The sequence below is a fragment of the Bailinhaonella thermotolerans genome, from assembly GCF_003594875.1.
Lineage (GTDB): Bacteria > Actinomycetota > Actinomycetes > Streptosporangiales > Streptosporangiaceae > Bailinhaonella > Bailinhaonella thermotolerans.
On the sequence record NZ_QZEY01000026.1, the window covers coordinates 1 to 57,096 of the forward strand.

The window sequence follows — 57,096 nt, forward strand, 5'->3', positions numbered from 1 at the left end:
AAGGCGCAGCTGGTTCTCTTCAGGAAAAGTGTTCATGCGCGTTGCTCGACCTCCTAGCTTGTTTTCGTCAAGGGCGCCCCGGGGCAAGAAGTTGCGTCACAGCGACTCCTTGCCCCCGTAAACAAATCGTGCCTAATTGGAGTTAGCCCTGAACGTCCCTGATCGAAGACCTGGCCGCGCGGGTTCGACGTCTACCGGGGGTACCGTCCGAACGAGTCGCTCCAGGGCGGATCGCAGCGATGGACGGTGGTCTCGTACGTCGAGGCCGGCCGCGAGCAGGAGTTCCGCGAGCTGCTCGCGCCCAACGGCTGCGAGGTGCACCGGCTGTACCGGGTGGAGTCGCCCGTCCCTCAGTCCGGGATCGGGAAGCGGTAGTCGAACACGGCCATGTCTGCCCTGATCACGAACCTGGTCACGTCCAGCGGCCCGTCTTCGGTGTGGTAGGTGCGGAAGACCTCGAAGACGGGTGTTCCGGCGGGGATTTCGAGCCGGGCGGACTCTGGGCCCGTGGGCATGCGAGCTGTGATTTCCTCTTGCACGTCGAGGACGGGGGAGACTGCGTTGATCCGGGCGATGTGGCCGCCTGCTCCCTCGGCGGCGACCAACTCGGGCGACCGCTCGCCGGTGGCGATCGTGAAGTAGCTGTCAACGGACTGGTTGATGACGCCGTCGATCGTGGTGATTCGCCGGCGGACGTACACCAGCTCGCCCTCGGCGACGCCCGGCAGTCGCGCGGCGACGAACGCCGGCGCGGGCGTCTGTTCGGTCACGGCCGTTTGCCCGATGGCCTTGCCCTGCCGCCCCCCTTCGGCGACGAGAAGCGGCTGGGGGTTGTCGCCCGCCCAGACGGAGCGACTGTAACGACTGATCCCGTAGCGCCGCACGGCGGGCTTGACGCGCACGAAGTTGCCGAGCCCTTGGCGAGAGACCACAAGGCCCTCCTGCTTGAGCCGGTCAATCGCGTACCTGACGGTGACCTGACTGGTCCCGAAGCTCTCCGCCAGGGCCGGGAGGCCAGGAAGCCTGTCACCGGGCTGAAGCTCGCCCGATTCGATCTGGGCGCGCATGGCGTCGGCGATGCGCTGCTGCCGTGACCTGCCGTCGGTCGTCTCGCTCATGGGGTTAACCGTAGCGCCCACTGTTGGTCTGTTTACAGAGAGGGAGGGGCGTGCTGCAATGAGTCTGTAAACAGACCGACAGACCGATCCACACCATCGGGCCGACCCCTGTCTGATCGGGTCACACATGGACCAGAGCGCCAGCCAGGATGAAGGCCGCTGATGGCCCTATTCGGGAGGCCGCGTCATGGATCACAGCCCCATCAACCCGCGCGAGGTGGACTACGTCGGCGGAGGCGGTAGCGGCGACGAGGAGTGCCCGGCGGTGTACCGGGACAGACTCACCGGCGGCTTCTACCAGGTCGGCAGGCACATCACCGATCCGGAGGTGCTGCAGAGCCTTCGTCAGCACCTGGCGATCGGCGCCGACGAGGCGGTCATCTGGCAGCCGGAAAGCCTCGCGGAGGCTCTCGCCGAGGCCGCCGCAGGCGCCTACGGGCAGGAACGGCAGGGGCCGGGGGAGCCAGCGTTCGCCGATCTTCTGGCCCGCACCCAGCGGTCGGCCGTCCACCTGGAGATGCGCGACGTCTACGAGCCCGCGCATCCCGGCTTCAACGACTGGCTCAACGGCGGGTCCGGCCGCGTCGATCGCACACCGTGGACCTCCCTCGTCGAGCAGGCGACCGCGCGCGGGGTCAGGATGCGCCGCGCCCGCATCGTGTCCGAGCCGGTCACCGACTACATCGCGTGGGAGCACATGATCACCGATGTGAACATCAAGGCCGGCGAAGAGGTTCGCTGGCTGCCGCGCCGCCTGGCGTCCGGGCTGATGCTCCCGCACGCCGACTTCTGGATGTTCGACAACCGCCTCGTGCGCTTCCACTACAACGCCGGCGACGGGACCAGCCTCAAGCGGTACGAGTGGGTGTCCGACCCTCGCTACGTCGCCCCGGTGGTCGCATGCTTCGAGATGGTGTGGGAGCGAGCCATCCCGCATGAGGAGTACACCCCGCCGCGGTGAGCCCATCCGTCCCATTCACGGCAGGGCGTCCAGGGCCTTGGCGATGAGAGCACGGGCGGAATCGCCGTGCACAGCGAGCGACCACAGCCTGTCCCAGGCCTCGCCGTACATCCGCGTCTCGTACGGCTGGGTGAACGTGAGGTCGCCGGACACCAGCTCGACCGTGACGATCGTCCGGTCCGGCAGCTCGGACATGGTGAACGACTCGTCCGGTGAGATCCCGCGCCGGTCCGCGTCGCGGGGGATGATGCCCAGGGACACGGTCGCCGGGTACTTGGTCCGCAGTAGATCGTCGAGTCGCTGGAGCTGCTCGCGGTGCACTTCAGCCGGAGCGGGCCGGTACCAGATCACATCCTCCTCCAGCAGGAACGCCCATGCAGTGCCCGGCCGTTCCAAACAGCGCTGCCGCTCCATGCGAGCCGCGACCGCCTGGGAGACATCGTCGATGTCCAGGTGCTGCTCGACGCGGGCCTGGGTCAGATAGACGGTGGTGAGCGCCTCCGTCTGGAGCAGGCCCGGGATCACCTTCGTCTGATAGACCCAGTGGCGTTTTACCTGCCAGTACTTGTCGCGAAGCTTCCGTTGGCGGCCATGGAGCCCTGCACGGTTGAGCTGGCGGTGGGTGATCCACATCCCGGCGACAGCGGCCTGCTCCGCCAGCAGCTCGGCCTCCTGCTCCGGCGGCACCCCGCACACCCTGCACCACGTGCGTACGTGCTCGGCCGTGATGGTTCGCTGCCCGCGCTCGACCATGGAGACCAGAGCCGACTGCGCCCATCCCGCTCGGCGTGCGAACTCCACGCCGGACAGTCCGGCGTCCGTGCGCACCTGACGAAGCTGCGCGCCGAGACGCTGCCGGGCAGCTTGCGCTGCTGACGATGGTGATGATGGCACGGCGATGATCCTCACGTACACGGCTGATGAGGACGGCGAGTTTCACAGGCATTAACAGCTGATCGCCTCTCCCCTCACGCTCTCACACTATTGCTGTTAAAGACTGTGAAACTGCTGGCCCGCCTGGTGAGCCCAGGTGAATGCTCCTATCAGCACCGCCCCCGAGCGCCGATGTGACGCGGTAATCCGGAGGAGACATGGCCATTTACGAGCAAGTATCCGAGGTCGCGGACGAGTTCCCCCACTGGACGGTCTTCCGCAGTGACGCCGGCCGGTGGTGGGCTTCGCTGAGACGGGAGTTGACCCGGCGCGAGATGGCCGAGTCCTGTGACCGGGTGGTGGACGCGGACGACCTGGGCGGGCTCGCCGTAAAGCTGCGTGAGCAGGAGCGGCGGCAGGCGGTCGCGGCGCGGGACAAGCTCGCCAAGCCCCGCCTCAGGGGTGCGTCGTGAGCCGCTGGTGGGACGACCCGGCGGTCATCATGGCGCCGGAGGACCTGCGCCGGCTGGACGCCATGGCGGCGCTGTACCCGGGCTGGGAGATCACCCGCCGCACCGACAAGACGTGGGCCGCCGACCGGCGGTGCGGTCTCACCCAGCGGCAGGAGGACGGCGGTCTCGTCGCGCGGCTGACCGCCGAGAGCCTGGCGGAGCTGGGCCGGATGCTCGCCGAACAGGAGCGGCGGGCCACCAACGGGCGGCTCTGGCTGATCGCCGGGCCCGGCGTCCACCCCGGGAGGACCGCATGACCCCGACCGTGCTCATGAACGCCCTGCGCGAGCATCTGGCCGCGCACGGGCTGTACGTCCAGGACGACGCGGTCCGCCACGTCGGCGACGCCGTACGGCTGCGGCTCGGTGACCTGGAGGTGACGGCCACCGCGGACTCGTTCGCCTGGGACGGGCACCACCATCCGGCAGAGCAGGCCGGGCAGGTGGCCGAGCTGCTGGCCGAGGCGTACGAGGAATACGCGCTGCGCTGGCTGAAGTCGATGTGCCCCGGCTGGGACTACCGGCGCGACCCCGACGGCTTCCGGGCGCTGTGGCTGTGCGAGCTGCCCCAGCGGCTCATGGACGCCGGATTCCGCGCCGAGGTGGCCGAGAAGACCCTGCGCGCCTTCGTCAACGCCGTCCGGAAGCAGTCCTACCTCGCCCACATCAACGGCTGCTGACCCTCATCCCCGGAAGGTTTCTCATGCGCTTCCTGCGGACCATCGTGCGCATCGCTCCCCCGCTCGGCCTGGTGCTGCCGGCCGCCGGCCTCGCGGCGCTCTTCCTGCGCCATGAGGCCCTGTCCTGGTGCCTGCTGGTCACGGCCGCGATCATGTCCTGCCTCGACCAGGTGCCCGTCCTGCGCCGCTGGGCCACACCCGATCCCAGCGCCTGAAGCCCCGCGACCGGGGCGACGCCACCCCTTGGGGGAGACGCCCCCGGTCGCGGGCCAGCCGGCGGCGGCGACGCGGAGACCGCGGCAAGGTCCCGCGCGCCGCTGCCCTCCACGCCGCCCCGGTTCCCAGGAAGGAGGCAGCGCGCCGCGGCGGCCCGGCGGCGGCCGACCACCAGTGCACGCGTACGGTCCTCACCCACCGCTCGCACCCAGGCCGCCGCCGGGGCCCCTGAAACCGGCGCGGCGAGCCCAAGGTCCCTCCTGGGCTCGCCGCGCCACCCACCACCACGAGAAAGGGACGAGACGAATGACCGAGACGATCAACCTGCGCGAGCCGGACGAGGACGAGACCAGCGACCAGGAGGACAGCGGCCAGGAGGAGGACGTGACGGCCTCCTAGAAGACACCAGATGTTCGACGACCTGACCCGCGACCGGGCCGCGCTGCCCGCTCCGGTGCTCCGCGCGATCGAGGCGCGCACCGGCCCGGTCGTGCGCACGATCCCAGCGCTCGTCGGCGACCAGGCCGACGTCGCCGCCACCCTCGTCACCGCCGAGGGGAAGGTGTTCGTCAAGGCGGCGCCCATCCGGCGAGCCGCCGTACGGGGATTGCGCCGTGAGGCGCTCCTGGCCCCCCGCCTGACCGGGCTCGCACCCCGGCTTCGTTGGACGCTTGAGGGCGAGGGGTGGCTGGTGCTGGGTTGGGAGCACATCGAGGGCCGTCACGCCGACTATGGCCCAGGGTCAGCGGATCTGGAGATCCTCGCGGCGCTCCTCGGCGCGCTGGCGTCCACCCCTTGTCCTTCCGAGCTACGGCGCACGATCCGACCGCCCTGGCTCGCCACCGCCCGCGACCCGTCCCCCGCGCGGCTCCTGCACGCAGATCTGAACAGCACCAACGTGCTGATCACCAAGTCCGGCCGCGCGTATCTGGTGGACTGGGCCAACGCCGCACGCGGGCCGGCCTGGATGGAAACCGCGCTGCTGCCGCCGTGGCTGCTGCGAGCCGGGCACACACCGGCGTCGGCCGAGGGCTGGCTGAGCCAAATCCCGGCCTGGCGGCACGCCGAGCCCGAGATCCTCGACACCTTCGCCGTCACTCTGGCCGCCAGGTGGCAGGCGCGCAGCGTAAACAGCGGTGCTCCCTGGATCGCTGAGCGGGCGGATCTCAGCCTGCGGTGGGCCGACCACCGCCTCACTCGCCGCCCACCCACCCTGGCACCAGGAGTACCGAATGCGCGATGAGCACTCCGGACACGACATCTCCCTGCCGGCCTCTCAATCACGACAGATTGACCGGTGCCCGGCCCCCGGCGACATGTCTGCGCACCCCATCACCCAATCGGGCGGGCGGGGTCTCCTCGATCGCTATGTTGACCAAGTGCTTCCGGAACGTAAGTTGCGCCTGGCTACCCGCACCTCGCCGATGGCGCGCGCCCAGGCGGACCACGTCGCCCGCCTGCTCACCGCCGTGTTGCCGGATCTGACGGTGGACATCGTCGGCATCGAGACCTCAGGCGACCGGTGGCAGGGCGACCTGGCCCAGCTCGGCGGCAAGGGCGCGTTCCTGAAGGAAATAGACCGAGCCCTGGTCACCGGCATGGCCGACGCTGCCGTGCACTGCCTCAAGGACGTGCCCGGCGACATCCCCCTGCCCCCGGGGCTGGTGTTCGCCGCCTACCTGCCCCGCCAGGACGTGCGCGACGTGGCCGTGTTCCGGACCGGCTCGCCGTACCACGACCTGGCCGACCTGCCCCCCGGAACCCGCGTCGGCACTTCGTCGGTACGGCGCAAGGCCCAGCTTCTGCGCTGGCGGCCGGATCTGGCCATCGAGCGCATTCGCGGCAACGTCAACTCCCGCCTCGCCCGGCTGGACAGCGACGGCAAGGTCGAGGCGCTCGTCCTGAACGCCTCAGGCCTGGCCCGCATCGGCGGAGCGGGCGACCGCGCCGTACAGCTCCTGGACACCGACATGATGTGCCCGGCGATCGGCGCCGGGGTGCTGGCCATCCAATGCAGCGACCGCGACACCGGCATCGTCGAGCTGATCCGCACCCTCGACGATCCCGACACCCGGCTGCACGTCACCGCCGAACGGGCCATGCTGCGCGGCCTGCAAGGGCACTGCAACAGCCCCATCGCGGGCTACTGCACCACCACCGCAGACGGACAGCTCTCCCTGATCGGGATGGTGTTCACCCGCGAGGGCGGCCAGTTCGTCTACACCCACGAATGGGACACGCCCGGCCGGGCCCGTGAGCTCGGCGAATACGTCGCCGCCGTGCTCAACCGCAAGGGCGCCCAGGACATCATCGCCGGCAGCCCGCACTGACCCCTCGGAAGCCCTTGGGAGTCGTTCATCGAAGGATGTGTAGAGATCCCGGATGATCTCGTGAACTTGCTCGTCCGGCTGTACGTGAAGGAGCGTTATGGACTTGATCTCGATTCAGCGCCGGGGTGAGTTGATCTCCAGCTCCCGGACGAGCCTGAAGCTGGAGCTGCGAGACAACTACGCGGTCGATGCCGAGGCGCTGGAGGTTTGGCGGCGCCATGGGGCCGCGGAAGCGCGCAAGCTGATACAGCCGTACGCGGACAAGCTCGCCGCGCAGATCGCCGCCGGGGAGAAGAAGTTGCGGCGCGTCAAGGTACTCTCGCGCCGCAGCGACCGCGGCGACGACCCCGACCTCGCCGTGTCGCTGCACCACCTGACCGACCGCCTCCTCGCCCGGTAGACGCCCATGTTCCTGTCCCGCATCCACCTCGACGACCACACCCCGGCCGAATGGCCGTTCACCGTGCCCGCCGTACAGCGGTTGCGCGAGGGCCTCACCTTCGACCGGCCGGTGACGTTCCTGGTCGGCGAGAACGGGTCGGGCAAGTCCACCATCGTCGAGGCCATCGCCGACGCCTGCGAGATCAACTCCGAAGGCGGCAAGGCCGGCACCCGCTACGCCAGCACCGGCGACCCCACCCCCCTCGGCGCCGCGCTCCGGGCCGAGTTCACCGTCGAGGGCCTGCGCATGCTCGGCGGGCCCCGCCGCAAACGCCGCGGGTTCTTCCTGCGCGCCGAGACCCTGTTCAACCTCGGCCAGAACGTCTCCGGCCGGTACGGCTTCTGGGAACAGAACCTCGACGAGCAAAGCCACGGCGAAGGCTTCTTCACCGTGCTGGAGACCATGTTCGCCGACCCCGGCATCTACCTCATGGACGAGCCCGAGGCCGCCCTGTCGTTCATGTCCTGCCTGCGCCTGGTCGGCCTCATGCACGACCTCGCCGGCGCGGGCGGGCAGATCATCTGCGCCACCCACTCCCCCATCCTGACCGCCCTGCCCGGCGCCCAGATCCTCCAACTCAACGACCACGGCATCGCCCCGGCCGCCTGGGACAAGCTCGAACTCGTAGACCACTGGCGCCGCTTCCTCGGCCGCCCCGACGCCTACCTGCGCCACATCCTCGAACCCGGCCAGTAGCAGCGGTCTCCGTGGATTGGCCTAGCTGCGGATGCGAGACGAACAGCCCGTCACCGAGCCTGCGGCCTCCCCTGTCGGTCCGCTCCACAGTGGCCGGCCACCCCCGCTGCGCGAGTTCGACGAGTACGCCGCGCACCCCGTGGGCACCGTGTTGACCATGGTCGGGCGCTCCACCGGGCGGCTGGCGCTGGGCCGCGGACGGGAACGGCTCCCCTCACCGGTGTGAGGGGAGCCGGGGGGATGCCGGGCGCGGGCCGTGCCGGTGCCGTCAGGGAGTGTGGCAGGGGTGCGGCCGCGCGGTCAGGCCGGGCGGGCAGCGGCTCTGGCAGCGCGCAGGGCGTCGGCGGCCGGAACCCCTTGCGTCCACGCCTTGACGGCAACGTCGGCGATCAGGACCCGGTCGGCCTCCTGCGGCACCGGACCGGCCACCTCGGCGGCCACGCCGCCGAACCGGCCCGCGATGTCGCAAATCCGCGCGGCCAGGCCGGGGGGCGCCATCACGGCGTGGGCGCACGAGCCCGCCGGCTCCAGGTCCCCGTGGTCCGCCGCGTGGACCAGGCCGGCGACGCGCGCCAGGTGGTGGCAGGCGCTGTGGAACGCCTCCCACTGGCTGGGCACGGACCACAGGTGCCTGCCGCCCAGGCGCAGGAACAGCAGCACCCGGCCGGACGGCGCCGTCCGCTCAGGAAGCGTGACGTCGCCGGCGTGCGGCCGGCCGGCCAGCACCTGTGACACCCGCCGCAGCTCGGCCTCCTGGTCGAAGGAGACGCTGGCGATCTGTGTCAGGTCTCGTGCGATGGCCTCGTGCCAGGCTTCCAGGGATCGCCGCACACCCGCCGACGTGAGCACCTGGATGCGGCGGCCGAGTTCCCGCAGCCCGGACTGGGCCAGGTCGATCGCGCACGCCACGCATGCATCGGGCAGCCCTCCGTCGCGCAGCCGATCGCGGAGCCGGTCGGCGTGGGAACGCGCCGGGAAGGCGATTCCCGCGATGTCGCACAACTGCGGGATCTGCGCGCGCAGGTCCGGGCCGATGTGGACGACGTCGGCGGGACAGACGCCGCACGCGCGGCACTCGCGCCATGCGGGCAGGTCCGGATCGCCTCTGCCCTCCCGTTCGGCGCCGAGGGGGATGAGGTCCGGCGCCGCCGGGCAACCGGCCCGGTGGTAGCCGTCCCCGTGCCGGCGGCCCTGCCCCATGCCGGGGATCAGGTGCAGGTCCGGATGGTCGATCTGGGCGGCGGCGACCAGCTTCACGATCGGATAGGCCTGGACCGCCTGCTGCTCTCTGTCCATTCCGGTCACGGTCGTCTCCTTTGTTCTGGGTTAGCCGCGACCGACCGTGAGGGCCCGCGCCGCCCGGGCACGCCCGGCCCGGCGCCCTGTCGGCCGGGCAGACGAGCCGACCCCGGCAGACCGCGGGCGGAGGCCGGCCGGGCATCCAGCGTCTCGGCGCACCCGCCCGGCCAGCGCGTCACGGCGGACGTACGTCAGGGATGTGCGGGGCCGCGAGGTCAGAGGGCGGCCGCGCGAGCGGCGGCCAGGGCGCGGTCGGCGGCGACGCCCCCGGCCCAGGCCAGCATGGCCACGCGGGCGATCAGCGCGCTCTGGCCGCCGTCGGGCAGCGGACCGGCGATCTGGGCGCGCCGCCCTGTGCCCGGGTCCCCGAGCCGGCAGATCTCGCGGGCCAGGGCGGCGGGGGCGGCCACCGCGCACACGCACGACCCGCGAGGGGCATCGGACGGCGCCTCCGGTTCGTGGGCCAGGCCCGCGACGCGTCCAAGCTGGTGGCACGCCCCGTGGAACAGCCGGGCGTAGGCGTTCACGCCGGGCGGCCGCTCGCGCGCCGGCCGTACGAACAGCAGGACCGGCTCACCGGCGAGCAGGCTCTCCGTGCGCCGCGCCAGCTCGGCCTCCTCCAGCGGAGGGATCTGCGGGTCCGCGCCGGAGTGCCGGAGGGGGGAGACCGTCCCTTCGGCGTCCCCGCGCGGTACGGCGATCGCGGCGCCGGCGCCGTCGTGCCGCATCCGCAGGGCCGCGTACAGGCGCGCGACACGCCGGTGCTCCTCCCCCGGCGCAAGGCGAAGGTCCAGCACGCCGGCCAGGCGCCGGTCCTGCCGGTGGCGCCATGCGCGCAGCGCGTCGCGCACCGGCGGGAGCGAGATCTGGTGGTTGAGGCGCCGCACCGCGAGCAGGTGCCGGTCGAGCCGTGCCGCCCAGCAGGTCACGCATCGCGCGGGAAGGTCGCCGTCGCCGGGACGTTGCGCCGCCGCGCGCCACTCGTGGGCCAGCTCGACCGCGATCTCGGCGATCTGGACCAGCAGCTCCCGCTGACGGTGGTCGAGTTCCCCGCCGATGTGGACCAGGTCGAACACGCTGACACCGCACGTGGCGCACTCCCGCCAGACCTGGCGGCACACCAGGGCGTAGTCGGCCCGGCCCTCCTGCGGCTCGCCGACCTCCAGGTGCCGCGGCATCCGCGGGCACCCGAGGCGATGGTAGCCCTCACCCAGCCGCCGCCCCTGGGCGATGCCCGGCCTCAGGTGCAGGGCCGGGTGGCGGATCCGGGCGGTGACGACCAGCTGCGCCAGGTACTCGATGTCGCGTGCCCGGTTGATCAGGTCGGCGTCGCTCATGTCCCGTCCCGTCCGCACCTCGCGGCTCCGCCGGCGTCCCCGGCACATCCCATCTGGCTCCCCTTCGGCTCGGCGCTCGCCCGCGGCCACCGTGCGGCCGCCGGTGGCCGGCGCACGGTACGGCTCCCCCGTATCCGCCAGCGCGGTACGGGGGAGCCGGTTCCGGTGGTGGTCAGCCGGAGCGGGGCCGCGGGCCGACGTCCAGGCCGGTGAAGAAGTCCCCGGCCGCGGCGTCGTCCCCGGCGCTCTGGCCGGGGGGCGCCTGCGCGGCGGTCGGCGTCGTCTGGGGCTGCCGCCAGGGCAGGGACGTCGCCGCCGGCTCGGCACCCGCGGCGGGCGGCGGAGGCGAGGTCAGCGGGTCGTGCGCGTCGAAGCCCTGGGGCGCCGGCTGCGCCTGGCGGGCCCGGGCGGCCGCCCGGTTCTGTTCCTCGCGCAGTTCCTCCTCGCGGGCGCGCCGGGCGGCGTCGCGGCGGCGGCGGTCCTCGGGGTTGGTGCTGAACGCCTGCATCGCGGCGGCCGGGGTGGGCCCGAGGGCGACCTCGGAGTGCCGGCCGTACAGGTCGCGGAAGATGCCGCGGGCCCATTTGGCGGGCTTGCCGTCGGCGGCCGGGGCGGGACCGCACGCCCTGAGCTCCTCCAGCCGCTGGTCCGTGGGGCGCAGCCCGCACAGCCTCAGCGCCGCCTCGGCCTCCTTGCGCTCGTTCAGTTTGAGCACCAGCACCCGCGACAGGTATCCCTCCAGGTCGCGGGTGACCACGTCGGCGATCCGCTGGGTGAGGAACATCGGCAAGATGTTCAGCGACCGGCCTTCACGGGAGATCCGCTGCAGCGAGGCCAGGCCCTCCGGCTGGGACAGGTACGTCCACGCCTCGTCCACGATGAGCACGCCCTTCTGGTGGGCGATGAGGACCTCCAGCGCGGCGCGGGTCACGAGCCGGACCGCGGCCAGGGCGATGCGCTCGGTGAGGTTGTACTCCCCGGGCCGCTTGCCCTCCGGGAGGCCGAGCTCGCGGTCGAAGTCGATGAGCGTCAGCCGCTGGCTGACGTCCAGCCGTGGCAGCGGCCGCAGCGCGATGCCCAGGGCGAACAGCGCCGACCCTTCCATCTGCATGCGCACCTGCTCCTTGATCCAGTCCTTGTGCTCACCCGGGACGCGGTCGAGCGCGTCCCAGACGCACAGGGCGCCGCTGAGCGCGCCCCGCTTGAGCCCGGCGGTCAGCTCGCGCGTGGCCGAGGGGCTCTTGCGCTCCAGGCTGTCCTCCAGCGCGGCCAGGATGTGGGTGCTGGCGATCTCGGCGGCGATCTCCGGCGGGGCGTACCGGAACGGGTCGAACGCGCCGGGTTCCTTCTCCAGCGCGGACATCGACACGCGCGCGGAGGGCACTCCCAGTGAGTTGGCGTAGTCGACCATCCCGTACAGCGAGTCGCCGCCCTTGGGGTTGATCAGGAACACCGGCAGGCCGTTCAGCGCCGCCTGGACGGCCAGGCTCTGGGCGAAGAACGTCTTGCCCGAGCCGGGGTCGCCGAACACGGCGAACGACGGCGGCAGGTTCAGGCGGGGGGCGGCCAGGGGGTCGATGAAGAACGGGGTGGCGTCGGGATCGACGATCCCGCCGAACGCGCCCGCCTCGTCCCCGATGTTGGAGAACGCCTGCAGCCCCGCGTTGGCGATCATGGGGACGTTGACGTCCTGGATGAAGGGGTTGGTGCGCACCGACGAGCAGGGCAGCGTCTCCTCCAGCGCGCTGATCTGGCGGTGCTCCAGCGGCTTCATCTGGATCCCGTACGCCTGGGACATGAAGTCCAGGTAGGTCTCCGACGCCTCGGTGATCTCCCGGGCCATGATGATGGAGCAGTTGGCCAGCATCGGCTGGTGGGAGGCGGCCAGGTAGTCCTCCAGGGCCTTGGCCTGGCCGTAGGAGCTGGACAGCTCGACCTTCTCCAGGTCGCCGGTCTTGCGCTCCTCCTCGGCGTTGGAGATGATCCGGCGCTGCGCCTTGCGGGCGCGGCCGCGGGTGAGGTTCGCCGGTTCCAGCTCCGCCCGCACCGACACCACGTGGGGGGCGTCGCCGGGGTGGCTGATCACGTCCATCGCCCAGGTCGCCTGCGGGGCGGGCATGGTGGTCTGCTCGAACCTCATCACCGCCGCCATCTCCAGGTCGCCCAGGCCGGGCAGGGACAGCTTGGTCGGCTGCTCCTCGATGACGGCGTCGGGGCCGCGGCCCAGGTTGTACCACGATTCGAGCTGGTCGAGCTGTTCGCGGGTGGGGACGGCGGCGTTGTGCCGGGTCATGATGGCCCGCACGGTGGCCGCGTCGCTCTCGTAGGCGTCCAGGTCGGGCACGTCCTCGGCGATGGTCTGCTTGACCAGCTCGGCCATCGCCTTGACCTTCTTGGCCTGGGAGGCGCCCGGATCGGACTTGGAGGCCTTGTCGCGCAGCGAGGAACGCAGCTGGACGCCGAACAGCAGCGCCCGCTTGGGGGCCAGGAACCCGAACGCCTCGGACTGGTAGCGCCGCAGCTCGGGCGTGTTCGCCTCCGGCGGGACGACGCGGTCCTGCCAGGTGATGGAGATGATGTGGATCACGCGGTTGTTGGCCAGCGTCGAGATGCCCCCGACGGGCTGGCGGGACGTGGCCCCCAGGTCGGTCAGCAGCCGCGACAGCGGTGAGGCGATGGCGAGCTGCTGCTCGCCGTCCTCCCACTTCATCGGGAACAGCGGGACGGACCGGTAGAGCCACACCTCCCCGTTGTGCCCCACGTAGACGCCGTCGTCGGTCCGCCAGGCGTACGGCGTGGTCCACAACGTGGCGGTCTGCGGGTCGGCCCGGCCGGCGCGGCCCTTGCCGATCAGCCGGCCGGCGTAGGTCTTGAGGTTGGCCATGGTCGATGTTCTCCAAGGGCTGTTTTCACGGTGGTCTTTGCGGGCGTGCGCCCGCGGCCGAGACGGGCCCCGGCGCGCGGGCGACGTTCCTGCCCAGCATCGGAACCGCCGCCCCGCCCACCACCCCAGCGCCCGCGGCCCCGCCCGCCGGGGAGATCGCACGCGCCGGCCGCGCCCCCTGTGCCGCGGCGCGCCGACGTCCACGGTCGCCGGGGCGAGCTGTGCCGAAATGAAAGGACCAGGAGATGACGCGGCTGCTGGGGTTGCTGGTGTTCTGGCTGAACGCCACGCTGGTGATCTTCCTCATGTCGGGCCATGCGCTGGTGGCCGTATCGGCCGGGATCCTGCTCACGGTCGCGGTCTGGCGCCTGTGGCGTCCGCTGCACGTGCGGGGCGACGCCGACCAGCGCTGAACCCGCCGCTGAACCCCATCGCTGAACCCACCGGACATCCGGCTCCGCCACCTCCCGCCCGCCAGGGAGGTGGCGGTTCATGTGCCCGGCGGGCCCGGACCGGCTCGGCGGGGGCGTCACAGGGGTTGCCTGTCACGCCGGCGGCCCTCACCTCTCCCCCTCTATCCGGCTCCTCGCGCGGCTTGCGGGGTGGCGGGGTCCGGCAGCGCGTAGGGGTCGTCCCGGGCGTCGGGCGCGGCCTCGGGGAACGGCTGCCGCGCGGGGACCGGCGGGCGTGGGGGGCCTTCAGCCGAGGGAGCGGGGCGGGGGCCGCCGCCGGGAGCCGCGGCCGGGCAGGCGGGCGAGCGGGGGCAGCGCCGGCACCACTCCCCCGGGCTCAAGGCCGCCGGGCGCGACTCGGTCTTGAGCTGTACGGCGGCGCGGGCGGCGGCCACCACGCGGCGGGCGGCCGCCGCCAGCGAGTCAGGGCTCACCCGCGGGTCGGTCCACTCGCCGTCGGCGAGGGAGAACACGGCGCTGCGCCAGGGCGGCAGCCCGTGCCGCAGGGTGCAGACCAGCGCGTACAGCTGCGCCTCCTGGTGGTGCTCCTCGCGCAGCCGCCCGGACTTCAGGTCCACCAGCAGCATGGTGCGGCGCCCGTCGGGGCGGGGACGGCCCAGGATCAGATCCGGGCGGGCGTGCAGGCGGATGAGGCCGGCGCGTGCCGCCAGGGACTCCTCGAACCGGGGCGACCAGGCGGCGTCCAGCGGCGGCCACGAGTCCAGGAACGCCGTCACCCGCGACACGGCCCCCGCCAGCACATCGGACTGGGCGGCGATGCCGTCGTCCCAGAGCGCGGCGAACTCGGCGTTCTCCCCGGCCGCGCCGAGGGCGGCCGCCCGCACGTACTCCTCCACCGGCCGGCCCGGGTGGGTGTGGGCGAGCTGGATGGCCCGGTGCGTGACGATGCCGGCGGCGACCGGCGGCGGCGTCGCGCCGGCGGGCGGGCCCTCCTGTTCGGCCAGGTATCTGCCCTCGCAGGCCAGCACGGAGGCGATGGAGCCCTTGGTGAGGTACAGCGGGCCGTCGGGCCAGGCCGGGGCCAGGTCCGCCACCCCGTCGGCGATCGTCTGCCGCAGCTCGTCGGCCAGGCCGGGCGGCGCGGTCGGACGCGCGGCGCCGACGGCCAGCAGCTCGTCGAAGACCCGCCGCTGGGTGGCGGTGAGGCGGGGCGCGGAGAACCCGTCGTTCATGAGCTGCACCGTGCCGGCGGCGCCGGTCGGCGCACCCTGCGGATTCCTGACGGCCCGGCACTGTCGGGGTGCCGCCGGCGGCGCGCCGGCCACCCGGCCGGCGTGCCCTCCGGCGGAGGATCAGTTCTCGCAAAGGAGGTGGAACGTGCAGCCGGCATCGGCCGCGCGACGTCCGGACGATGAGCGGCACGACCATCTCATCGCGGACAACATCGATCTGCTGGCCAGGCTCAACGTGCTGCGGGCCGGCATCGTGGAGGCGCTGCGCGTCGCGGTGCCCAACCACGTCAAAGGCCTGGAGCGCAGGCTCGGCATGCCCCTGGGCGATCTGGACGAGCCGGTGCTGGTCGCCTACCTCATCACGTTGTCGGAGGCCGCCCGCGGCCTGAACGCCACGCTCCAGCGGCGTTCACCCGGGCAACGTGGCGGCAAGGGCCTGGAGGCGACCTTCTCCGAGATCAGCAAGGCGACGATGGCCCGGTCCGCGCCCGGCCCGGGCGGCCGTCCGCGCCAGGTCGCCGAAAGAGCCCGTCCCGGCGCCGAGCCGGCGGGCACCGCGCGGCGGGTGCCGCCGCAGCGGCCCGGCACGGCCAAGGACGCGCGGCGCGTCCCCTCGCCGTCACCGGCCTCCCACGACCAGGCCGACCGCCCCGAGCAGGCGGGCCCGAAGGGTCCACCACCGCCGATCCCGGCCTCATCCGGCGGCCGCCACCCGGGCTCGTCCCCGGCCCGGGACGGGGATCAGGCAGGGCCGCGCACGTCCCCGGCCGTCCCCGGCGACGCCGGCCGCGGGCGGCAGGAGACCGCCCGGAGCGACCGGGCCGACGCGCAGGACGGCCCGGACCAGACCCGCGCGCCCGGTCAGAGCGGCCCCGAGCCGGGACCGGACGACGCCCGGGCGCGGACGCGCAAGCCGCGCCGGCGCGGCAAACGGCGCACCAAGCCCGCACCGGCAGGCGAGGGCGGCACCCCGGCGGCGGACAGCACCCCAAGCGGTGGGCCCGCGGCCGCACCCGCCGGACCCGAGCCGGCGCCGCCCCGCGACGCCCTGACCCCCGGCGAACCGGCACCGGCCGCCCAGCCGATCGCGCGGCCGGCCCGGCAGGAGAAGCCGCGCGCGGAGGAGACGCGCGCGGAGGAGACGGAACCCGGCGACGCCGCCCCGCGTACGGCGGAGGCGGACGCCCCCACGCCAGACGGCTCCGGCCATGGCGGAAGTGGGCGCGGCCCGGAACGAGCCGGGGACGGCACCGCGGCACCCGCCGGCCGGCCGGCATCCGAGCCCGCCTCGGCGCTGGTTCCGGCGGCCCTCCCCCACCCGCAAGCGGCGGCCGGCGCCGGAGACACGGACACCAGCCCGCCCGAAGACACCAGCCCGCCCGGAGACACCGGTTCGCCCGAGAACGCCGCACTGACCGGGAACGATGAACGGACCGCGAACACCGAGCCGACCGGGAACACCGGGCCGACCGGGAACGGCGGGCCGGGGCAGGACGGCGATCCTCCCGCCTCCCCCGCCGAGGCGGCACGGCGCGTCCTGGCCGCGCCGCGGCCGGTGTTCGCCACCGACCTGGCCGAGGTGTTCGGCGACGCCGCGCGAGCCCAGCAGTGGGCCAAGGGGGACGGCAGGGCCTGCGTCGCCCAGGTCGTCCCGGCGCATCCGCGCAACAATCCCCTGGGGGATCTGCTCGTGCCCGCCGAGACGCTGCGGGACGGCGCCCTGCGCCGCTCCTGGTGGGGACGCTGCCTGGAGCAGGCCTGGCGCGGGCCGCGCTTCTACGAGTTCGCGCAGCTCCTGCGCAGTGTGGCCGGCGGCGTCACCTGGAGCGACATGGACTCCTTCGCGCCCCACGTCGCGTGCCTGAGCCTGGCCTCCGGCGAGACGATCGTGGCCGTGCTGCGCACCGGCCAGCACGGGCGGCGCTCCGCGGTGGCCGCGGTGAGCAGCCTCCTGCGGGCCGAGCCGCGCCTGATCTACGTCGCGGTCTGCGGCACCGACCTGGTGGACGAGGTCGGCGTGCTCATGGCGCAGGAGATCGCGGCGCGCATGTGGGACCCGGCGTCCATCACGGTGATCGCCGGACATGCCCTGGCCGCCCGCCTGAGCCATGACCGGCCCGGGGCATGAGCCCGCGACCCCTCAGCCCCCTGCCGCGCCGTCCGGCCCGGCGGGGGTTTCCCGCGCCCCCGCCCTCGCGCCCGGACCGGCGCGAACACGCCGCCGGCGGGCCGAGGGCCCGTTCCGACACTGGCAAGTGCGCAGACAAAGACTGAAAGCACCGAGAAGAGCGAGGTCCACTCGACATGGCTACTGCCACCCCTACCGTCATCGTGGCAGGAAGCGCTCCTGTCGCCGACAAACTGCGCGCCACCGGGCGCTTTCCCGAGGTTCACGGCGTCGCGTCGGCCTCCGAGCTGGCGGCCCTGGCCAGGAGCGGCACGGCCAAGCCTCCGCTGAGTTTCCTGTTCATGCCGGCGTTCGAGCTCGACATGCCGGAGTTGCCGACGGTCGCCGACATCGTGCGCACGCTGTCAGGGATGCCGGGATGCCAGGTGGCGGTCTTCGTCGCCGTTCCCGGCGCCGCCGAGCTGGTCGCGCAGAACACCTCCATCACACTCATCACCCCGCCGGTCGAGGAGGACAGGCTCCTGGCCGATCTCGGCGCGCCGCCGGGTGAGCAGCCGCGGCCGAACCTGGACTTCGGTGCGCCCGCGCCGGTCACCACGCCGCCCGGATCACCCGCGCCGCCCGCCACGGCCCCGGTCACGGCCCCGGCCGCGGCTCCGGTCACGGCTCCGGCCGCCGAGCCGGCGCGGCCCGCCTGGCGGCCCGATCCCGCACCGGCGGTATCCCCCGCCACCTTGTGGCCCGGCCCCTCCACCGCCGCCCCGGCCGTACGGCCCGCGAGCCCGTGGAACACGCCCATTCCCGCGGCCGGATCACCGGCCCCGGCGGGCGGGACGCGGCCCGCGCCCGCGCCCGCGCCCGCGGCCACAGGCCGCGGCAAGGTCATCGCCGTGACCGCGCCCAAGGGCGGTGTGGGCAAGTCGTCGCTGTCGGTGAACCTGGCCGCCTACGCCGGCAAGGCGCTGTACGGCAGCGGCCGGCGGGTCGCCCTGGTCGACACCAACTTCCAGCAGGCCGACGTCGGCAAGTATCTGGGGCGGACGAGTCCCAGCATCGTCGACCTCGTCCGCCAGCCGGAGGCCATCACCCCCGGCCGCATCGACGACTACCTGGTGCACCACGACCAGATCGCGCTGTCGGCGCTGCTGGGCCCTCCGGACGCCATGATGGCCAACCCCGGGACGGTCAACGCGGGCGTGTACCAGCAGATCATCGAGATCCTGCGGGACCTGTACGCCTACATCGTCGTCGACACCCCCGTGGCCGAGCTGTACCACGACACGTTCATCGATCTGGTGCTGCCGCAGGCGGACCACATCGTGGTGCCGCTGGAGCCCAACCGCGTCACCCTCGAGGACGCCGCCGGCTGGCTGAGCGCCATCACCGCCCCGGCGCACGCCGGGGGCAACGGGGTGGACCGCGCCAAGATCGCGCTGGTGCTGAACCGGGCCCGGATCGGGGTGAACCTGGACCCCGACGAGGTCAGCGGGGTGATGTCGGGCTGGCGCTTCATCGGGATGATCCCCGAGAGCGACGACTGGCTCCAGGCGGTCAACACCCATCAGCTCCTGGCTCTGCAGGGCAACAGGGAACTGGACGCCATCTTCCGCAGCATGCTCACCGAGCTGACCGGCGACGCGCAGTTCGCCATCGCCGGCCCGGCCTCGGACGCCCCCAGGAAGCGCGGGGGGCTGCTGTCCCGGCTCGGCCGCAAGTGACCGGCACCCCTCAACCACCTCAGGAGCATTGATGTCCACGTGGAACAGCCTGTTCGACCCCTCGGCCCCGGCCGAGGACCCCGCCCCGGACACCGCCTCCCCCAGCTGGGGGGACCTGTTCGGCGCGGACACCCCCGGCACGACCACCACCGGCACGGCCACCACCGGCACGGGCAGCACCGGCGCGGCCACCACCGGCGCGGCCGGTTCCAGCGGGGACGGCACCGGCCCGGCCGGTCCGTCCCCGTCCCCGGCGCGCCCCGCCCCCGCGGCCCGGCCCGCCGCGGCGGACGGCCCGCCCGCACCCGCCGCGGCGGCCCCGGCAGCACCGGCCGCGAGTGCCCCGGCCGCCCCGGCTTTCCCCGCCTCCTTCCCGGTGGCCGGGCAGACGCCCGGCGGACCGGCCACGCCGGCGGACAGCGCCACCGAATGGAAACCGCTGCGCCCCGCCGGGGCCGCGGCGGCCACTCCCGCCGCCCCCGCCACCGGGAACGGCCCCACGCCGCCTCCGGCCGTACCCGCCGCGACGGCCCAGGCCCCCGACCGGCGAGCGGACCCGGCCACGACCGGTCAGCCGGCGGGCGAGGCGACCCCCGATGACCGCGGCACGACCCCCGGCGGCACGACGGCAGGGGACCCGCCCGGCGAAGGCGGCGCCTCGTCCCTGGCCGTGCTGCTCGGTCACCGGGACGCGGAACTGCACCGGGCCGAACCCGACGCCGGATGGGCCGAGGTGGCCAAGGCCGCCCGGCAGGGAACCTGGCCGGACCTGAAGACCCTGGCCGGGGCGGAGGACACCGCCCAGCACGACAAGCACATCGCCGCGCTGGCCAAGACCGCCCCCGCCGGAGTCCCCGCCGACCGCCTCTACGCCCACCTGTCCGGATGGGGCCCGCTGTGGGAGCACTGGCGCGACCCCCGCGTCAGCGCCGTCTACATCGACGGGCGGGCCGTGTCCGTCCTGCGCGACGGCGCCGTGACCCCCGTCCCCGGATTCGCCCGCGGCAAGGACGCCGCCGCGGTGATCGGCCGGCTGCTCGGCGGCGGCGACCCGCCCCCCTCCGGCGGCGGCACCCGCAAGATCCCCGGAGGCGAGCTGTGGCGGCACGGCACGACCACCGTCCTGGAGAAGACCGAGCCCGCGGCACCGGCCCCCGCCGACGCCGGCCTGGAGGAACTCGTCCAGGCCGGGGTGCTGTCCGGCGGGCACGCCGCGCACCTGGCGCGCATCGTGCTCAGCGGCGGCCGCGTCGTGGTCAACGGCCCGCACGCCCACGTGCTCATCCAGGCACTGGCCCAGTTCATCCCGGTGGGCAGCCGCGTCTACACCGGCGGAGTGCCCACCGTCCCGGGCCGCTTCTGCCCCGGGCTCCCCGCGGGGGCGGTTCCCGCCCGCCATGTGCAGCACGCCGACTATGTGGTGGGCACGCACCTGGGCAAGGACGCCGAGCGCGTGACCGCGCTCGGCCAGGCGGGCGCCATCATCGGCAACCCCGCCTCCGCGCTGGAGGCCGAGGCGGTCGTGACCCTGCTGGGCGCGGGCGCCCGCATGCGCGCCGCGAACGTCCGCATCCGCGGCTGACCCCGCCGCACCACGGCCCGCCCTGCCCGGCTCTGCCGGACGGGGGCGGGCCGTGTTGGCGCCGGCGCCGGGGCGGTCACGGTCGGCCACCGCAACCGGCGAAAGGGAGAACACATGCCGTCTTCGTCTATTCGTCACACCCTGGACCAGGCGGCACGGGGCCTGCGCGCGCGGGCCGCCGACACCGGCGGCCCCGCCTGGACCCCCCAGATGGTCGCCGACGTCGCCCGCCTGACCAGCAGGGGATTCGACCCCGTCAACACCGCCGAACGCGCACGGATCCCGGTGGAGACGGTCCATGAGATCATCCGCCGCCTGGGCACCTTCCTGTCCACCGCGGCCAAGGTCAAAGTCCACGTCGTCGACCCCGCCGACCTGGGCGTCCTGCTCCCCCTGCGCGCCGACCCGCGGACGGCGCGCAGCGCCCGGCGCGGCCGCCGCCCCTCACGCGGCCAGCCGGCATTCGCCCCCCGCTCGCCGGACCAGGTCGTCGTGCCCTGGGGCTACCGCTTCCGCCGGGGCGGGCACAGCAGCGACATGCGCCAAGCCGCCGCACTGGTCGCCGCCGCCCACGAGCAGGGCCTGCTCGGCCCCGGGATGATCACACGCTTCCTGGGCCGGGTCCAGCCCCCGCGGCTGCGGGTGGTGACCTTCGCCGACCTGTGCGTGGTCTGGATGCTGGCCGCCCATGGCAGATTCACCGAACTGGCGGCGGCGGAGTTCGTCACGGCCCACTACGCCGCGATCGCGGCCGAGGCCTACCAGGTGCTGGAATCGGGCCGCGCCCAGGCCGGCGCGGCGCTGACCCGGCTGCTGGGCACCGACCGGCCACCCCGCGGACGGCTCACCTCGCTGTGCGCGGCGGCCTCCCCGCTGGCCGAGCCCGCCGTGGCGCGCCTGCGCCGCGACCTGGCCCGCGCCGGCGGCGACGATGAGCTCATCCGTGCCGCCCTGGGCCGGTTCCGGGCCGCGAACCGGCACCTGGACCCGCCCGGCAGCGTCGCCGAGCTGACCCAAGGTCAGGTCCTGCGGATCGCCCAGGCCGCCGGCCTGGCCGGCCGCCAGGTCACCGCCGCCCTGACCCGCGACATCCAGGCCCGGCTCGCCGACCTGGATCTGCTGGAGGACGGCGACCAGCTCGTCCCCCTGGGCGTGAGCGCGACCTTCGCCGGACGCCAGGAGGACTATTGGGCGGCGATGCGCGCGCGGGCCCAAGGCCGTACCGACTGGGCACGGCCGCTCCTGTCCTGACCTGGCCGATGCCCCGCGCAGCCCGGCCGGCGGCCACGGCCAGGTGACGCCCGCTCCGGCCACGACGGCGCGGGCGGCGCGGGCGGCCGAGGCCCGGCAAGGACGCCGAAGCCCGGCAAGGGCACGGAAAGACCCGAAAGGGAGAGGAAGGCGACTTCCTCTCCCTTTCTCGTACGGCCGGCCGCGGGGCATCTCGGATACGGCGCGCGCCGGGGGCGTTTCCCCATGCGGCCTCCAGCCGGAGGGCACCGTGGACGCGCGGCGTGATCACGCCGCCTCTCCCGGGACGCGGTGGCGGCGCCGGGCCACATTGCGGCCCCGGCCACCGGGCGGACGGTCCACGGCGTGTCGACCTCCACAGATTCGCCCAGCAGCCGCGCACTCGCCGCCTCGGTTCCGCTCCGGGAGATGTCCCGGCATCCCGTGCTGGACCCTGCGAGCGAGGACGCCGCGGCCAAGACCTATCAGGACGGCCTGGCGGCCCGGACCGAATTGAACAGCCGCGCCCAGCATCTGAGCGCCGATGAGATCACCGCGCTGCGCCACCGCGTCCGCGAGGGGGAACGCGCCGGCGAGCGGCTGGTCGGCTCGATGTACCGGCTGATGCTGCGCATCTGCCGCGAGCAGGCCGAAAGCCGCTACGGCCGGGCCGGCGCCGCGAAGCTGCTGGACGACCTGATGGCCGAGGCCGTCCTGGTGATGCTGGAAGCGGCGGCCCAGTACGACCCGGCCCGGGGCCCGGCCCTGCACACCTGGGCCGGCATGCGCGTGCGGGACCACATCCGCGGCGTGGTCATGCGCGGCACCGCCGCGGTGCGCTCCACCAGCTCCTGGGACCGGATGCGGCGCCTGGCCAGCGTGGAGTCCGCTGAGCTGCGCGGCGAGCTCGGCCGCCCGCCGACGATGGAGGAGCTGTCGGCCCGGCTGATGGACCGCTGCCTGGCCTGGGCGGAGAACCGGCTGACCCCCGAGCAGCGCGAGCTGCCCGCCGGCGAGCGGCACGAGCTCATGCTCGCCAAGCTGCGCAAGCAGGGCATGCTGTCGGCGCTGGAGAACCTGGAGCGGGTCATCTCCATCGGCCAGGAGCCGGTCCGCCTGGACGAGGTGCTCAGCGACGACGGCGGCCTCACGCTGCACGACATGATCGCCGACGAGGTCGCCCAGGACGACGTGCACACCGGCGCCGACCTGGGCGAGCTGCGCGGCACCCTGGTGGACGTCCTCAAGGAGCTCAGCCCGCGCGAGCGGGACATCCTGCTGTACCGCTACGCGTTCGTCGACGGCACCGAGTGGACCTACGGCAAGATCGCGGACCTGTACGGCGTCAGCTCCGAGCGCATCCGCCAGATCGAGAAGCAGCTGATGAACCGCCTGCTGAACAACCCGGACCTGCGCGCCCGGCTGGCGTCCCACCTGACCGGCGAAGGAGAAGGAGGCCGCTCCCGCCCCGGCACCCGCTTCGCCACCCGCCAGGCCCTGATCTCCATGGTCACCCGCCGATTACGCCACCTGCGCCACCCAAGCCCCCGCGATCCACCCCGACCGCCGGCGAGGGCGCCTGCTCGATCCAGGCGCCCTCGCCGGCCTGAGACCCGGCTCGGCGCCCCGGCCCCACCGGGCGGCGCATCCGGGGGCGCGGGTGTCAGGCGGCCTCGGCGGTGGGGGCCGCGGGGAGGGGGGCGCCGGTGAGGCGGGCGCGGACCGCGGCCTCGACCTGGGCGGCCAGATCGGGGTCGGCGGTCAGCCGCTCCTTGGCCTTCGGCTTGCCCACGCCGATCTTCTCCTCCACCGGCGTCAGCTCCGCGCCCAGATACCTGACGTACCAGGTGTTGCCGGCCTTCTCGATGACCCCGGTGCGGTCGGCCGCGTCCAGCAGCGACCCCGCGCCGTCGATGCCCTGCCCGAAGATGATGTCGTACTCGGTGTACCGGAACGGGGCGCCGACCTTGTTCTTCTTCACGGTGGCCTTGACCTGGGTCCCGACGGCCTGGCCGCCCTGCTCGATCCGCTTGGAGGGGCTGGTGCGGACCTCGATGCGCAGCGTGGCGAAGAACGCGATCGCGCGCCCGCCGGTCGCCTTCTCCGGCGCCCCGTAGGCCTGCAGGTCGCTGCGGACCTGGTTGATCAGGCACACCAGCGTCCCGGTGCGGCCCGCCAGCGGCGCGATGACCCGCATGAACCGGCTGATCAGCCGCGCGTGCAGGCCCATGAACGCCTGCTCGGCGTCCGCCTCGACCATCGCCTTGGGCACCATGGCCGCCACCGAGTCCACGATGACCATGTCGAACGCCGTGGACTCCAGCATCGACCTGACGATCTCGATGGCCTCCTCGCCGGTGTCCGGCTGGGCCACCACGAACCGGGACTCATCGATGCCGATGTTGCGCACCAGGTCGATGTTGAGGGCGTGCTCGGCGTCGACGAACCCGACGATCCCGCCCATGTCCTGGCAGCGCTTGGCCACCTCCAGGGCGAGGGTGGTCTTGCCTCCCGACTCGGGGCCGAACAGCTCCACGATGCGGCCGCGGGGGAAGCCGCCGGCGCCGATGGCGGCGTCCAGCCCGATGACGCCGGTCGGGATCACGTCCACGTCCAGCGCCGCGCTGTCGCTCAGCCGGCGCACCGTGGCGGGCCGCTCCTTGGCCTGGGTCTTCAAGAACATGTCGAACGCCGCGGCCTTGGCCTCGTCCAGCCGCGCCTGTGCCTCACCCACGTCTGCCCTCCGGGGGTCTGTGCCGATCGTCATGGTCCGGACAGTGCCGCCCCGCCCTCGCCCCGCACCCCACCACCGCGCCGGTACGGCCGGGGCGGGCGAGGCATCGTCCCCGGCCCCGCCGTACTCGCCGGCCTCGCCCGCCTCAAGACGGGCCCGGCTGGGACGGCGGCCGGACGCTGCCACGGTGCGCGCCGCGACACCACAACCGAAGAGAAGGGCGAACACCCGTGAGCGACATCGCCTCCGCCTTGCTGGCGGCCACAGATGACCCCGCGCACGCCGACACCCTGCTGTACCGGGCGGGACCGGCCGCGCTCCACCAGGACGTGCCCGCCTCGGCGCGGGCGCTGCGCCGCCTGTATGAGGCGATGCCCGACCAGCGCGCCGCGCTGGTGGAGAGGACCGGGAACAGCGAGTTCCTGGACTGGGTGGCCCAGACCGCCATGACCACCGCCGACCCCGGCGACACCCTGCGCTTCGTGGCGGGCAACACCCGCCTGCGCTACGAGACCGCCTGCGCGCTCATGCGGTGGGCGCAGCCCGGTCACAATCGGTGGCTGGGCCGCCGGCTGCTGATGGGCCGCCCCGCCCACGATCTGGCCCGTTTCCTGCTCGACAACAAGGAGCAGATCCTGGGGCTGGACCTGATGGACGTGGCCGCCATCCAGGTGGCGGACCTCCCCGACCCGGACGGCGTCTTCCACACCGTCGCCCAGACCGACCCCGGGCTGGCCGCCGCGCTGCGGCACACGGTCGGCTCGCGCACGTGCCCGCTCAGCTGGGCCACGGTGGCGACGATCGTCCGCGACCAGCCCTACGACCGCCACCTCGACACCCTCCTGGCCTACAGCCTGGCGGAGAACCAGAGCCTGGACGTGCGGCCCGAACAGCTGGAGCAGGTGCCGTGGGCCTGGTGCGCCAGCACCGCCGCGGCCAAGATGCACGCGGACGGCCTCCCGCCGATCCCCGCGCACCGGCTGATCACCGGGCACGGCTGGGGCGGCGTCATGATGGCGCAGCGCCTGTCCGCGTGCCTGGTCGCCACCGCGCAGGACGCCCGGCTGCTCGACCAGATCCGGTCCGACCAGCTCAAGTTCCTCACCTACACCCCCGAGGGGCTGGCCGCGGCGATCGCGCACCTGCGGTTGGCCATCTCGCCCCTCGCCGTCGGTCACATCACCGCGCGCTGGGCGAAGACGTACGACGTCGAGCAACTCGCCCTGGCCCTTGTGGCCCACCCGCGGATCGCCCGGGCGCTGCCCACCTCGTGCTCCCTGGCGGGGACACCCGGCCTGGTCGACACCCTGGCCCGGCACGGCGCGGGCCCGGACCTGCTCGCGACCCTGATCGTCAAGATGACAGAGCCGGGCGAGGTGAGCGTGAGCGAACCCCGCGTGGTGGACATGCTCCCGGCGCGGCTGCTGCGACGACTTCGGCCGGCCACCACCGCCGTACGCGACCGCATGCTGGACCGGTTCGACCGCGACAACCTGTGGCACAGCCGGGACGAGCAGGTCGCCGAGGCCGGTGCGCAACTGGCCGCCGTCCCCGCCGGGCGGGAACGGCTGCTGGCCCGGCTGGGCGGGCTGCCCGCCCCGCTCATCGGAGCGGTGCTGCGCGGATGGCTGCACAACGAGCCCACCCGCGACGAGGTGGTCCTCCTCACGGCCACGCTCGACTTCACCGACCCCGCCGTGGCCACCCACGCCGCCGAGATCTTCTCGGCCGGCTTCGACCAAAGGCTGTGGACCGAGGAGGTGATCGCCATCCTGGTCAGGAACGCCCCCCTGCAGTGGGCGCGGCTGATCCCCCACTCGCGCCCGGTGGCCGTCGAGGTCGCGCGGCTGCTGCGCGAACGGTTCCCCGGCCGGGGCGCGGCCGTGGAGCTGGCCACCGTCATGCTGGAGACCTGGACCTGGACGCTGCCGGAGCTGACCGGCCTCATCGGCCCCGCCACCTCCTGACCCCCATCCGGCGCGCTGCGCGCCCGATCACCCACGGGCCCCGGGGCACCACCCCCGGGGCCCGTCCCTGCCCAAGGCGCGCAACCGCCCGATGCGGGGATTACCGGCAGCCCCTCCCCGGCTCCGGAGCGCCCCGGTGGCGGTTTGCCGACCGGGCCCGGGCCAGCACGGTCCACCGCTGATCCGCCTCAAACCAGATCAGGAGGTACGCGTGGATCAGCAGCAGATACTCCGGCTCGCCCGGTCGCCGCAGCTCATCACCCACTTGCTGCTGCAACAGCACCGGCCCCGGCTGCCCGAATCCTGGGACGGCTCCTTCACCGCCCCGGAGAAGACCGCCTGGAAGTTCCACAACGGACTGCCCCAGCCCCACCGCAAGCAGTTCGCCCAGAAGGTGACCAACCCGCACCTGCAGCGGATGCTCGCCACCCGGGAACGGCGCATCACCGTCCTGCGGGCCCTGGCCGCCAACCCCGACCTGGATCCCGAGGCGGCGGACCGGCTGCTCAGCCGCGACGACGCCAAGATCACCGAGGCGGTCCTGGTGCACTGCCCCGCCCACAGGCGCGTGGCTCTCATCCGCCGGCACCCCGGCCGGTGGCGGACCCCCTCGGCCCCGCTGGGACGGAGCATCGCCATGCACCCCGCGGGCGCTGACGAGGCCCTGCGGGAGCTGCTCGGCGATGAGAACGTGCCCGCCACGACCGTGGCCGCGGCCCTGGCCTCGGCCTTGGCCTGCGGACGAGGCCGGCTGCCCTGGGCGGCCCTGCTCACGGTGCTGGCCGAACTCGACCGCGCGGGCGCCATCGACGCCAACCTGGAATGGAATCTCCTGTCGGCCGAGGTCCGCCTCCCCGGCACCCGCACGCCACACCCCAGCCGCGCCCTCGTCGAGCTGACGGAGTCCGACACCGACTGGCAACGCGTGCCCGGGCCGATCCCCCGGCTCATGCTGCTCACGGCCATGCAGCGGGCCCGCGTCGAACTGCCCGCCCCCGCGGAGATGGTCCACGGCCTGAGCGAGCTGACGCTGCCGGCGCGGTCACATCTGCAGCGGCTGCTCCACAACAGCGGCAAACCGCTACGCGACGCCGACGTCACCGCCCTGCACACCGTGGGATTCACCGGCTGGGAAGGCCTGCGCTTCACCGGTGCGGCGCTGGTCGCCCTCGACGGGCTGGGCGCGCTCACCGCCGGGCTGATCTCCCGGTGCACCGGCGACGCCTGGGAGTGCTCGGGCGAGGCCGAACGGGTGGCGATGCTGAACCATGCGCACCTGGGCGAGGAGGTCCTCAGGACGTTCCGGTGGCGCCCGGAGGCGGATCTGGCCGGCCTGCACCGGGCGGGCGCCTCTCCCGAGGCGCTGGCCAAGGTCATCGGCGTCATCGGCCCCTACCGCCGGGTGCTGCGCGAGACCGACGAGGACGCCGCACGCACCCTGCCGCTGGAGGCGCTCCTGGCCCCGCACGCCCGATACCCGGGCGCGCTGTGGCCGATCATCGCCGAGCGGGCCCTGCGCGAGCCCGCCGCCTCGCCCGGCACCGCCCACCACAACGCCCTGTGCCAGGCGTTGCAGGAACCGGACGACTGGACCGATCAGGCCATCGGCCGGATCTGCGACCAGGTCGCCGCCCTGCCGCCCGAGGACCAGGCGAGGCTCGTCACCGACTCCGCGCACCGGTGGGCCGCCTCCAAGCTGATCGTCGCCCTGCTCGACGTCCTGGACCTGGCCGACCCCGCGCTCCTGCCCGCGCTCCAGAGCCTGATCAGGCGGCACTGCGCGGACTGGCGGGCCCACCACGAACGAGCCTGGCTGGACGAGGCCCTGTGGCGTGTCCCGATGCCCTGGCCCGAACTCACGCAATCGCACTACGCGGCACGTGCGGTGACCCGGGCGATCGAGCGCGTCCTGCCCCCCGAGCCGCCGGACGGCGGCACCGGCATCCCGGTGTCGCTCCCGCTGGTCATGGAGCTGCTGCACTCCTGGGAGGGATCCCTTGAGGAGCTGATGACGATCGTCGCCCAGCCCGGCGCCGACCCCGCCACGCCCTGACGTTTCCACCCCGTCACGTCCGGGCGTCCCGGCCCGAGTTCGCCAAGGTCCCGGCTCACAGCCGGGACCTTTCGCCGTGCCCGGGCACGGCACCGCCGCACCGTGGGTGAGCAGGTCCCCGCAGCACGCGGGAGGCGGCGCCGGCGAGCCGGGGCTCAGGAGAGGCGGGTGAGCCTCAGGCAGGTCCGGGCCTGCTGGGCGGCCGCGCTCAGCGGCGCCAGCAGCACCGTCAGCGGGGCCCGGCGGGCGGTGGCCTCACCGGCCCCGTCCTCGGCCCGGCCCAGCAGCTCCCGCTCCGCCGGCGACCAGCCGTCCTGCCGGGTCCGCTCGACACGGCGGCGCGGGCCCGCCCCCGCCTGCAGCCAGAACCCACCGGCCTCCTCGGCCCACAAACGGGCGTCACCGGCCACGGCGACCAGTTCGGGCTCCTCCCCGGGGGCGGCCATGTACGACCCCAGCACCCACCCGGTGCGCGCGGCGGCGTCCGCGAACGCCGCCACCTCCCGCAGCTCCCGCCGTAAGACCGCCAGCGACTCGCCCGTCACCACCAGATCGGTGTCCAGCAGGGCGGCGTACGGCAGGCTCAGCCGCCGCCCGATCCCGGCGGCCGCCGTGATGACGCTGGCGTGCAGGTCGATCGCGAACTCATCGCCGCGAATCCGGACGCTGGGCGGGGTACTGGGTGGCACGGCGACTTCCTTTTCCGGGGCGCCCCCGAGCCAAGACGGACGGCTCGCGGCGGGTGCCCGCATCTTAGCCTGCGCATTCGCCGGCCCTGAGGAGGATGGGCGGGGGCCGGAGCCGGTCCCGCCCGGCTCCGCCCGGGGCCGCGGCCGGCTCACCGGAGCTGCAGTTCCTGGCCGCGCCGCGTGATCTCCCGCGACAGCGTCGACAAGTACATCTCGGTGGCCCGCTGCACCCCGGCCAGCATCGCCAGCATCGCCTCCACCTCGGCCTTGCTCTCCTCGGCCTCCCGCACCGGCTGCGTCTCATCGGCCCAGTCGTTGAGCTCTCCGACCGTCAGCTTGGCCACCTTGACCGGCGTCCCGTCCTCCTTGGCGCGCTCCTGCGCCGCGGCCTGGTGGGTCCGGCGGATCGCCGCCCGCGCCGAGGCCTTGGCGCGCTTGAGCGTCAGCTCGCACTGGACCTTGCGCGCCTCCAGCACCCCGATCAGCTCCAGCACCCGGCCCAGTTCGCTGGTCCACCACGCCTGCTCGTCGGCCAGGGCACTGCCCGCCAGGCTCGCCATGTCGGCGGCGAACGGCCGCCGCTGCGCGGGCCGCGAGTGCGCCTGCGCGGTCCACAACCCCAGGTACTTCATCATCGCCGCCTCGTCCCCGGCCCCGGCGTGCTCCACCATGTCCCGGGTCGTGCGGATCGCCGACAAGTTCCCCATCCGGCCCCATTCCCTTCGTCTCGTGCCCATGACTGTGCCCCGCCCGCCGCCGCCCGCAGGCCGCCCGCCCAGGCAGGCGGGCTCTGGCCGCCCCGCGGCGCGCGGCCTCGACAGTCAGGCCGGAATCACCCCGCACAAGAAGGAGGGCGCGGAACCAGAGCCGCGCGTGGCCTTGCCGCAGCACACCACCGATCCGACGGCGGCCGCCACGCTGCCGAGACGTCCCCCGGCCTGCCCGCCGAGGTGTCCGGCCCGCCGGCCCGTCCTCCTGTGACGTTGGCTTCCCCGGCAGGACCAGGCCCTTGACGTACCTGCGGGTGTCGGGCTCGAGCCCACGGAATACCTCGCAGGACAGAGCGGCGACGGCCTTGTATTCGACCGCCGTGGCGCGGCACCCCGCCAGGTAGCCCCGATGCCTGCTCGTGCCGTCCTCGGCTGCCGATCGGGCCGCCCGGTCGCGGCGAACGCGAACCACCGGCCGCGCGCCGTGGAACGCCTCAGGCCGGCTCCGGTGATCTCCCAGCCGCGAAGCGCTGGAAAGCGACCTGAACGGCTTGGCCGTCGTTGAGGTGAGGGAACGGTTCAGCGGGCACGGGCAGGCCGAGGAAGTCGCACAACGGCTTCCAGCCTTGACTGACGTCGAAGACGAGCAGGCGTTCGGCGGGCACGCTCTGGCGGACCTTCTCCACGTGGCGTTCGAAGGCCGCCACCGCCTGGGCCTCTTCCAGCGCGCCTTCCGCGAGGGGACCGAAGGTCCGCCGGTAGATGAGCGAGAACAGCGGGTGCAGTCGCTCGCCCAGCCCGCCCTGGAACGCGGCGGCATGGGCGTCGCTGCTCAGCATCGCGATGTAGCTGGCGTACCAGCGCCGCGGGTCACGAACGGTCAGGATCACTTTGGCGTCCGGAAACGCCTCCGCCTGCTCCTGCCAGAAGCAACTGGCCGGCCAGTCCAGCGTGGACCGATACCCTTCGAACACCTGCTCCCAGGACACCGGATCCCCCGAAACGAGGGGGGACCAACGCTCCAGCAGCGCCGGGTCCCGGAGGATCTCGAACATGTGAAAGCAAGGCCCGAGACCGAACCGTTCCAGTGCCGCCTTCAGCGACAGGGTGCCGGTCCTCGGCAGGCCGGCTCCGATGACGTTGAGCATGGGTTGCTTCTTTCGGGTGTCGAACGCATGTGACGCCGGATCAAGCAGCGGAACACGCGCAGCCGCTCCTTGAACCGGCCGCCCGCTCGCTGGCACGGCAGCAGCGGCGCCAGCCGCGGCGGTGCCGGCCCACTCAGCGCTCTCCTCCGCGTCGAGGTGAGGCCGTCACGGAAGGTGTCTCCAGGTCACGCACCGCCAGGACTCGCTGGTCGGCATACCCAGCGCCGGTGAGGGCCACACCGCCCGGCGCTCGTCCCAGAACTTTTTCGGGGCCCCATGGCATCGGTTGCCGATCGGCACAGCCGCTGACACCAAGAATGATCATGGCCTGAGCGGCGCGAGCGCGATGCGCCGTTCCCCGGCCGCCGCCTTCGCGTGCCGACGTTCAGGCCTGGTGACGTGGCCGCCCCAGGCGTCAGTCAGGAGACCCGGGGGCGATGCTCGGGGACCGGCTCAGCCGTACCAGGCCCTGCAAGGCGGCCAGGGCCGCGCCCGTGAGGTCGACGATCGGCGCGGCGATCTCGTGCCCGGCCAGGTAGGCCCCTAGCGCACGGCGCTGCTCGAACAAGATCGTGCAGGTCAGGACCAGGGCCTCGGCCTCGCCGCGCTCCACCGCCGTCCGGGCCGCCTCGCACAACGCGTCCACCTCCGCCGCGCCACCATCAAGAGAAACCGGAAGGGCGCGAACCCGGTCGGTCAATCCCGCGCGCGCGATCAAGGCTTCGAACACAGCGATCAGGTCCGGCGGGCACAGGACCCCGACCCGGCGACCGAGGAGCAACCCCATATGCAGCGCGGGGAACAGCCCGCCGACGACCGGAACGGCAACCTTCTCCCGCGCCGCCTCCACACCGATCTCCGCCGCACAGCAGACATAGATGCCGTCACTCCCACCCGCCGCCGCCTGAACGGCCGCCTCCACCACAGCCGATGCGGGCTCACGCATGAAAGCGGAGTCCAGCAGGGAGGAATCACAACGACCGGGCGGCGGCATGGCCGACACCGAGGTCGCCACGAGGTCGATCCGGACATCCGGCCCCACCCAGCCCAGACAGTCCCGGCGCACCTCCGCCATCAGATCGGCATCGCCCGGGAGGATCACCGTCAGTCGCACATCCGCCTCCACAACATCCGGACTCCCACCCCGCTCCGGCCAGATCACCCCGTGCCCCCGCCCAGGGGCCGGCGTGGGGGCGGCGTGATCGGCTTGGGGGTGCCTCACCAGCGGACGGGAATCTCCACGGGTCTGACCTCGATGAGATCGTCGCGCCATGTGACGCGGTCGGGCGGAACGGCGAGGCGCATGGCGGGGAAGCGGCGCACCAGTTCCTCGATCGCGACCTTCATGGTCATCCTGGCGAGGGCGCTGCCGGGGCAGAACGCGGGGCCGAGGCCGAACGCGAGGTGCCCCTTGGTCTCCCGGCCCGGGTCGAACCGGCCGGGGTCGGGATAGGCGGCTGGGTCGCGGTTGGCGACATCAGCGGCGATCAGCACCAGCTCGCCCGCGGAGATCGTGACGCCGCCCAGGTCCAGATCCTCTCGCGCGACCCGGGGCAGACCGGCTGGGAGGAACAGGCCGAACCGCAGGCATTCCTCGACGACGCCTTCCGTTCTGCTCGGGTCTCGCCGCAGCTCCTCCCACACGTCACGGCGGTGTAGCAGGGTCACGAAAGACAGGCTGAGCATGCTGGCGGAGCCGAGGTGACTGGAGCCGAAGACCATGACGAGCTTGTCGGCGAGACTCGCGGCGTCGAGCCGATCCTCGGCGGGCCGGGCGGCGTTCTCGTCACGGAAGCGTCGCGCCACCCCGTCAGGCAGGTCGGGGCGCTCCAGGAGGGCAACGAAGTAGTCCCGGGTGCTCTCCCAGTTGCGCTGGTATTCGATGGGCCGGCGCGGCTCGAGGGACAGAGCCGTCTCAGTGGCCTCGGCCAGAGGCTGGAGCTCCTCGAGCGGCATGCCGAGGAGATGGCCGCTGAGCGCCAGTGGGAACGCCTGCGCGTAATGGCCGTACAGATCCAGCGGCTGGGGCGAGCCCGCCATCCGGTCGAGCAGGGACCGTGCGATGTCCCTCGCCCTGGGCTCGGCCCGAGCGACGTGCGCAGGGGTGAGCAGGCTCGTGAAGGCCTTGCGCAGACCGGCCCTCCCGAGCGCGTCCATCGAGGCCAGCGCCTCGATCGGTATTCCCGGCGCTGGGAGCTTCGGCGTTTCCGGACGCGACACCAGGGACAGGGACAGGCGGTCGTCGGTCAGAGCCTGCTTCGCCAGCGAGTAACCGGTGATCAACCAGGCCTCGAGGGTGTCCATGCGAACACGCGCGATCGGCTGAGTCTCCTGCAACCTCTGGCATTCCGGCGCAAGCGAGTCGTTCCGGTGCTGAAACGGGAAGTAGGGCAAGTCCGTATTCATCGATCTCTCCATAAGGGCGCCCATCGCGCTCCAGCCCGCCAAGAACATGCAATAGATACCTGGCATCAGACCGGCACGAAACTAGGCGGCCGGTAAAACCTGAGGCCCGGAACGAGTCGCGACCGAATCTGCATACCCCGCCTTATCGGGAAAATCGGAAATACTGGCCACCCGTTTCCCGGCCTGAACTCAGGGGTAACCTGTCAACAATTTCCCGCCGCGATTGGAGGCGATCACGATTCACGAGGATATGCCGACGGGCGTGTCCCTGTCGCAGGAGGCGGCGCGGGCGTTCGACTCCCTAGGCATCAGATACGAACAGGCCTATGGCGACCTCCCCCAGCGGCGGGAGATGGTCGAGCGCCTGATCGGCCTGCTGCCCCCCTCCGGCCGCGTTCTCGATCTCGGCTGCGGCACAGGGCGGCCGGCCGCGGAGATGCTGGCGGCGGCGGGCATGCGAGTGACCGGGATCGATGTGTCCGGCACCATGATCGAACTCGCCAGAGCCCAGGTCCCCAAGGCCGAGTTCGTCCAGGCCGATGTGCTCACCTATGTGACCGACGACGCGAGCTGGGACGGAATCTGCGCGTTCTTCTCGCTTCTGAACATGACGCGAGCCGAGTTGAACGCCACCTTCGCCGCACTCGCGCGATGGCTCCGCCCCGGCGGGCATCTCGCGATCTCCACGGTCCCCCTCGACGCCGAAGGCGTGGTGGTGGATCTGCTGGGCGAGCGCTTCCGCGTCACAAGCTACTCGGCCGGCGAGTTCATCCAGCAGCTGACCAGCGCGGGCCTGCACGTGCTGACATCCGAGACGACACAGTACGTGCCGGACAGCGATTCGAAGGGCCGCAGCGAGGAGCACCTGTACTGCCTGGCCCGACGGCCGGCCGAGACCTGACTCACCTGCCGCGCGGCAGGGCGGCACCCCGAGGAGGAGACGACAATGACGCGCGACAACCGCCCCGTGGCGGATGGAGTGGTGGAGTCCGAATCCCTTATCGCGCGCATGCAGGCCGCGGGAGCGAGCACCTTTCGCCTCCTTGGCCGGGAGTGGGAGCTGGACGCAGGGGTGTTCTCACCCGCGTACACCTATGCCACCGCCTTCTACAGCCGCTCCATTCGTTATCCCATCGGCGGACGGTTCCTGGAGATCGGATGCGGTGCCGGAGTGACCGCGGTGGAGGCCGCCCTGGCGGGCTGCCGCGCCGTTCACGCCGTCGACATCTGCCCGCGCGCCGTCGCCAACACACTGCGGAATGCCGCCCGGCATGACGCCCAAGGGGTGACCGCGGCTGTCAGTGACGTGTTCGGCGCCATCGACGACGACGCCCGCTATGACGCCATCTTCTGGAACATCCCCTACGTCGCCGTGCCGTCCAGCCACAGCCTCGCGAGCGCACTCAGCCGGAGCGTCTTCGACGTTGAGCATCGCTCCTGCCACGCCTACCTCTCCGGTTTGCGCGATCACCTGGCTCCGGGTGGCACCGCCTACCTCGGCTTCGGTGACATCGGCGACCTGGGAGCGCTGGAGTCCATCGCCGCGGAGCACGGGTGGGAGGTTCATCTGATAGCGGCGGGCGCGGGCGAGCCGGACCCGCAGGTTGAGCATCGCCTGTACGAATTGCTCGACTCCGGGCGGAAGCGTGCTCGCTGAGGCGTTTCCCGTCTTCTGCAGGATCCCCCGGGTCTCACTTCTTCCGCGATCTTGAGCGGCCTTCGCATCGAGAACCTGGCCAATGCCGGGCAGCGAGGCATCCGCCAGCTTCATCTCGGCTCGGTGGAATTTGGTGCCACAAGAGACGGGCGCACATATTCAACACGCACTTCTTTACTCCCTGACACGTTTTGACGACACCCCGGTCGCGGTATCTAGTGAGCGGCGTTAATTCGCCACGCCGAGACAAGGGGGGAGAGGTTGGGCACGACGCAGTACGACTGGGCCGGCTCCTATGACGTCATCCCGGAGACCGAGAACTGTCGCGAAATATTGAACAAGGGGAAGCACGCTCTCCTAGGCGTCAGCAATGGGAACAGCTATTTCAGTCGCTCACGCATGTCGAGCCTGTTTTCATGGGCCGCGAGCACTTTCGAAGCGGTCGATGTGATTGTCGCGGACAAGCACATCGACGATGTGCTGCGCGCCCAGGGGTATGACGAGAGACGTGCGCGGAAGAAGGCTCACCGCGAGACACAGGCGACTTTCAACCGGGTCGTGGAAGCCGCAGCGGAGAGTACGTCCCACAGAGAGAGGATCACGGTACGCCGGCTGTCGGACTTCAGTGACGACCCCGCCTACCTGGCGGTGTTCGCCGACTCCACGGCGCGGTTGCGGGAGAACGCGCCCGCGTACTCGGTGGTCCGCTCCATGACCCGCGCCTTTCTCTGTTCGCGGACCCAGGACAGCGTACGCGAGGACCAGGTCGACATGGCCTTCTGCTATCTGGAGGCGGAGCTGCCCTTCTTCCTGGACACTCCGCGGATCCTCGGAGTGGAGTCCTCGGTGTCGTGCTATCACATGCGCCTTCCCCTGATGGACGTGCTCTGCGGCCCCGCTGCCGCGATGCGACCGGCGCCCACCCAGGCGTTCGCCGTCGTTCGCCCGACTGACGAGGGCCGATGACCGTAGCCGCCTCTGCCTGAGGCTCCCCGCACGTCCGCACGTACCCGGGCTCCTGCCCTGACGAGATCCCAGGAAGTTCTATGAAAGCCCATGCCAGTGACTTTGACGGTGCCGCGGAGAACGCCCGGCGGCTGCTCGATCTCGCACGCGCCAGCCGGGAGCGGCAGAGGGAGAAGGCCCTCACGCCCCTCCCGCCCCCGAAGGCGGGCCTCTCAGGGCCGGGCCCGATCACCTGGATCGGTGACCTGCAGCAGGGCGACGGCGGCAAGGGGGCGATGGTCGATCGCCTCGCGCCACACCACGACCTGGTGGTCCGAGTCCAGGGCGGCGACAACGCCGGGCACACCGTGGTCTTCCGCGACGCGTCGGGGCGGCGGACGGTCCTGAAGAATCACCTCATCCCCTCCGGCATGCGGCACCGGGACGTGGTCGGGGTGATCGGCAACGGGGTGCTGGTCAACCCGGCGACGCTGGCCGGGGAACTGGAGGACTTCCGCGGACTGGGCGTCGACCTCCACGGACGCCTGCTCCTGAGTGACCGCGCCCATCTCGTCATGCCCCTGCACCAGAAGGCGGACGCGCTACAGGAAGGGAGCCAGAGGGGGATCGGCGAGGCCATCGGCACGACGCGGCGAGGCATCGGCCCCGCGAACGTCAGCAAGCACAACCGCACCGGCATCCGGGTCCGTGACCTCACCGACATGGATCTGGTGCGACGGCGTCTCCGCCTCAACACCGACCTGTTCGGGCTCCCGGCCTCGTATGCCGAGGACGACTACCGATGGCTTCACACCCACCGTGACCTGCTGATGTCCCTGGCGACCGACACCGCGGCGCTCCTCACGGCGGCGGCCGACGCCGGGTACGGGCTGCTGTTCGAGGGAGCCCAGGGGCCGCTCATCGACATCGACCACGGGATCTACCCCTACGTGACGACCTGCCCGACCGCGTTCCACGCGGTGCCCATGGGAACGGGCGTGGACGCCGGCCGGGTCCAGCACCGGATCGCGGTGCTCAAGGCGTACCAGACCATGGTCGGCAACGGCCCGTTCGTCACGGAGGACACCGGCCGGCTGGGCACGCATCTGCGCGAGCGCGGAGCCGAGACCGGAACCACTACAGGGCGCCCGAGGCGCTGCGGCTGGCTCGACCTCGTCCACGCCCACTGGTCCGTCTCGGTCAACCGGCCCACAAGCATCGTCCTGACCAAGCTCGACGTCCTCGACGGTCTCGGCGAGATCGGCGTCTGCGTCGGCTATCAGCGCGGAATCGAGACCTCGGCGCCCTTCCGGCCCGAGGTCGACTATCTGCGGGGCTGCGCACCCGTCCTCGCCTTCCTCCCGGGATGGCCCGCGCCCGTCAGCCGCACGAAGGACTTCTCCGAACTGCCCGCCGAGCTCAAGGCGTTCGTGCGATTCATCGCGAACTACCTGGAGGTGCCCGTGAGCGGCGTCAGCGTGGGGCCGGACGCCGACGACCTCATCGCGGTCCCCGGCGAGGAGCTCGCCCAGATCCAGGCCGCCTCGTCCGCCGGCTCCGCGGCCGCCCCCGCGGCGGTGGACGTCTCCCCCCGATCGCCGGGCTCCGCAGCGCCCACCGCGAGGCTCGCGATCTTCTGTGGAGCCGGGGCGGGCACAGACCAGCACCAGCGCGAGCTGGCGACGCGAATCGGCGAAGCGTGCGCGCGCAGGGGCATCGGCATCGTCTACGGAGCGGGCGGCGTCGGGATGATGGGCGCCCTCTCCGACGCGGCGCTGTCCGCGGGCGGCTTCGTGACCGGTGTCATCCCGCGGGCGCTCATGGACCGCGAGTATGGCCGCCTCGACCTGCCGGACCTGCGGGTCGTCGCGACGATGCACGAGCGCAAGCAGCTGATGTACCAGCTGGCGGACGGAATTCTGGTTCTGCCCGGCGGCTACGGCACCCTCGACGAGCTGTTCGAGGCGGTCACCTGGACGCAGCTCGGGTTGCATGACAAACCCATCGTGCTCCTCGGCGCGTCAGGGTACTTCGACTCTCTGGCCGGTCTCCTCGACCACATGCTCCGGGCCGGGTTCATCTCCGAGGCTGACCGCCGGCTCATCCGGCACGCCTCGACCGTGGAGGAGGCACTCGCCCTGCTGCCGCCCGAAAACCCGCTCATCCTTCCTGGCCAAGGGGGGCCAGAGCGCGCCACCTCCGCTCCCGGGACGGCATCACCCCCGCCGACCATCCCCAGCGCCCCGCAGGAGACCGGCGCCGCGCGTGCCCCCGCGCCCCAACCTGGCGCGTCCTGACCTTGTCCGCGCAGACCCTTGTCCGCGCAGACCCTTGTCCGCGCAGACCCTTGTCGGCACAGAATCCGCTTCGCTGTACGGCGTGCGACGATCGGCCCATCGCGCTGCTCCGATGCCACCACTGTTCATGTAGCGGTCGCCGGCGTCGGAGCGGGGCGAATCCGCCGCTCCGCGGCCGCCCAGGCGATAGCTCCGCGACGCCTGCCAGGTTCGTCCGCTACTGCGGCGGCCGCTCGTCGGCGCGCTCCCACTCGCGCATGCCGGCGGCCATCTCCAGGCATAGCTCGTCCAGCAGCGTCGGCAGGTCGATGTCGAGCCGCACGGTCTGGAACACCTCCTGGATCCGGTCGTGGATGGACGCGAATCGCGCATAGGTCTCATCGTCGCCCTCCAGCAGCGCCAGCGCTCGACGTGCCCCGTCCAGCAGCCGGAAGGGGCCGTACTCCATCGGCTCGCTCAGCATCGTCCGGCCACTGGCCAGCAGATAGGCGGCCACGTGGGCGATGCGCACGTCCCGTGGCTGTTCATCGGTAGCCGTCATAGCGGACCACCTCGTCCAAGTCGCGGCGAGTGGAAGGGTTGGGCTTCGTGGCCGGATGCCCGGCCGCCACCAGCAGAATCAGTTCCAAATGGTCCGGCATGTTCAGCAGCAGACGGATGGGACCGGGCAGGAAACTGGAGACCGGGCATGCCCCCAGCCCGAGCGCGTGGGCCGCGAGCAGGAAGTTCTCCACAGCCATCGCCACGCACAACTTGCCCTGGCGGCGTACGTGAGCACCGTCCGAATCCGAATAGCGCGAGTGATCGAGGCAGGCCACGAGGAGGAGCGACGGCTCCCCGATCACCCCGGGGGCGAATGACCGGACGGAGTGCAGCCGCACGGGATCGCGTACCACGACGAACGCCCACGCTTGCTGATTGGACGCGGACGGAGCCGAGACCATGGCACGGACCATGGATTCCACCATCGCATCCGGCACAGGCTCAGCCGTGTAGCTTCGCACCGCACTTCTCGTGAGGATCGCCCTCAGCACCCCGGTGGGATCAAGGTGGAGTGCGGTCTGCGGGGTGGGCGGCTCGGAACGCCTCGCCATGCTACGCAGGATGCCCGCAGCGCGGTCTGCCCCCGGCGCGCTTGAGGAAAGGTTTACCTCCCCAGTGAAGCCCTCTCCTGCGAGAGCGGCTCGAAGCGGACTCGGGTGACGCCCCGGTTCGATCACGGCGTCCCGCTGGCCGTGTCGAGGTGGCGGACGCGTTCCAGACCGGCGGCTCCAGCACGGCCCCATCGGCGACAGGGCCGCGCTTGGCGGGCACGCGGCCGCCCCGCTGACCGTCCGCACGCGGCGCCGCTCCCGGGATGTGCCGCCGCGCGCGGTCAACGGACCCCAGGCGAAGCCGCCCGGGGTCCGTGTCCTGCTCTCGCGAGCCGGCGCCTGCCCCAGGGGCCCGGCACCGGCCATGTCTCGTCCGCGTCATGTCCCCGCCGGGCGGGCGCGGCGGTCCCCGGGGCGCGCCGAGCGCGCGGGGGTGCGCTCACGCGGCGTGGGCGGCGTGCCGGGACAGGGGCGGCCGGCGGGCGCCGGACTCCAGCCAGGCGCGCGCCTCGTCGGCCGACACGCCCAGCGCGTCCTGCACCAACGCCAGCGGGCCCACGGGAACGCCCTTGTCGCACTTGTCGCAGCGGGCCTGCCCGTCACGCAGCCGCATGCTCGGGTTCTGGTCGCCGTTGAGGTGCCGCTCGGGGCGCGGGCAGTGCCACAGCTCGCCGTCGGGGTCGCTCTCGGCGCCCAGCCGGACCATCACCTCGGCGATCGGCCAGGCGTTGGCCCGGGCCAGGAGCCTCTGCCGCTGCGTGATGGGAGCGGCCGGGGCGATCTCGTCGCGGTTGCCCGCCGTACGCAGATCCTGCCGCAGCGCCGACGCCCGGCGGCGCAGGCCCTCCAGGTCCACGCCCTGGTCGGTGGTCTCGACACCCTCGGGCTCGGGCTCGGCGCCGGTGGACAGCGTCGGCAGCCGGTCCCCCCGGCCGCGCACGCGCAGCGCGGCCACGATCACGAAGGTCACCAGGGCCAGCGCCACGTGCTCGGGCGGCACCATCCGGACCCGGCCCGAGTGGCGGATGATCGTCACATCCTCCGGGCTGGGGTTCATGCCGACCTCGGGCACCGCGGGAAGCACCGGGTGCGCCGCGCCGGTCTGCGCCCACAGGGGACGGGCGTCGGGGACTCCGGCGTCCGGCCGCCCCACCATCTGCTGGTGCAGCTCCGACAGCTGCAGGACCACACCCCCGGCCTCGGCGTCGATCCGGCGCCGGGCGAATCCGCACAGGGCGGCGTAGGCGGCGATGGCCGTACGGCTGTCGACGCCCTCGCCCACGGTGAACAGCGTCCGCGAACGCAGGTCGGCGGGGGTGAGCCCGGACTTCTCCAGCGCCTCGATCACCGCCTCCTCCAGCGGCGCGCCCGCGGCGGGGGTCAGATTGACGATCTTGGCGTCCGCGTCCTGCGGCGCGTCCCCCACATGCACGTTCAGATGGAACTTCATGGTCGTTTGCCTTTCGGTGGTCGATCCACCGGAGTTGTCTGTTTTGACGTACGCCGGTGTTGAGTGGCTGTGTTAACCGTGTCGGCACAATCGCCTCACGCATCAGCGTCGGCGACCGGCGGTGGGCCGGGGGCCTCCTGGGGGGTGAGCCGGACCCCGCACGAGGCGGCGGCCTGCGCGAGCATCCGGGCGTGCGGCGGCCGGCGCAGCGCGTCCAGCAACGGCGCGGCGGCCACCACGGCCAGCACCTCCCGGCCGTCGCGGCGGAGCCCCGCCCCGCGCAGCAGGTCTCCGGTGGCGGGGTCGTGCGCGCGGACGGCGGCGCGGAACTGGCGGGCCAGCGCGTCCTCCTCCTGCTGTCCCGGCTGTCCCGGCTGTTCCGGTTCTGCCGGCTGTTCCGGTTCTGCCGGCTGTTCCGGTTCTGCCGGCTGGTCCGGTTCTGCCGGTGGTGCGGCCGGGCGGCCGCGGTGCGTGTTGGAGTCCGTGGCTTGGTCCGCCTCCGCCAGCGCGGCGGCGAGCGTGTGGGCGGCCGCCTCGGCGCGCGCCGTGAGCCGGGCCAGGGCCTCGGGATCGCTGTCCAGCCGCGGCAGCGCCGCACGCAGCAGCGCCACGTCCAGGGCTCCGGCGTGGCCGGCGGTCGCGGCCCGGGCGAGCAGGTCGGCCAGGTGCAGCTCCGCTCGCAGCGCGAGCTCGTCGCCTGCGTGCCGGCGCAGCCGCCGCCGCACCTCCTGGCCCAGTTCGCGCAGGACCGCCGCCTCACCGGCGGTGGCGCGGGCCTGGTCGAGCTCGGCCAGCAGCGCCGGCCGGTCCCCCTTGTCGACGGCCGCCAGGATCGCCCGGACCGAGCGGGGCGTGGTCATGCCCAGCGCCCGGCAGATCTCCTCGCTGGTGACGGGGCCGGCGGCGAGCAGGGGCGCGACCTTCTCCAGGGTCATGAGCGTCCCGCGCACCCCGAGCTCGGGCCGGGTGGCCGCGACCACGGCATCGGCCGCCTCCCCGGTCAGCCGCCACCCTTCGGCTCGCGCCACCCGTTCCAGGTTGCCGCGCAGGTCCTCGGGGGCGGGCCGGCTCAGCGCCAGCTCGGTGCACCGTCCCCGGTTGGTGGCCAGCATCTTGTCCGGGTCGGTGGTGGCCAGGATGAACGTGACGTGGGCCGGTGGCTCCTCCAGCAGCTTCAGGAACGCCTGCCCGCCGGGTCCGCTCAGGCCGTGCGCCTCGTCCACGATGATGACCTTGCGGGGACTGTCGTGGGTGGTGAGCCGGGCGCGGGAGGCGATCTGCCGCACCTCGTCCTTGCCGCCGTTGCTGGCCGCGTCCAGCTCGATCACGTCCGGGTGGGCGGGCCGGGCCGCCAGGATCAGCGAGCACCGCCCGCACCGGCCGCACGGCTCGGCCTCCCGCCGCTGGTCGCACAGCAGCGCGGCCGCCACGATCCGGGCCAGCGTGGTCTTGCCCGTCCCGGAGGGGCCGGTGAGCAGCAGTTGCTGGGGCAGGGTCCCGGTGGTGATCATGGCCCGCAGGACGGCCACGGCGGGCCGCTGCCCGGCCACGTCGCCGAAGGCCCGCGGCCGATGCGTCAGCGCGAGATTCTGAGAAACATCACAAGTAGCCACGCCCCGGACCGTGGTTCGTCCGGCCGCCCTGTCCAGCAGGAGCGGCCCTCGCGCACCGGGCCATCTCGGGCACCGCGCCGGCCTGGCCGTACGCCCCTCCCCTCCGCTCCCCTCCCCTTCCCTCGGCCGCCTGCGCCCGGCGCTCACGGTCCGGCCGCAGGTGATCGGCGCGATCCGCAAACTGACTCGATTCACCCCTGCTCGATCCGCATCTGGCATCGACATCGATTGGAGGTCCGCATGCCGTCCGGCTCAGTCCGCGCGTTCGCCCGCCCCTCCCCCGCCGAGGTGTACGCCCGCGGCCTGCGCAGCGTCCCCGAGCCGGGCCGCCGGCTCCGCCACGGAGAGTCCATGAAGATCTCCCGCTCGGCCCGGCTGCGGCTGCTGCGGCGCGACCTGGTGGCCGAACTCCCCGGCACCCCGCCCCGGCGCACGACCGTGTGCCGCTTCCACGGCCCGATCCCGGAGGCGGCGAGCGTGCACGCCATCGCGTGGACGTGGGCCTACGTCCGGCCCGCGATCCCCGGCCTGCGCTTCGCCGTACACCACGACGGCGCGGGATACTCCATCACCACCGTCACCACCGGCACCGCCCCCGATCCAGGGCCGCCCACGTGCCTCGTGCTCGACGCCACCCCGCTGAGCTGGGTCAGGGCCGCCACCGAGGCCAGCGGCTACGGCACGATGCCCGCCGCCGCCTGAGACGACTCCCCCGCCCCCGCCCCGGCCCGGTACCGGCCACCCGGGGCGGGGGCCGCTGTTCCGAGGCTGGGGGTGAAACCGGTGACATCCCCGGTCAGGTGCCAGGACCCGCTCCTGGCACTCCGACGCACACCGCGGCTCCGGCCGCGGCCTACATCTGGAGGACGAAGGTGGCTCAGCCGCTCACCAAGGATGACAAGGACAAGGACGCGAAGGAGGCGCTCTACGTTCGGCAGATCACCGACGAGGGGCCGGTGTTCCTCGACGTCACGGGTCACGTCGGCAAGATCCTGCCCCCCGGCGGCCGGCGGCGGGCGACCTGCGCGGTCCGGACGCGGAAGAACAGCACCTGCTCCTTCAGCCTCATGCACATCACCGAGCGCAGGGCCAAGGACTTCTTCGCCGCGCCCCTGAACCTGCCCGGGCGGACCTTCAGCCGCCTGGAGGCGCGCGCCGCGGCGCTCATGGAGTCCGCCGAGATGACCGCCGACCGGCTGATCGTCGACTTCGAAGGGGCCACCTACGCCTACGCCGTCGACCGGGACCCCACCGGCGAGGCCTCGCTGGAGCCGGTCGGGGAGGACCCCACCTTCGAGCTGCCCGCCGGACCGCCCAGCCGGTTCGACATGTACCTGCGCAGCGCCATCCTGGACCGCGTGCTGGCCGTGTCCTTCAGCGGGCACCTGGGCAAGGGCGGAACCCCCGAGACGCTCAGCCGCGCCGCGGCCAAGGCGCTGAACTCCCTGCTGGGCCTGTGGCTCTTCCGGGAACTCGCCGGCTTCGCGGCCGTCGCCCTGCCGGCGCCGCCGACCCGGCTTCCGCTGCGTCCCGCCGTCCAGGGCCAGGTCGTCTTCCCGGTGCACATGGCCCTGTTCACGCCCGAGCTGCAGCCGGTCGCCGAGGGCATGGTCCAGATGGAGGTGGACCTGGAGCAGGTCGCCGACAGCCTCAACGGGGAGCTGCTGTACCACCCGGCCCCCGCGCCGGAGTTCGCCGAGATCTTCGCGCCGTACGCCGACCTGGCGGTCCGCGCGGTGGCCCAGGAGATGCGCCAGATCCTCGGCGGCGAGGAGGAGGAGAAGTCCATCGCCCTCAACATCGTGCTCGGGGAGCTGTCCCAGCAGGACGTCGACCGGCTGCGCACCGCCGCCGCCGGCGTGACCGCCCTGATGATGAGCCCCCACCAGTACCAGGTGCCGCCCGCCGCGGCCGCGTGAGCGGACCGAGGCAGCGTCCCAGCAGATCCCGCCCCGCCCGCGCGGCTGGGCGGGATCACGCATCCGCGCCCCGGCCGTCGCCGCAGGCCCGTTGGTCCCGGGCCTCCGGCCGGGACGGTCCGAGCCGTTCACACCATCCAAAGGAAAGCAGGTGAGGCGCATGTCCGAGAGCGGACAGCACGCCAAGGTGGAACGGCTCCTGCTGAAAGGAGTGAAGGACCCGGCCCTGGCCGCGCTGCTGCTGCGGCGCGTCGGCCGGACCACCGCTCCGATCTCCATGAAGGCCCGCCTGCCCCGGGAGGCGGGCTTCCGCGCCGCCCAGGAGGGCGGCGCCGCCCACGCCGCTGCCATCGCCCGGACGTCCGACAGCCCCGAACTGCTGGCCACCCTGGCCAAGTCCCGGAGCCTGGCGGTGCGCGCGGCGGTCGCCGCCAACCCGAACACTCCGGTGCCGATCCGCGGGCGGCTGCTACGGCGGGCCCTGCGCGAGGAGCACGCGGACCTCGTCCACGAGCACGCGCCGCTCCCGCTCGGCGCCTTGATCGAGACCCTCGCGGCCGCAGACTGGGACAACGTCCCCGGCTCCATGCTGCACCCGGCACAGCACACCCTGGTCAAGCACGGCCCCGACGGCATCCGCGCCGCCCTGGCCTGCCCGCACCCGCAGGTGCGGACGCTGGCCGCCCGCGCGCTGCCGGACGGACCGCAGGAGATCACCTTCGCGGAGGTCGGCGACGCTGACCCCGGCCTGCTGCGGCAGGTCCTGGCGGCCTACCTGAACCGCCACGGCTCGCGGCCCATCACCGGCGACGACGCCCGCACCCTGCTGCGGCACCGCCCCTGGAGCGACCTGCCCCCCGCCATGCTCGCGCACCGCGCCCGCCTCCCGCTCACCCGCGAGGCCATCCGCCTGCTGTGGGACTCGCGGGAGCCCGAGGCGCGCCGCTGGGCCGTCTACGCCAAGGACGGCCACGAACTCGCCCCCGAGATCATCGCCACCGGGGACGTCGACCTGCTGGCGGCGCTGGCGCTCGAGCACAACAAGGCGCTTGCCGCCCAGCACCTCAACAACCTGATCATGGCCGTCGCCCGGATCGGCCCCGACGCCGTGACGACCGAGGCCTACACCCGCTCCATGCGCGAGGTGCTCAGGGACCTGACCTGGCGGATGACCGGTTCCCGGGAGTTCCCGCCCATCACCGCCGAGGCCTTCCGAGCCCTGCTGCCGCACATGCACCACAACGAGCTGGTCCAATGGCTGTGTGGCCGGTTCGCCCCGCACGTCCCCACGGCGCGCGACATGGCCGAGCTCACGCACCGGCTCACCCCTCGTGAGGTGAACTACCTGCGCGGCCCGCTGCTCGATCACGCCTGGTGCTGGGCGGACAAGCCCTGGGCACAGACGCTCCTGGACCTCCTCGGCATCGCCGCGCTGCGCGGCAGCCATCTGGAAAACCCCAGCGAGTCACTGTCCACCCTCATCGCCGCCTGGCTGCGCACGCGCCTCGGCGAGGACCCGCAGACCTGGAGCCGATTCCTGGACCTCCTGCCAGGGTTCCACGGCGGGCTCGACGAGCTCATCGCGGCCGCCCGCGACCACGCGTCCGCGGGCTGAGCTGGCACCGGCCGGCGTCCGGCTTCCCTGCGGGGGAGCGGGCGCCGGCCGTCGCCGTACGGCCACGCGATCACCGCGCGGGCGCAACCAGTGCGGAGCCGGCCCCGGGGCTGCCCCCGGCACGCGAACGCGTGGCCACACCGAGTCACACATTACGGCGGGCGCGACGCCCGGAGGCCGGGATCGGGGGAGCGGGCGGGAGGGCCGCAGCGGGCGGCGGGATCCAGTGGGAGTCCGCGGTGTAGCCCATTGCCCCTGGGCTACACCGCGGCGCGTGCATCAGCACGCGCAGTTTCTCCACTGACGTTGGCAAGTGTACTGGGCAGGGGAGGGCGCGGGCGGGCTGACGCGCCGAGACGCCCGGCCTGCCTCAGCCGAGCTCCCGCTCCTGCCGCCGCGCGTCCATCTCCAACCGCAGCAGCCGGTCGAAGAACTCCGACCGGTTGCGGGCGAAGCTCGCCATCTCCAGGTGCTCCAGGTCGAGCTGCTCGCTCGGGGTCAGCTGCAGGGTGCGCGGCTTGGTCTCCTCGCCGCCCCGGCGGCGCCCCTCCCGCGTGGCCCGGGACTTGCGGTTGGGCCAGAACATCTGGGGATGGTCGCAGAACCGGTTGTAGGCGTCGATGACCAAGTCCGTCAGCGAGATCGCCTGCTCCTCCAGCTCCCGCCGCACCTCCTCCCACAGCGTCACCGTCAGGTAGATGGTGACCTGCTGCGTCGTCTCGTGCAGCGCGACCCGCGCGCGCAGCAGCAGCGCGCCCTCGCCCATGCGCCACTCGACGGCGGTCGTGCCCAGCGCCTGGCAGGCGTGCAGATGGGCGATCTCGGCGATCTTCTGCTCCTGCCCGGCCGGCACCCCGAACAGCACTTCCAGCAGGCTGTCGTTGTACAGGCAGTCCGCCAGCTGCAGGTACGGCGTGGCATGCGCGGCCAGGGTCTCCCGCAGCTGCTGAGCGACCTGCTGGTAGACCGGGATGACCTTCTTGCGCTTGCCGCTGACGGGCGCCGTGAGCCCTTCGAGGGTGCCGGCGCCCATCACCATCGGCACCGGCACGCGGATGTCGACGGTGCCGGCCTCGGCGATCGCCTGCCCCAGCGGCGGCGCCGCGGGTGGGTCCACGAGCGCCCGGGGCGGTGGCATCACCGGCTGGACCGGTGCCACGGGCACGGTCGGGATCGGCTCGGAGGCCGCCCAGCTGCCCGCCGTGGTGATGCCCTGGCCGTTGCCCGCGGCCGGCCGCTGCGGGCCGTGATCGGCGGGGTCCGAAGCGGTCTCGGCGCCCGGCCCGGCGGCGGGCGGCGGTTCGGGAGCCGCGGACGGTGTGTCCGCGGCCGGGGTGTCCGCGGCCTGCTCCGTGGGGGCCGGCCGCCGGCGCCTGGCCGCCGCGGCCGAGTCCCCGGAAGAGGCGGCCGTGGCGGGCTCGGCAGCAGGGGCGGCCGTGGGGGCCGCCGCACCGGTCCGCCCAGGGCCGGCACCGTCGCCGTTCGGGGCGGCGGCCGCGGGCTCCGGGGCGTCGCCGGGCGAGACCGGCCCGGTGCCGGCCGGCCCGGCGGGCTCGGCCGCCGGAGACGGTACGGCGACGCGCACGGACGCGCTCGCGGCGGCGGCCGGCTCCGCGGCGGTCACCGGCGAGTCGACCGCCGCCGGCGGCGTCAGCGGAGCTTCGCCGGGCTTGGGGGTGCCGTCGAGCGTGGAGCTGTCGTCAGGCTCCGGCTTCTCGTCGGCGGCGGGCGGCGGCGGGGTCGCGGGCACGCTGGGCCGCAGGACGTCCGGCGGCGGAAGGGGCGCTTCCTGCGCGGCCTGGTTCGTCTCGAAGGCCTTGAACCCGCCGCGCCGGCGCGACTTGGTCCGCTTGCTGCCCGAGTCGAGGTCGGTCTCCACGCTCATGCCGGCTGTGCCGTTCCTGCCAGAGCGGCCGCCGCCTGCTGGTTCTTCTCGCCCAGCAGCCGGATCGTCTGGTGCGCGATGGCCCGGTAGTCGTCGGCCAGGCCCGCGGCGTCGACCTTGACGCCGGGAATGGGGTTCTCCTCCAGCTCGTAGGCGAGCCGACCGTGCGACCGGATCGCCTCCGCGACGGCCGGGACGTGCCGGACGTAGGAGTCGAGGATGGGCGCCACCCCGCCGAGCCGCTCTCTCAGCAGTGCCTTGGACGACTCACGCATCCGGGCCGCGCCGGTGTCGAAGTCGAACATCACGCAGCACAGCAGGTTCCGCACCGTGCCGGTGCTCTCCATGACCTCCGCGGCCACCTCGCCGGCCTCCTCGGCCGCCCGCATCGAACCCTTGTCGAACTTGGTGGTGACCACCAGGTGCCGGGTCGCGGTCAGCGCCATCATCTGCAGCAGCCGGTCGCCGGGCGGGCAGTCCACCACGATGAGGTGGTAGTCCGCGGCGATGGGGGTCAGGCAGTCGTGCAGGGCGTTGACGAACCTGGGCCGCTTGCCCGCGGCCGCCAGGGCCAGCACGTCCTCCAGGTTGTATCCGCCGACGACGACGTCGAGGTTGGGCCGGACCCCGGAGACCGGCTCCAGCGGCCGTCCCGAGCGCAGGCTGTTGAAGAAGGACTCCCCCTGGTCGTTCCACTCTTCGTCGGCGTAGCCGAGGTCGTCGGCCATCGCGCCGCGGGGGTCGATGTCGACGAGCAGGGTCTTGTAGCCCTTGGACGCCGCGTAACCGGCGGTGTGGACGGCGACGCTGGTCTTGCCGGCTCCGCCCTTGCCCGTGATGTACGAAACGGCGTGGGGGTGCCCAGCGATGCTGGACACGGCTTGTGCAGGCACAGAGGCCCCCTTTTAGACGTCAGTGGAGTGTGGTGTGAGGTTGTACGGCCGATAAGGCCGGGGCACGGCCAAGCCTAGCGATACGGGTGGTCATTTTCCGGGTGACACGCCCCCGGGTGCCGATATGGAGCAACCCCCGGGCGGGCCTGGATCGCTCCTGGGACCTCCTCGGACGTCGTGTGAGAGGAAGCTGCGCGTATCGGCAGGTGTCCAGGCCCTGGCAGCTGATGTCACGCCCCGCGGCCTACGGCCACCCGCGGCCACCGGTTGCCGTACGTGTGCGCCTCGCCCAAGCCGTTGCCAGCTCCTGCGCCACGTGTCCTCGCCCACCCTCAGGTGCTCGCCTCATCAAGCGCGTCGCCACGTCCTCCGAGGGGACAGCACATGAAGCCCCGGGAAGAAGGGCCAGCCGGGGCGTGGCGGCCCGAGGGACCGCCGTGCGCGAGGTGTGCACCTGGCGCAGGACGCGAGGTGGCACGAGCATCCGATGCCGCGCCCACGCTGAGGAACACACCTGCTCGGACATGTCGCCAGAGGAGGTGGGACGTGAGCTGAGGCACGCCGGTGACGGCTCACGTGAGCTCCTGCGAAAGGGCAGCAGACCAGGAGCAGGCACCCCGCCAGATGCTTCGAGGCGCCGCCACGGGCCTCCCCATGATCCGGGACATGTCCTCATGCCGGGCGATGACTCCAGCTCTTCCCAGACGCGACCGCGCGGTGACTCGCCTTGCCTCCTCCCGGCGCATCCAGGCTCGCCATACGCCACCTTCCCGCCCGTGACAGCAGGAAGCGGGCCGTGGACGGATGCGATGCCAGGAAGGGGCACCGAGCAGCGTCCAGGCAGGCGAGCGGGGACGCAGACGGGTCTTCCCGGACCCCGGCACGCGCCGCGACCTACCGGATCGTCCCGCTTCAGCAAGAAGCGCATGAGCTGCTGGGAGAGGGCCGTGCAGCGGATGCGCACAGGCATCGGGGGGTTGGACGACGCCACCACCCGTGGGCCGACCTGGGATGGTGAGTGACGCCATGACAGCACCCTCCCACCCTCTGCGGGATGTCCAGGGGCAATGCGAGACCGTGACACCCGGAGGCACGTACGGGGACGTGCTTGGGCGTCCTCTGACGCCTTGACTCGTCTGTGGCGGGGTTGTCCTGCCACCACACGTGCACGTCCGCAGTCGTGGGCCCTCCTCTGTGCTACGACATATGGAGTTCTCATCCGGGGCGCGGCCCTGCCCCTTCACCTGCATCAAGACGTCCGAACATCCCGATACGCCACTCCATGCCCAAGCACGCCAAGGAAGGCCGTCGTACACGTGCGCGGATCAGTGACCGTGCCATCTCGGCATGCAGCACGACGGGTCACGAATGAGGGGATGGCTTCACGCCGCATGAGGAGGTGGGGGGAGGGTGGGCGTGATAACGCCTTGCCACACCTTCCCACACATTAACTCACCCCCGTTGGGGTCCAGCGAGGCATGAAGCTCCCCCACCACCGAGGCACCCGCGACATCCGCCACCTGCCCCTTCGCAGGCAGGTGCGCCTCGCCGGCCATCGTCCTCCACCCGATGGCGTACGGCGTTATCGCTGCCCACCCGCTCTCCCACGGGCCCGCCGGTCGGCCTGTGGAGCCGCGAAGGCGGGCAGGCGAAGCGGGGGAAGGCATCCTCCCGATCCTCTGCCGCGGATCACCACGCCACCTCACCGGGCCGGGTCGGGCCGGCCCGGCTCCTCCCCTCTCGGCCTCGCCGCCGCAGCCGAGTGAAGGGCCGGACTCCCGCCTTCCGGTGCCCGCGAAGGCGGGAGTCCGGCACCGCGTGCGCCGCAGGCCCTGTCCGCAGGAGCACTCGCGCCAAAGGGCGTTGGTAGCTCCTGGCACCGCTGGGTACCGATGACCAGGTGCGGGCGCCGGAACCTGAATGCTGTGTGACGAGGACGGCCCGGCCCGCACGGGGCGAGTCCGTGACACGGATTCCGTGGCGCGGAAAGACCTCTCCGGATCGTGGAGCGCCACGGACCCCACGGCTTCACCGGCCTCGCTCCCCGCCACTGGCCGCGCGTCCCAGAGGGCCCAGGCCGCCCATCCTTCAGGTGTCTTCACCGGCAGAGGTGTCCGGCCGCCTCTTCTCATGGCCGAGGCCGCGCATCCGCCCCACGCGCTGCTCCCGAGCGCGGCCCCACCGTCCAACGCACGTCCGCGCCCCCATCGAGGTGGCCATGGCTTCGTCGGCGCAGGCCGGCACCACTGCCCCTTAGAGAACGGACGTGCCCCGATGAAGGTGTTCGTTCAGCTCAGATCCCCACCCCGCGCGACCGTTCACCTTCTGTCGCGAGTGACCACGGAACTTGACCCCGCCACCCCCAGGATGCGGATGCGAGGTCAGCTAACGCCCTGCCCCACCCACCCACACACCGCCACGCATTAAGCGCCCCTGTCATCCATGCGCCGACGGACGGCGTAACGCGCTGACACACCTCCCCACACATTAGAGGCGGTCCTTCGACCTCGTATCGGGGGCGGGGCAGTGATCCCCCGGGCCGGTCGGTGGCGCATCTGGACAAGCGCACCGGCTGCGGGATTCCCCGCGATCGGCACGGTGTCAACCAGGTGACCGAACACCTCGGCCACCGTGTGCCGTACCACGATCGTGAGGTTGGAGACCTGTCATGGCGTCAGAGCTGCTCGCTGACGAGAACATCGCCTGGCTGCCGCGCCGGGCGTGCCGGCGGCTTTCCGGCGCCGACATCGTGCGCTTCTTCGTCGACGCCGGTCAGGCGATCGCCCCCGAGGACGAGGCCATGTGCCGGGCCTGCCCCGTACGAGAGGAATGCCTGACGCGCGCGTACGCCCAGGGGCTGGAGTCCGGCTACTTCGGCGGCATGTCGCCCGGGCAGCGCAGCCGGATGACGCTGCGCGAGGCCCTGGACCACATCCGCGCGGAACCGGCCGAGAACGACGACGCCCCGGACGACGCGGCCCCGGACGCCACGGCCCCCGACGCCACGGCCCGGGGCGAGGCCGCCCCGGGGGAGGGCGCCGAGTTGGCCGCGCGGCCGCGGCCGGGACGGTCCCGGTCGTCCCGCGCCGGCTGACCCGCACGGGTCACCGGCCACCCCAACGAAAGGCACCCATGTACAGCTCGGCGCGCGTCTACGCCCTGGACATCGAGACCGACAACTCCGAGGGAGAGGGCCTGAACCCCTCCCGCGCGCGGATCACGCAGGCCAGCGTCGCCACCGAGGACACCACCGAGGTGTTCGACGGAGCCGAAGCCGACCTGCTCGCCCACCTGGACCGCTTCCTGCGCCGCCTGCCCAACGGGCTCATCGCGACCTGGAACGGCGCGGCCTTCGACCTGCCGTACCTCACGACCCGGGCCGGACGCGCCCGCGTCAGCCTGGGCCTGTCCCTGGTCGCCGACAGGCGCCTCACCCCCAAGTACGGCTTCCTGGAGGGCCACCACACCGCCTACCACGGAATCTGGGAGAGCGCGGTCTCCTCCAGCGTGCCGCATGTGCACCTCGACATCGCCTATGCCTACCGCCGCCACGCCCGCGAGCACGAGATCCCCTGGAGCCTGAAGCCGGTCGCGCGCTCGCGCGGCCTGGACCCCGTCGAACTCGACCGGGAGCGGCTGCACCAGTACACCCCGAGCCAGCGGGCCGAGTACTGCGCCTCGGACGCCGTCATCACCCGGCAGCTCGCCCTGGACCTGCTCGGCGTCCGCTGACGACTCGGCGTCCGCGGCGCCCGGCACGACATGCGGACCGGCGGACCCTCAAGGTCCGCCGGTCCACCCTTTGCCCGCCGCGGGGGCCGCCGTGGGGCCGGTCAGGCCGACATCTGCACGACCGAGCGCGGCATCACCTCCGCCGACCCGGGGTCCGGTTCCTCCAGCTCGATGTCGATCACGCAGTCGGCCAGCTCCTCCAGCCCGCCCACATGACTGACCACCAGCATCTGGGGATAGACCCCGCGCAGCGCCCGCAGGCCCGCCAGGATCGCCTCGCGCCGGACTGCGTCCTGGAACCCGAAGACCTCGTCCAGGATCAGCACCCCCAGCCCGCCGACCCCGTGCTGGGAGGCGATCACGCTGGCCACCCCGAGCCGCAGCGCCAGCGCGCCCAGGTCCTTCTCGCCGCCGGAGACGAACACCCGCGTCAGCGGCACGTACGACCCGTCATAGTCGCGCACCCGCACCTCGTAGCCGTCGCTGACCCGCACCGCGGAGAACCGGCCGCCGGACATCTGCTCCAGCAGCGCCGACACGGCCCCCTCCAGCGCGGGCCGGATCCGCGCCGACACGTCCTGCGACACCGTCGCCAGGAGCTGCGCCGCGGCCTGCGCCACCCGCGCCTGCGTCTCCAGGGCGCGGCGCCGCTCGCGCAGCTTCTCGCCCTCCTGGACGGCGCGGCGGGCGGCGCCCACCCGTTCGGACACCGCCGCCAGCTCCTCCTGGATCGCCGTCAGCGTCCGCCGCTCCTCGGCCAGGGCCGCCTGGGCACGCTCGCGTTCGCGCATCGCCTCCTGCAGCGTCTGCGGCACCCGGGCCTGCTCCAGCCGGGCGGCGGCCTGCGCGGCGGCGGCTTCGGCCTCCCGCAGGGCGCGTTCCATCGTGGCCCGGCGCTCAGCCGCGCGCACGGCGGCCTGCCCGGCCTGCTCGGCCGCCCGGGCACGCTCCAGCCGCTCGCGCAGGCGGGCCCGCTGCGCGTACAGGTCCTCCAGCCCGGGCGGGGCTTCGGGCAGGGCGGCCAGCTGCCGCTCGTAGGCCTGCGCGTGTCCCGCCAGGCGTTCGCGTTCGCCGTGCGCCGCCTCGCACTCCTGCCGGGCCAGCCGGGCCCGGCCCGCCGCCTGCCGCGCGGCCTCCACCGCGCCGATCGCGGCCGCGTGGCGGCCGGCCGCCTCGCGCTGGTCCCGCTCGGCCTCCGCCAGCTCCCCGGTGAGGGCGCGCAAGGCGTCCCCGGCCTGGGTGAGGCAGCTGTCGCGGTGCTCCGGGGTGATCGGCTGGGCGCAGGTGAGGCACACCCCGCCCAGGGCGGACACCTGCCGCAGGTCCTCGGCGGCCCGGTCGCGCAGGCCGGTCAGCCGGGCGACCGCCGCCGAAGAGGCGTCCAGGGCGTCGCCGGCCTGCCGGGCAGCGTCCTCGGCCGCGCGCAGCTCCCGCTCGGCCTCGTCCTGGCGGGCGCGTGCCGCCGCGACGCCGCCATGGCGGGCGACGGTGTCCTCCACATCGCGCAGCCGTGCGCGGAGCTCGCGCAGCTGGGCGTGGGCCGCGGCGGCGTCGGCCGCGCGGCGGGCCTGTTCTTCCGCGGTCGCGATCCGCCGTTCCAGGGTGGTGATGCGGTCGCCCAGCTCGGCCGAGGGCGGGCCCTCGTAGGCGGGCGCCGGCGGGGGGCGGAGCGCGTCCAGGTCCTGCCGGGCGCGCGCGAGCGCGGCGGCGGCCGAGTCGGCCTCGCCCTGGGCTCGCGCGTATCGCCGTACGGCCTGGCCGTGCTCCTGCTCGGTCTGCGCGCCGTCGGCCAGGTCGCGTTCGAGCTTCTTGATGGTGGCGTCGGTGTCGGCGGCCGCTGCGCGCAGCCCCTCCAGCGCGTCCTGCTCGGTTCGCAGGCGGCCGGTCAGGCCGGCGATGTCGGGGGCCTCGCCGAGGGCCAGCGCGGCGCGGCGGGCGCTGTTGAGCTCCTCCCGGGCGGACGCCTTGGCCTTGGTGACGGCGTCCAGTCGCAGGAGGCGGGCCATCGTCTTGCCGCGTTCGGCCGCGCTCAGGCTGGACAGGCCCTCCAGTTCGCCCTGGGTGGCGAAGACCGCCAGGCGGAATCCGGCGGCGTCCATGCCCAGCAGCTTGGACACCTCCGCGGTGACCTCGTCGGGTCCTTGCATGATGGCGGTGCCGCCGACCTCCAAGATCGCCGAGCTCTTGCGGTTGTCGCGGCGCCGCCGCACGGTGTAGGTGTCCTGGCCGACGGTGAACTCCACCCGCACCTCCATCCCCTCGAGTTCGGCGCCCCGCCGGATCAGCCGGTCCAGTTCGCGCTTGCCGGTGGGGCCCTCGCCGTACAGGCCGTAGACGATGGCGGTCAGCAGGGTGGACTTGCCCGAGCCGTTGCGGCCCGAGATCAAGATGAGCTGGGCGTCCTCGGGGAAGATCACATCCGCCTCGTCGAAGAGCCGGAAGTTCGTCATCGTCAGGCGCTTGATCATGGGTTCCTCTCAGGCGGCGTGGGGGGTGGCGGGTGGCTGGTCCGCGGTCTCGGCGGGCGGCCGGGCGGTCTCGGCCTGCAGGGCGGGGACGCCGAGCGCGTCGGCCAGCAGGTTTCCGGCCATGTCCAGGGCGCGGGGGCGGATGTCCTCCTCGATCTCGGCGGAGGCCTCACGCAGGGCCCGCGTCATGTGCGCCAGGGGCGTGGCCCCGCCCGCCCCGGCGTCACCGGTGGCCGGGTCGTCGCCGGCGTCGCGCCGGCCCGGTTTCTCGAAGCGGGGGACGACGTCGTAGTGGAGCGCCGCACCGGCCGCGCGCCGCGCCTGGCCGCGGTCGACCAGGGCCCACAGGTCCTGCTTGACGTTGATCACGACCTGCTGGATGACCGCGCCGTGGACGGGCTTGCCCTCGGCGCCGGCCTGCCGCACCCGCTCGGCCAGCGCCTGCCCGATCCGCTCGGGTGACATCCCGGCGGCGTCCAGGACGGGCAGCCGGTACATGGGCCGGATCGGCAGGTCGACCGGCTGCACGCGGGGGGCGCCGCCGGGTTCGAGGCCGACCCGCAGGTAGCCCTTGCCGCCGCCGTCGAGCACGTCGCCGAAGTCGATGTGCTCCGGGCTCCCGGCGTACCAGATCTTGGAGGTGCGGGCCTTGCCGTTCAGGTACACCGGCCCTTGCTTGTGGTAGTGGCCGAGCGCGACGTAGTCCCACTCGCGCAGCAGCAGGTCGCTGGGGATCGGGTACTCGCGGCCCTGCGCCCGCAGGAACAGCTCGGACCCGACCGCCACCCCGTGCGACATCAAGATGTTGGTCTTGCCCGCGACGGGCCGGACCTCGTCGAAGTCCACGAGCTTGAGCTCATCGTGCGGCAGGGCGTGCACGACGACGTCGGCCAGGGACGGATGGGCCCGGCCTGCGGCGACCTCTTCCTCGAACGCCACCGTGGTGTAGCGGCCGGTCACGACGTGCACCCCGGGCACGGTGGACAGCAGCTCCAGCCAGCACGGTTCCTTCGGGCTGCGCGGCTGGTCGTGGTTGCCGGCGATGACGACCACCTGCCGCCGGTAGGGGGAGCCGGCGTCCAGCGGCGCCGCCATCCGGGCGAACTCGGTGCGGGCGGCCAGCATGTAGCGCACGGGGATGCTCGGCCGTTCCCCGACGTCCCCCGAGTGCAGCGCCAGCGGGATGTCCGGCGAGGCGGCGATGTGCGTGGCGATCTGGTGGAAGGCCTTGACGATGTCGGTCGCGCGGGCGTTCAGGCCGTTGGCCGCGACCGCGTGGTAGGCCTCCTGGCCCAGGTGCGTGTCGGACAGGTGGGCGAGCGTCAGCGGGTGCGTCATGGGGATGACAGTGACCGGCGCCCGGCCTCCGGCACCCCTCACCCGGCCGGATGCCGTACGGCTCCCGCCCCGCCCGGCCGGCCGGTTCCGGGGAGGATCCGCGGGGCGGGTCGCGCGCCTTGCCGTGGCCGCGCGCGACGCGACGGTCGCACGCATGCTGAGAAGACACTCCCTGCCCGGCCGCCTGTCCGCTCCGGCGGCCCCGGGCGCGCTCGCGGGCCTGCGGCATGTGGGCTTCCCCGTGCTCGTGGCGGGCTTCGCGGCGCTGGCGCTGCTGTTCTTGACGCTGTTCCTGGTCCGCGGCCTGATCCTGGACGGCGTGGCGGGCCCGGTGTACGGCGAGGCGGCCCGGGTGCACGCCGGTTCCCGGTTCACCCCCGGGGCGACCGCCCAGTTCGACGGGGTGACCTACCAGGCCGTCCTCCTGCGGGGCCGGCAGTCGGTCCAGGTGGACGATCCGCCCGCGCAGTGGCGGGCCGAGCATCCGCAGGCGCGCTGCGCCGAGCGGCGATGCGTCATGGACGCTCCGCCCATCACCTGGGGCGGGGTGCTGTCGATGGGCCTGACCAAGGTGATCATGGCGCTCGGTGGCGGCCTGCTGCTGGCGTGGCTGTTCTGGATGGTGTTCGTCGCCGAGGACTGACCTCCGTCAGGGCGCGCCCCGCCAGGACTCAGGGCCGTCCCGCCCGGGTGGGCGGGGCGGTACCGGCGGCGGGACCGTGCCGCCCCGGGAAGGCGTCAGGCCACCGCAGGGGTCGTCAGAACAGGGGCTCGCCGGGACCGGCGTGGCTCAGCGCGAGCATCCGGTCATCGGCCGGGTCGGGGCCGGGCGG

Annotated in this window: 50 protein-coding genes (1 of these 50 only partly in view); 29 read left to right on the forward strand and 21 right to left on the reverse strand. The window is 73.1% G+C overall.

Annotated features, from left to right (window positions below):
* Nucleotides 1–246 precede the first annotated feature (246 nt).
* A complete protein-coding gene (locus D5H75_RS44445; RefSeq protein WP_277950003.1) occupies nt 247–375 on the forward strand; it encodes a hypothetical protein in 129 nt (42 codons plus the stop codon).
* Here the strand turns inward: D5H75_RS44445 and D5H75_RS37665 are convergent.
* Nucleotides 351–1,118 (reverse strand): GntR family transcriptional regulator, encoded by a 768-nt coding sequence (locus tag D5H75_RS37665; protein ID WP_202638906.1) that lies wholly within the window; start codon nt 1,116–1,118, stop codon nt 351–353. The two genes, D5H75_RS44445 and D5H75_RS37665, sit on opposite strands and share 25 nt — an antisense overlap.
* Nucleotides 1,119–1,305: 187 nt before the next feature.
* On the opposite strand from D5H75_RS37665, the gene D5H75_RS43815 reads away from it, so the two are divergent.
* Nucleotides 1,306–2,079 carry a DUF6879 family protein gene (locus D5H75_RS43815; RefSeq protein WP_242454754.1) on the forward strand — a complete coding sequence of 258 codons (774 nt, stop codon included), beginning with the start codon at nt 1,306–1,308 and terminating at the stop codon, nt 2,077–2,079.
* A 15-nt stretch (nt 2,080–2,094) separates the two neighbouring features.
* Here the strand turns inward: D5H75_RS43815 and D5H75_RS37675 are convergent, their stop codons facing one another.
* Entirely contained in the window at nt 2,095–2,988 is an 894-nt protein-coding gene (locus D5H75_RS37675; protein WP_202638907.1) for a helix-turn-helix domain-containing protein, read from the reverse strand.
* Between the two features lie 182 nt (nt 2,989–3,170).
* Between D5H75_RS37675 and D5H75_RS37680 the strand changes: the two genes are divergently transcribed.
* The 9 genes from D5H75_RS37680 to D5H75_RS41065 all read left to right on the forward strand — a co-directional run bounded on the left by D5H75_RS37680 (nt 3,171) and on the right by D5H75_RS41065 (nt 8,053).
* Nucleotides 3,171–3,425 (forward strand): hypothetical protein, encoded by a 255-nt coding sequence (locus tag D5H75_RS37680; protein WP_119931409.1) that lies wholly within the window; start codon nt 3,171–3,173, stop codon nt 3,423–3,425.
* Nucleotides 3,422–3,721, forward strand: coding sequence for a hypothetical protein (locus D5H75_RS37685; RefSeq protein ID WP_119931410.1), 300 nt, complete (start codon nt 3,422–3,424; stop codon nt 3,719–3,721). The genes D5H75_RS37680 and D5H75_RS37685 overlap by 4 nt, the downstream gene beginning before the upstream one ends.
* On the forward strand, nt 3,718–4,143 hold the full coding sequence (locus D5H75_RS37690) for a hypothetical protein (RefSeq protein ID WP_119931411.1): 426 nt from the start codon (nt 3,718–3,720) through the stop codon (nt 4,141–4,143). The genes D5H75_RS37685 and D5H75_RS37690 overlap by 4 nt, the downstream gene beginning before the upstream one ends.
* 23 nt (nt 4,144–4,166) lie before the next feature.
* A complete protein-coding gene (locus D5H75_RS37695) occupies nt 4,167–4,358 on the forward strand; it encodes a hypothetical protein (protein ID WP_119931412.1) in 192 nt (63 codons plus the stop codon).
* Between the two features lie 410 nt (nt 4,359–4,768).
* On the forward strand, nt 4,769–5,602 hold the full coding sequence (locus D5H75_RS37700; protein ID WP_119931413.1) for a phosphotransferase: 834 nt from the start codon (nt 4,769–4,771) through the stop codon (nt 5,600–5,602).
* A gap of 136 nt (nt 5,603–5,738) precedes the next feature.
* Nucleotides 5,739–6,689 (forward strand): hydroxymethylbilane synthase, encoded by a 951-nt coding sequence (hemC, locus tag D5H75_RS37705; protein WP_202638908.1) that lies wholly within the window; start codon nt 5,739–5,741, stop codon nt 6,687–6,689.
* A gap of 97 nt (nt 6,690–6,786) precedes the next feature.
* Nucleotides 6,787–7,089: a DUF6879 family protein gene (locus tag D5H75_RS37710; protein ID WP_119931415.1), complete on the forward strand. Its 303-nt coding sequence runs from the start codon at nt 6,787–6,789 to the stop codon at nt 7,087–7,089.
* Nucleotides 7,090–7,095: 6 nt separating this feature from the next.
* On the forward strand, nt 7,096–7,827 hold the full coding sequence (locus D5H75_RS37715; RefSeq protein WP_119931416.1) for an AAA family ATPase: 732 nt from the start codon (nt 7,096–7,098) through the stop codon (nt 7,825–7,827).
* Between the two features lie 31 nt (nt 7,828–7,858).
* Complete coding sequence (locus D5H75_RS41065) at nt 7,859–8,053, forward strand: hypothetical protein (protein WP_147425416.1); 195 nt, start codon at nt 7,859–7,861, stop codon at nt 8,051–8,053.
* Nucleotides 8,054–8,127: 74 nt separating this feature from the next.
* On the opposite strand, the gene D5H75_RS37720 is transcribed toward D5H75_RS41065, so the two are convergent.
* The 3 genes from D5H75_RS37720 to D5H75_RS37730 all read right to left on the reverse strand — a co-directional run bounded on the left by D5H75_RS37720 (nt 8,128) and on the right by D5H75_RS37730 (nt 13,347).
* Nucleotides 8,128–9,132 carry a hypothetical protein gene (locus D5H75_RS37720; RefSeq protein ID WP_147425417.1) on the reverse strand — a complete coding sequence of 335 codons (1,005 nt, stop codon included), beginning with the start codon at nt 9,130–9,132 and terminating at the stop codon, nt 8,128–8,130.
* Between the two features lie 209 nt (nt 9,133–9,341).
* Nucleotides 9,342–10,463 (reverse strand): hypothetical protein, encoded by a 1,122-nt coding sequence (locus D5H75_RS37725; protein ID WP_119931418.1) that lies wholly within the window; start codon nt 10,461–10,463, stop codon nt 9,342–9,344.
* 172 nt (nt 10,464–10,635) lie between these two features.
* Nucleotides 10,636–13,347 carry an ATP-binding protein gene (locus D5H75_RS37730; protein ID WP_119931419.1) on the reverse strand — a complete coding sequence of 904 codons (2,712 nt, stop codon included), beginning with the start codon at nt 13,345–13,347 and terminating at the stop codon, nt 10,636–10,638.
* Nucleotides 13,348–13,592: 245 nt separating this feature from the next.
* On the opposite strand from D5H75_RS37730, the gene D5H75_RS42375 reads away from it, so the two are divergent.
* Nucleotides 13,593–13,760 carry a hypothetical protein gene (locus D5H75_RS42375; RefSeq protein ID WP_202638909.1) on the forward strand — a complete coding sequence of 56 codons (168 nt, stop codon included), beginning with the start codon at nt 13,593–13,595 and terminating at the stop codon, nt 13,758–13,760.
* A gap of 161 nt (nt 13,761–13,921) precedes the next feature.
* Here the strand turns inward: D5H75_RS42375 and D5H75_RS37735 are convergent, their stop codons facing one another.
* Nucleotides 13,922–14,992, reverse strand: a complete 1,071-nt coding sequence (locus tag D5H75_RS37735) for a PD-(D/E)XK nuclease family protein (protein WP_147425418.1) — start codon at nt 14,990–14,992, stop codon at nt 13,922–13,924.
* A 145-nt stretch (nt 14,993–15,137) separates the two neighbouring features.
* Here D5H75_RS37735 and D5H75_RS37740 point away from each other — a divergent pair, with 145 nt between their 5' ends.
* The 5 genes from D5H75_RS37740 (at nt 15,138) to D5H75_RS37760 (ending at nt 23,360) form a co-directional block, all read left to right on the forward strand.
* Entirely contained in the window at nt 15,138–17,120 is a 1,983-nt protein-coding gene (locus D5H75_RS37740; protein ID WP_119931421.1) for a hypothetical protein, read from the forward strand.
* A gap of 203 nt (nt 17,121–17,323) precedes the next feature.
* Nucleotides 17,324–18,838 (forward strand): CpaE/TadZ family protein, encoded by a 1,515-nt coding sequence (locus D5H75_RS37745; RefSeq protein ID WP_202638910.1) that lies wholly within the window; start codon nt 17,324–17,326, stop codon nt 18,836–18,838.
* A 31-nt stretch (nt 18,839–18,869) separates the two neighbouring features.
* Nucleotides 18,870–20,420 (forward strand): hypothetical protein, encoded by a 1,551-nt coding sequence (locus D5H75_RS42380; protein ID WP_202638911.1) that lies wholly within the window; start codon nt 18,870–18,872, stop codon nt 20,418–20,420.
* Nucleotides 20,421–20,534: 114 nt separating this feature from the next.
* Nucleotides 20,535–21,671, forward strand: a complete 1,137-nt coding sequence (locus tag D5H75_RS37755) for a hypothetical protein (RefSeq protein ID WP_147425420.1) — start codon at nt 20,535–20,537, stop codon at nt 21,669–21,671.
* Between the two features lie 408 nt (nt 21,672–22,079).
* On the forward strand, nt 22,080–23,360 hold the full coding sequence (locus D5H75_RS37760) for a sigma-70 family RNA polymerase sigma factor (RefSeq protein ID WP_119931424.1): 1,281 nt from the start codon (nt 22,080–22,082) through the stop codon (nt 23,358–23,360).
* On the opposite strand, the gene D5H75_RS37765 is transcribed toward D5H75_RS37760, so the two are convergent.
* Entirely contained in the window at nt 23,314–24,384 is a 1,071-nt protein-coding gene (locus tag D5H75_RS37765) for a recombinase RecA (protein WP_202638912.1), read from the reverse strand. The two genes, D5H75_RS37760 and D5H75_RS37765, sit on opposite strands and share 47 nt — an antisense overlap.
* 230 nt (nt 24,385–24,614) lie before the next feature.
* Between D5H75_RS37765 and D5H75_RS37770 the strand changes: the two genes are divergently transcribed.
* Complete coding sequence (locus D5H75_RS37770) at nt 24,615–26,351, forward strand: hypothetical protein (RefSeq protein WP_119931426.1); 1,737 nt, start codon at nt 24,615–24,617, stop codon at nt 26,349–26,351.
* 211 nt (nt 26,352–26,562) lie between these two features.
* Entirely contained in the window at nt 26,563–28,404 is a 1,842-nt protein-coding gene (locus D5H75_RS37775) for a hypothetical protein (RefSeq protein WP_119931427.1), read from the forward strand.
* Between the two features lie 155 nt (nt 28,405–28,559).
* Here D5H75_RS37775 and D5H75_RS37780 read toward each other — a convergent pair whose 3' ends face one another.
* The 5 genes from D5H75_RS37780 to D5H75_RS37800 form a co-directional block, all read right to left on the reverse strand.
* The gene (locus tag D5H75_RS37780) at nt 28,560–29,093 is read right to left on the reverse strand and encodes a hypothetical protein (RefSeq protein ID WP_119931428.1); all 534 of its coding nucleotides are present in this window, start codon (nt 29,091–29,093) and stop codon (nt 28,560–28,562) included.
* 149 nt (nt 29,094–29,242) lie between these two features.
* On the reverse strand, nt 29,243–29,800 hold the full coding sequence (locus D5H75_RS37785; protein WP_119931429.1) for a hypothetical protein: 558 nt from the start codon (nt 29,798–29,800) through the stop codon (nt 29,243–29,245).
* 497 nt (nt 29,801–30,297) lie between these two features.
* Entirely contained in the window at nt 30,298–30,951 is a 654-nt protein-coding gene (locus D5H75_RS37790) for a sulfotransferase family protein (RefSeq protein WP_119931430.1), read from the reverse strand.
* A gap of 415 nt (nt 30,952–31,366) precedes the next feature.
* Nucleotides 31,367–32,065 carry an aspartate/glutamate racemase family protein gene (locus tag D5H75_RS37795; RefSeq protein WP_147425421.1) on the reverse strand — a complete coding sequence of 233 codons (699 nt, stop codon included), beginning with the start codon at nt 32,063–32,065 and terminating at the stop codon, nt 31,367–31,369.
* Between the two features lie 104 nt (nt 32,066–32,169).
* Nucleotides 32,170–33,357 carry a cytochrome P450 gene (locus D5H75_RS37800; protein WP_202638913.1) on the reverse strand — a complete coding sequence of 396 codons (1,188 nt, stop codon included), beginning with the start codon at nt 33,355–33,357 and terminating at the stop codon, nt 32,170–32,172.
* A gap of 223 nt (nt 33,358–33,580) precedes the next feature.
* Here D5H75_RS37800 and D5H75_RS37805 point away from each other — a divergent pair, with 223 nt between their 5' ends.
* The 4 genes from D5H75_RS37805 to D5H75_RS37820 all read left to right on the forward strand — a co-directional run bounded on the left by D5H75_RS37805 (nt 33,581) and on the right by D5H75_RS37820 (nt 38,256).
* Nucleotides 33,581–34,258 carry a class I SAM-dependent DNA methyltransferase gene (locus D5H75_RS37805; protein WP_119931433.1) on the forward strand — a complete coding sequence of 226 codons (678 nt, stop codon included), beginning with the start codon at nt 33,581–33,583 and terminating at the stop codon, nt 34,256–34,258.
* A gap of 45 nt (nt 34,259–34,303) precedes the next feature.
* Nucleotides 34,304–35,014: a methyltransferase gene (locus D5H75_RS37810; protein ID WP_119931434.1), complete on the forward strand. Its 711-nt coding sequence runs from the start codon at nt 34,304–34,306 to the stop codon at nt 35,012–35,014.
* Nucleotides 35,015–35,275: 261 nt separating this feature from the next.
* Complete coding sequence (locus D5H75_RS37815) at nt 35,276–35,980, forward strand: tRNA-dependent cyclodipeptide synthase (protein ID WP_202638914.1); 705 nt, start codon at nt 35,276–35,278, stop codon at nt 35,978–35,980.
* A gap of 80 nt (nt 35,981–36,060) precedes the next feature.
* Nucleotides 36,061–38,256: an adenylosuccinate synthetase gene (locus D5H75_RS37820; protein ID WP_119931436.1), complete on the forward strand. Its 2,196-nt coding sequence runs from the start codon at nt 36,061–36,063 to the stop codon at nt 38,254–38,256.
* 217 nt (nt 38,257–38,473) lie between these two features.
* On the opposite strand, the gene D5H75_RS37825 is transcribed toward D5H75_RS37820, so the two are convergent.
* From D5H75_RS37825 to D5H75_RS37840, 4 genes are all read right to left on the reverse strand, one after another.
* Nucleotides 38,474–38,797, reverse strand: coding sequence for a DUF6092 family protein (locus tag D5H75_RS37825; protein ID WP_147425422.1), 324 nt, complete (start codon nt 38,795–38,797; stop codon nt 38,474–38,476).
* Nucleotides 38,781–39,350 (reverse strand): nitroreductase family protein, encoded by a 570-nt coding sequence (locus tag D5H75_RS37830; RefSeq protein WP_119931438.1) that lies wholly within the window; start codon nt 39,348–39,350, stop codon nt 38,781–38,783. The genes D5H75_RS37825 and D5H75_RS37830 overlap by 17 nt, the downstream gene beginning before the upstream one ends.
* Before the next feature lie 439 nt (nt 39,351–39,789).
* On the reverse strand, nt 39,790–40,800 hold the full coding sequence (locus D5H75_RS37835; protein ID WP_119931439.1) for a hypothetical protein: 1,011 nt from the start codon (nt 40,798–40,800) through the stop codon (nt 39,790–39,792).
* 95 nt (nt 40,801–40,895) lie between these two features.
* Nucleotides 40,896–42,413 carry an AAA family ATPase gene (locus tag D5H75_RS37840; RefSeq protein WP_202638915.1) on the reverse strand — a complete coding sequence of 506 codons (1,518 nt, stop codon included), beginning with the start codon at nt 42,411–42,413 and terminating at the stop codon, nt 40,896–40,898.
* 240 nt (nt 42,414–42,653) lie between these two features.
* Between D5H75_RS37840 and D5H75_RS37845 the strand changes: the two genes are divergently transcribed.
* The 3 genes from D5H75_RS37845 (at nt 42,654) to D5H75_RS37855 (ending at nt 45,947) form a co-directional block, all read left to right on the forward strand.
* The gene (locus D5H75_RS37845) at nt 42,654–43,115 is read left to right on the forward strand and encodes a hypothetical protein (RefSeq protein WP_119931441.1); all 462 of its coding nucleotides are present in this window, start codon (nt 42,654–42,656) and stop codon (nt 43,113–43,115) included.
* Between the two features lie 170 nt (nt 43,116–43,285).
* Nucleotides 43,286–44,332 (forward strand): hypothetical protein, encoded by a 1,047-nt coding sequence (locus D5H75_RS37850; protein WP_119931442.1) that lies wholly within the window; start codon nt 43,286–43,288, stop codon nt 44,330–44,332.
* Between the two features lie 160 nt (nt 44,333–44,492).
* A complete protein-coding gene (locus tag D5H75_RS37855) occupies nt 44,493–45,947 on the forward strand; it encodes a hypothetical protein (RefSeq protein WP_119931443.1) in 1,455 nt (484 codons plus the stop codon).
* A 370-nt stretch (nt 45,948–46,317) separates the two neighbouring features.
* Here D5H75_RS37855 and D5H75_RS37860 read toward each other — a convergent pair whose 3' ends face one another.
* Entirely contained in the window at nt 46,318–47,832 is a 1,515-nt protein-coding gene (locus tag D5H75_RS37860) for a hypothetical protein (RefSeq protein WP_119931444.1), read from the reverse strand.
* On the reverse strand, nt 47,829–48,725 hold the full coding sequence (locus D5H75_RS37865) for a ParA family protein (protein ID WP_119931445.1): 897 nt from the start codon (nt 48,723–48,725) through the stop codon (nt 47,829–47,831). Before D5H75_RS37865 ends, D5H75_RS37860 begins: the two co-directional genes overlap by 4 nt.
* Nucleotides 48,726–51,393: 2,668 nt before the next feature.
* On the opposite strand from D5H75_RS37865, the gene D5H75_RS37870 reads away from it, so the two are divergent.
* Entirely contained in the window at nt 51,394–51,819 is a 426-nt protein-coding gene (locus D5H75_RS37870; protein ID WP_119931446.1) for a WhiB family transcriptional regulator, read from the forward strand.
* 38 nt (nt 51,820–51,857) lie between these two features.
* Nucleotides 51,858–52,457 (forward strand): 3'-5' exonuclease family protein, encoded by a 600-nt coding sequence (locus D5H75_RS37875; protein WP_119931447.1) that lies wholly within the window; start codon nt 51,858–51,860, stop codon nt 52,455–52,457.
* A gap of 101 nt (nt 52,458–52,558) precedes the next feature.
* On the opposite strand, the gene D5H75_RS37880 is transcribed toward D5H75_RS37875, so the two are convergent.
* Both D5H75_RS37880 and D5H75_RS37885 read right to left on the reverse strand, forming a co-directional pair.
* The gene (locus tag D5H75_RS37880) at nt 52,559–54,925 is read right to left on the reverse strand and encodes an AAA family ATPase (RefSeq protein WP_119931448.1); all 2,367 of its coding nucleotides are present in this window, start codon (nt 54,923–54,925) and stop codon (nt 52,559–52,561) included.
* 9 nt (nt 54,926–54,934) lie between these two features.
* Entirely contained in the window at nt 54,935–56,263 is a 1,329-nt protein-coding gene (locus D5H75_RS37885; RefSeq protein WP_202638916.1) for a metallophosphoesterase family protein, read from the reverse strand.
* A gap of 154 nt (nt 56,264–56,417) precedes the next feature.
* On the opposite strand from D5H75_RS37885, the gene D5H75_RS37890 reads away from it, so the two are divergent.
* Nucleotides 56,418–56,906 carry a hypothetical protein gene (locus tag D5H75_RS37890; RefSeq protein ID WP_119931450.1) on the forward strand — a complete coding sequence of 163 codons (489 nt, stop codon included), beginning with the start codon at nt 56,418–56,420 and terminating at the stop codon, nt 56,904–56,906.
* Between the two features lie 115 nt (nt 56,907–57,021).
* Here D5H75_RS37890 and D5H75_RS37895 read toward each other — a convergent pair whose 3' ends face one another.
* A protein-coding gene (locus tag D5H75_RS37895; protein ID WP_147425423.1) for a hypothetical protein crosses the window boundary here: on the reverse strand, nt 57,022–57,096 show its end. It continues 1,113 nt past the right edge of the window; the window shows 75 of its 1,188 coding nt (coding positions 1,114–1,188); its start codon lies off the right edge, out of view — the gene reads right to left on this strand; it ends in the stop codon at nt 57,022–57,024.

Excerpts from the sequence above, each read along its gene's own strand:
- D5H75_RS37665 (WP_202638906.1), bottom strand. The coding sequence starts at position 1,118 with ATGAGCGAGACGACCGACGGCAGGTCACGGCAGCAGCGCATCGCCGAC.
- D5H75_RS43815 (WP_242454754.1), top strand. The coding sequence starts at position 1,306 with ATGGATCACAGCCCCATCAACCCGCGCGAGGTGGACTACGTCGGCGGA.
- D5H75_RS37680 (WP_119931409.1), top strand. The coding sequence starts at position 3,171 with ATGGCCATTTACGAGCAAGTATCCGAGGTCGCGGACGAGTTCCCCCAC.
- D5H75_RS37690 (WP_119931411.1), top strand. The coding sequence starts at position 3,718 with ATGACCCCGACCGTGCTCATGAACGCCCTGCGCGAGCATCTGGCCGCG.
- D5H75_RS37695 (WP_119931412.1), top strand. The coding sequence starts at position 4,167 with ATGCGCTTCCTGCGGACCATCGTGCGCATCGCTCCCCCGCTCGGCCTG.
- D5H75_RS37700 (WP_119931413.1), top strand. The coding sequence starts at position 4,769 with ATGTTCGACGACCTGACCCGCGACCGGGCCGCGCTGCCCGCTCCGGTG.
- D5H75_RS37710 (WP_119931415.1), top strand. The coding sequence starts at position 6,787 with ATGGACTTGATCTCGATTCAGCGCCGGGGTGAGTTGATCTCCAGCTCC.
- D5H75_RS37715 (WP_119931416.1), top strand. The coding sequence starts at position 7,096 with ATGTTCCTGTCCCGCATCCACCTCGACGACCACACCCCGGCCGAATGG.
- D5H75_RS41065 (WP_147425416.1), top strand. The coding sequence starts at position 7,859 with ATGCGAGACGAACAGCCCGTCACCGAGCCTGCGGCCTCCCCTGTCGGT.
- D5H75_RS37725 (WP_119931418.1), bottom strand. The coding sequence starts at position 10,463 with ATGAGCGACGCCGACCTGATCAACCGGGCACGCGACATCGAGTACCTG.
- D5H75_RS37730 (WP_119931419.1), bottom strand. The coding sequence starts at position 13,347 with ATGGCCAACCTCAAGACCTACGCCGGCCGGCTGATCGGCAAGGGCCGC.
- D5H75_RS42375 (WP_202638909.1), top strand. The coding sequence starts at position 13,593 with ATGACGCGGCTGCTGGGGTTGCTGGTGTTCTGGCTGAACGCCACGCTG.
- D5H75_RS37735 (WP_147425418.1), bottom strand. The coding sequence starts at position 14,992 with ATGAACGACGGGTTCTCCGCGCCCCGCCTCACCGCCACCCAGCGGCGG.
- D5H75_RS42380 (WP_202638911.1), top strand. The coding sequence starts at position 18,870 with ATGTCCACGTGGAACAGCCTGTTCGACCCCTCGGCCCCGGCCGAGGAC.
- D5H75_RS37755 (WP_147425420.1), top strand. The coding sequence starts at position 20,535 with ATGCCGTCTTCGTCTATTCGTCACACCCTGGACCAGGCGGCACGGGGC.
- D5H75_RS37760 (WP_119931424.1), top strand. The coding sequence starts at position 22,080 with ATGTCCCGGCATCCCGTGCTGGACCCTGCGAGCGAGGACGCCGCGGCC.
- D5H75_RS37785 (WP_119931429.1), bottom strand. The coding sequence starts at position 29,800 with ATGGGGAACTTGTCGGCGATCCGCACGACCCGGGACATGGTGGAGCAC.
- D5H75_RS37790 (WP_119931430.1), bottom strand. The coding sequence starts at position 30,951 with ATGCTCAACGTCATCGGAGCCGGCCTGCCGAGGACCGGCACCCTGTCG.
- D5H75_RS37800 (WP_202638913.1), bottom strand. The coding sequence starts at position 33,357 with ATGAATACGGACTTGCCCTACTTCCCGTTTCAGCACCGGAACGACTCG.
- D5H75_RS37810 (WP_119931434.1), top strand. The coding sequence starts at position 34,304 with ATGACGCGCGACAACCGCCCCGTGGCGGATGGAGTGGTGGAGTCCGAA.
- D5H75_RS37820 (WP_119931436.1), top strand. The coding sequence starts at position 36,061 with ATGAAAGCCCATGCCAGTGACTTTGACGGTGCCGCGGAGAACGCCCGG.
- D5H75_RS37825 (WP_147425422.1), bottom strand. The coding sequence starts at position 38,797 with ATGACGGCTACCGATGAACAGCCACGGGACGTGCGCATCGCCCACGTG.
- D5H75_RS37830 (WP_119931438.1), bottom strand. The coding sequence starts at position 39,350 with ATGGCGAGGCGTTCCGAGCCGCCCACCCCGCAGACCGCACTCCACCTT.
- D5H75_RS37835 (WP_119931439.1), bottom strand. The coding sequence starts at position 40,800 with ATGAAGTTCCATCTGAACGTGCATGTGGGGGACGCGCCGCAGGACGCG.
- D5H75_RS37845 (WP_119931441.1), top strand. The coding sequence starts at position 42,654 with ATGCCGTCCGGCTCAGTCCGCGCGTTCGCCCGCCCCTCCCCCGCCGAG.
- D5H75_RS37855 (WP_119931443.1), top strand. The coding sequence starts at position 44,493 with ATGTCCGAGAGCGGACAGCACGCCAAGGTGGAACGGCTCCTGCTGAAA.
- D5H75_RS37860 (WP_119931444.1), bottom strand. The coding sequence starts at position 47,832 with ATGAGCGTGGAGACCGACCTCGACTCGGGCAGCAAGCGGACCAAGTCG.
- D5H75_RS37870 (WP_119931446.1), top strand. The coding sequence starts at position 51,394 with ATGGCGTCAGAGCTGCTCGCTGACGAGAACATCGCCTGGCTGCCGCGC.
- D5H75_RS37875 (WP_119931447.1), top strand. The coding sequence starts at position 51,858 with ATGTACAGCTCGGCGCGCGTCTACGCCCTGGACATCGAGACCGACAAC.
- D5H75_RS37880 (WP_119931448.1), bottom strand. The coding sequence starts at position 54,925 with ATGATCAAGCGCCTGACGATGACGAACTTCCGGCTCTTCGACGAGGCG.
- D5H75_RS37885 (WP_202638916.1), bottom strand. The coding sequence starts at position 56,263 with ATGACGCACCCGCTGACGCTCGCCCACCTGTCCGACACGCACCTGGGC.
- D5H75_RS37890 (WP_119931450.1), top strand. The coding sequence starts at position 56,418 with ATGCTGAGAAGACACTCCCTGCCCGGCCGCCTGTCCGCTCCGGCGGCC.